The organism is Paenibacillus rigui (genome assembly GCF_002234615.1).
GTDB lineage: Bacteria > Bacillota > Bacilli > Paenibacillales > NBRC-103111 > Paenibacillus_S > Paenibacillus_S rigui.
Genome location: NZ_NMQW01000019.1, coordinates 1 through 57,671, shown reverse-complemented (window position 1 = coordinate 57,671; position 57,671 = coordinate 1). Strand labels below are relative to the sequence as shown.

The window sequence follows — 57,671 nt, the reverse complement described above, 5'->3', positions numbered from 1 at the left end:
TGGATCCATTCCTTCCCCAGCAGATGTATCGGCTGCAGCATGAACAATTAGGTGAGCTGGACCTTTTTGTCGTGCCGATCGGACGGGAGCAGGATGGTTTCAAGTATGAGATAGCATTTAATCTATTGCGGGAGCCAAAGGAGGAATAAGAGATGTCACAACCCTATGTAGGAGAAATTCGTATGTTTGCGGGCAATTTTGCTCCTGTAGGCTGGATGTTTTGTGAAGGGCAGATACTGTCCATTTCGGAAAATGATACCTTGTTTAATCTTATCGGAACTACCTACGGCGGAGACGGCCAAGAGACCTTTGCGCTGCCGGACCTGAGAGGACGCGTTCCGATTCATCAGGGAACAGCGGCCTCGAGCACGACCTACACCATCGGTCAGAATGGCGGAGCGGAGAATGTAACGCTGACGGTGAATCAGATCTCTCCGCACAATCACGCGATGATCGGACAACCGAAACGAGGCAATACCAATAGTCCTAAGGACGCGCTCTGGGCGAAATCGACGTTGAATCAATTTACTTCCGCGCCCTCTTCTCTTCAGCAAATGCATCCCGGCAACATCGCACTTGCGGGGGGCAGCCAACCGCATGATAACCTGATGCCTTACTTGACGATCGGTTTTATCATTAGCCTGTTCGGGATCTATCCGGTGCAGGGCTAGCTATGAAGCACATATCGGGCCTTTCGGCTTGCAGCTTGCGTAGTTGTAGATATGAAGGAGGAAGAATGGATGTCAGAACCGTATCTTGCCGAAATCAGGCTGTTCAGTTTTATTTACCCGCCCAAAGGCTGGGCTTTGTGCAATGGTCAAGTGCTGCAGATCAACCAGAATCAGGCTTTGTTCTCGCTGCTGGGTACAGCCTACGGGGGGAATGGCATGACCACTTTTGCGCTGCCTGATTTAAGGGGCAGAGTGCCTGCAGGAATGGGGACCAAGATCATGCTGGGGGCTTCGGCCGGTGAGGAGGCGCACACTCTTACTATAAATGAGCTGCCACCGCACTCACATGCCGTGAACGGGAGTAAGAATATTGCGAATTCTACTACAGCAGCTAATAGTACATGGGCAATAACGGCGGCCAGCTCCTACAATGTGCAGGGCGCTGTGAATACAGGGCTTAACGCAGCAGGTTCTGCTGCGCTTGCGAATACGGGCGGCGGGCAGCCACATTACAATATGCAGCCGTTTTTGACGCTTAATTTCTGTATTGCGCTGCAAGGTATTTTTCCATCGCGGAATTAATTAGGAGGGGACCTTATTATGTCGGATCAATTTGTTGCGGAAATCCGTCTTTTTGCAGGTAATTTTGCGCCAACGGGCTGGGCTTTGTGCAACGGTCAAATTCTCTCTATCTCACAAAATACGGCGTTGTTTTCCTTGCTGGGCACAACCTATGGCGGAGACGGCAAGTCGACCTTCGGCTTGCCTAATTTTATGGATAGAGTACCTGTTGGCGCAGGCCAGGGATCAGGACTTTCCGACTATGTCTTAGGGCAATCAGACGGCTCGGAATCGGTCACGCTACTGCAGAATGAAATGCCGTCCCATCGGCATACTGTTATGGGCGATAACACGGTGGGCACACAGGATGCTCTTGGTGGGGGAATTTGGGCCAACACGCCCGGGATCAACGCATATGATGCCTCTGTGCCCACGGTAGCTATGAGCAGCTCTGCCATGTCGGTAACGGGCGGGGGCCAGCCGCATAACAATATGCAGCCTTATCTCGGTTTGACGTTTATTATTGCCATGCAGGGGATATTTCCGCAAAGACCATAAAATTGGGAATAGATGAAACGGTGAGAGGAAAGGGGGAATCATGATGCTGGCAAATACATACTCGTTTACAGCTACGGACGGGAATAACAGGCGGGAGCGGCTTATGGTCTTTTTGAAAATCAGCTGCTTGCTGCTGGCGCTTGCAGGCGTCTCTATGCTCATGGCTTCGCAAGCTATGGCGGCCACCTTTACGGTAGATAATACGTCCGATACAACGGGCAACTGCTCTGCCGCAGGGCAATGTACGCTGCGTACAGCCGTTCAGCTTAGCAATACTGTGACGGGTCCGAATACGATCAATATTAATCCCGGGACGTATGAGCTTTCCTCCGGGCAGCTGAACATTACAAAAGACGTAACCATCTCAGGAACGAATGGAGATCCGGCCACAACGGTCATTGACGGGCGAAATTTATCCCGGGTCTTCGCAGTTTTTCCGGATGGTGGAACATTGTTGAGTCCTAACGTCACCTTCCAGGGGGTTACCATTCAGAACGGTAAAGCTTCTCCGGACTCGTACGGGAATGGGGGAGGGGGCGTTTCCGCTGAGCTTACAGCGGGGAAAACGCTGACGCTCTCCAATAGCATCCTAAAAAACAACATGGCAAAGAACGGAGCGGGAGCCGGGTACGGCGGTGGTCTGAACGTGACAGGGCCGGCAACGGCGAAGGCGGTGATCCAGAATACGTCCTTCCTATCGAACACGGCGGGCGAACGCGGGGGCGGCTTGTACCTTGAAGGGGATTTGAACATCCAAATCAATCAGGCCACAGTTACCGGGAATACTTCCAGTGCGGAATTGGGTGGGGGCATGGCGATATTAGCTGCATCCTACAACTCACAGGGGACCGTTGCCATCACGAATAGCACGTTCTCTCAGAATACGGCGTCCGGGTCTTCGGATGATGGGATCGGCGGAGGCTTGTACCTGAACGCTGTGGCAGCGATTAGCGATACGTCTTTTACAAATAATACCGCGAACAGTGACGGCGGAGGCATGTACCTCACTTATTTTTATTATGATAAAGAGGCTTCGCTTACGAATGTGACCTTTACGGGTAACACGTCGACAGCTGGCAATGGGACGGGGCTGCTTATACAAAACGGGAACCCTGACCTGAGCAATACGAAGTTTGAGAATAATACCGGTCTTACAGCATCAAAACAGTTGGACGGTAACACGATGCCGATAACGCCTTTAACCCCGGCGAGCCCGATGAAGACATCGGACAATAACAATTATGCAGGCGGGGTTTGGACGGCAAAAGATGTGACGATCGCCACCGATGCTTCGATTGATGGAGGACTGACGTGGAACAAAGGTCCGATTCAGGTGGCGACCGATGGAAATTATGCAGCCTGGTTGAAGCTCAAGGACAGCCTGGGCAACGCGGTGATACAGCAAACGCAGGTGATGCTTGATAAAACGAAGCCGTCCGTTAGCGTCAGCTTGACAACGAACGGCCAGCCTTACACCGATGGCACATGGGCGAAGGGGGACGTTTCGGTTGGGGTGACGGCGGCAGATGGGACAAGTGGTCTGAAGTCCAAAGAGTATTCCCTCAACGGAGGCAGCACATGGACAGCCTTGGCAGACAATACACCTATTGTCCTTTCTACGAACGGGGTATTTGCGTTACAAATCAAGGTTGTAGATAATGCAGGAAACGTAGAGCAGCAAGATTTCACGATAAAAATCGACAAGACACCTCCAGCGCTGTCCGTGAATATGACGTCGAACGGAGCGGCGTATGTGAGCGGAAGCTGGACGAACCAGCCGGTAACGCTGCAGGTGAGTGCATCGGATAGCGAAACAGGACTGGCCGCTCTGCAATATTCGCTGAATAATCAGCCCCTGACGGATTATACGGTACCTGTGGTACTTTCAGCGGACGGTACGTATCAAGTGAATGTTGAAGCTACGGATCAGAGCGGGAATAAGTCGCAGGTGGAAGCTACGATCCAGATCGATACCGTGAAACCCGATTTGTCCTTAAAGCTGACAACGGGAACAGGAGATTATACGGACGGTACATGGAGCCGGCAGTCAGTGACGGTGAAGGCATCCATTACACAGGATACGGGAAGTGGGATCAGCTCGTATCAATACTCCTTGGACGGGGGCGCCAACTGGACCGCTTATACGGGCGATATTAGTCTGGCCACAGATGGACAGTACGCCGTTCTAGTGAAAGCAGCAGATAGCGCAGGGAACCTTTCCCAGGAAACTGCCAGTGTAAAAGTGGACCAGACGGCACCGAACCTCGGCGCTGCTATAAAAACGTCCAGCGGAGCTTCTTATGTCAACGATACATGGAGCAAGGAAAATGTGACGCTGGAGCTGCAGCCTGGTGATGCAATGAGCGGAATCGCATCGGTTGAGTATTCGTTGGATGACGGGGGGGCTTGGACAAATTATTCCCAACCGGTAACGGTAACGAATGGAGTGTACAGCATGAAGGCTCGCGCCACAGACCTTGCAGGTCTTGTGACGGAAGCCAGCTGGTCGGTCAAGATCGACTCCATTGCTCCTAGCCAAACCGTCACCTTGACAGACGGAGGCGGGCATGCGTATACGAGTGATACATGGGTGAATCAGCCCGTTACCATCTCGCTTGAAGCCAACGACGAGAACAGCAGCAAGGCCCCATTGAAACCGGATCAACAGTATTCATTGGATGGCGGAACAACATGGAATCCTTATTCGGCAGCGGTCACAGTAACGGAAGGCGTGTACTCTGTCAAGGTACAGGCCGCTGATGCAGCAGGCAATGCTACGGGAAGCTCGTTCATCCTGAAGGTGGATCAGACCGCTCCAAGTCTTACGGTAACCATGACAGCAGGCGGACAGCCGTACAATGGAGGGACTTGGACGGCCCAGGATGTCACGATTCAGGCTGCAGCGGCTGACAGCCTTAGCGGGTTAAGCTTGCTTCAATACAAGCTGGCTGATGGAATGAACTGGAATGATTATACCGGGGCTATCACGGTTACGACAGAAGGAGCCCATGCCGTTCAGTTTCAGGCGTTGGACCTGGTAGGTAATACAGCTAGCGCCAAGGTAGATATAAACATTAGTAAATCCGTGCCAACGATTGTGTTGGGTCTAGTTCCCAACACGGTTACGAATGGAGATGTTAGCGTACGGATAACCCCAACGGTGTCCGGCGATCAGCTTGGAAACACGGTAACCCGGGTGAAATATGCGCCGGGGGATGAGCAGGCCTCTTTCTTTAGCTCAGGCGGAGGACAAGATATCCCTCTGAACTTGATGAAGTTTGACGTACACGATAACGGTGCTTACACCGTATATGTTCAAGATGCGGCCGGCAACGAAGCGGTACAGAAGGTCGACATTACACAGATCGTGCGCGATGTGCCGCTGCTTCAGCTCACTTTCTCGCCGGGAGGGTTAACGAATGGCGATGTTACCGTATCTATCACGGCGACGGTATACGGGACCCTTCAAGGCAACATGCTTTCCCAGCAAAAATGGGCGGATGGAACCCGGGATACTGCGTATTTCGCAGCAGCGGGTACGGATGTAGGTGCCGGCAGCAAGTTCACAGTCAGTGCCAACGGAATGTACACGGTATTTGTAAAGGATATCGCAGGTAATGAAGCTGTCGGAACCATCGATATTCAGACAATCAGCTTGACGAAGCCTTCGATTGTGCTTAGTGCAGCACCGGTTGGCCCTACGAACGAGCAGGTGACTATCACCGTGGCTTCAACCGTTTACGGTAGTCCAAATGGTATTGATACGATCCGTTGGGCGCCGGGTCACCTGGATAACAGCTACTTTGAGGGCGGTAATGGTACGGGACTTGGCAGCAGCAGTTCTGTGAGCTTTACCGTTACGGAGAATGGTGAATACTCTGTCTATGTTAAGGATACGGCAGGGAATGCCGCTACCCAGCGGATCAACGTAACGGAAGTCAATCACGCACCGGTCATATCCGATCATACGGTTTCTGGAACGAAGGATACCGTATTAACCTTCCGTGCGGAGGACTTTCCATTTACGGATGTCGATGGAGATGCGATCGTGAAGATCAAGCTGAACAAGCTTCCTGATATCGGCAAGCTCTACTTGCATAATAACGAGATAACGGTGCTGCAGGATGTCTACCTCGCGGATTTGTCTTATCTTACCTTTAGTCCGGCTGCGGGCTGGTTCGGCGAGACGGCCTTCGAATGGTACGGCTTCGATGGAAAGTCTTACGCTAAAGCCACGGCGACGATGAAGATTAGTATAGGTCAAGGCAACTTGCCGCCAAGCGCGGCAAAGGTTCAGCTGACTACAGCTGTGAATACTGCGGTTCAGGGCAAGCTGCTAGGCCAAGATCCTGAGAGTGAGGATTTAACTTACAGTTTAGAGCCACAGGGTAAATTAGGTGCGTTTACGCTAATAAATAGTTCTACGGGAACATTCGAATTCAAGCCCTATCCGGATGTGACAGGCACCGAAACGGTAACCTACTCGGTGTATGACAAGCACATGAACGCCGCTTCCGGCATCGTGGAGGTGACGATCACTCCAAGGGGAGCGTCAAGCCAGGCTGAGCTGACGTCGCTTTCGTTATCGGCGGGACCGTTAGTTCCGGCGTTTAACCCGCAAGTATTGAGCTACAATGTAAGTGTAGCGAATGCGGTGTATGCGACTACGGTGACAGCGGCTGTATACGAGCCGCATGCTAAGCTGTTCATCAACGACTTGGCCTTAGCAAGCGGCCAAGAAAGTAATCCGGTCATGCTGCAGGAAGGCTTCAACACGATTGTGGTGAAGGCTGTGGCGGAAGACGGCAAATCAACGGCTTCCTATACGATCACTATATATCGTGAACCGACCCGTACTTCGCGTCCGAATAAGGGCTCCGGCTCCTCGGGTCAAGTACCGGCACCTGATCCGGCAACAAACTTGACCGGACGATTGAACGGAAAACCGGTTGAAGATTTGGGATCCATCGTAACGGAACAAGTGAATGGTCAGACCGTCACTACGGCGACATTGGATAGAGACAAAGTGAAGGAACAGATGGAGCATTCAGGGTCAAAACCGACGGTTACGGTAACCATACCAGGGAACGTAGATCGTGCCATCCTGAATATGGATGCCGGTACCGTAAGCATGCTTCAAAACAGCCAGGCGACTGTGCAGCTTCAGTCCAATCTCGGCGGGTACACATTGCCGCTTGGTGCCTTGAGTTGGGATACGATCGCCGCACAGCTTGGTGCTCAAGCCAACGCTGCTGATATTCGTCTAAGTATCACCATCTCGAAGGCTTCGAACGAGCTGGTAGCCCGGGCGCAGCAGCAGGCGAAGTACGGGCAGTATGCGATTCTGATGCCGCCGGTTAATTTTACGGTGACTGCCATTTATAAAGACAGAACAACCGAAATTCATCTCTTCAGCGGTTTGGTGAGCAGAGCGCTTCCGATCTCTGCCGACGTCAACACCAACCGGATTACGACAGCTGTAGTTATCCTCGAAGATGGCACCGTCTATCATGTACCGACGCGTATCGTGAACCAGGCCGGACAATTCTTTGCTGAGATCAGCAGCTTAACGAACAGCACCTACGCGATCATCTCGAACTCCAAAACGTTCGAGGATATGACCGGTCATTGGGCGCAGCGGGAAGTGAACGAGATGGCCTCGCGCATGATCGTGCAGGGGGTAGCCGCAGGGAAGTACAGCCCGGATACGCAGGTCACTCGGGCAGAGTTTGCGGCCATTGTCATTAGGGCCTTGGGTCTCTCGGACAGAGGCCAAACAGCGGGAACGTACCACGATGTCCCTGCTTCGGAATGGTACGCAGGAGCTGTTGCTCAGGCCAGCGCATTCGGCTTGGTTAGCGGCTACGAAGACGGGACCTTCCGTCCGAATCGGACCATTACGAGAGAAGAAGCGCTTGTTATTATCGCGAGGGCTTCCAGATTGGCAGGACGCGTGGTCAGCTTGAATACCGCGGATCCGAAGTCAATCTTGTCCGAATTCCGCGATCAAGGGGAAGTCGACGACTGGGCGCTGCAGGAAGCGGCCCAAGCGGTGCAAAGCGGCTTAATCCAAGGCAGTGGCGACGGCTTAAAGCCAAAAAGTGAAATTACCCGTGCGGAAACGGCGGTTACCTTGTACCGGCTGCTGGTTCAGTCCAAGCTGATCGACGGGTAACCTATGCAGCACAGCGGCAGTATGGCTTTAGCTGATTGCCAATGGACATGACGGCTGAGGCAAGCGTTGGCTCTATGAATAGAAAAAAAGCATCGACCCCTTAGGGAGGCTGCTGAAAAGTTACGGCTGGGTGTACGGATCATTCTTACGAACGCTTACGCTTCTACAGAATGTTTCCGTCCACTCCGCTAGATTTTCAGCGGCCGCCCTCCCAAGTGGGTCGGTGCTTTTTTGCTGTCGTGTTTCATGGATATCGCACGGATTCTTCTACAGGCCGGAGGAGCACATTTATTCGACACACAAAGAGCCACTCGTGACTTTTGACAGTCAAGAGTGGCTCTTTGTGTGGTTCAAGGGGCCTACATTTACTTGGCAGCGGATGTAACCAACTGCTCGTTGCTTTTCAACAAATCGTTGAAATTCAACGGTCTGCGGCCGCCTTTATCGCTCAATCCGGATCTTGGTGGAAACATGAGTGGTCCCTCCTTTCCGAGTACTTATTTCCTTCAGAATACCATGTGGAAGAAAATGGGGCAATAGCTTTTTTACTTGGGACTCAAATATTGAAGAAGCTTAGGGAAGTCTGTCGAGAATAGGTCCTCAGTCCCGTGATAGCCCTCCCTTTGACCGATAATATCGGCAAATTTGGAGTACAGCCGTTTCAGGTAGGCGTTGTCAGCCAGGGCGCAGAATTGGAACGTTCGGACCAGGGGATTCTCCTGCGCAATATGAGCTGCAAGTACGCGGAAGCCTTGTATGAACAGCCGTGTGCTGCGGTACGGCTCGAGGGTAATGGCGGAATCGACAAAGACGATGTCGCCGTTCGGATCAGGCTCATAGCCTTCCGAGAAATATCGGTATTGCGCCCAACCGATGACTTCGCCCGTCGGCAGCGACAGAAGCATGATATGGGAGGTTTGGATCGTTTCAAGCGCATGCATGAGAGCATCGGACAAGGAGAAGCGCCTGCTGAACTCGGAGCGATAGCGGACGAAGAACAGCGTGTACTGGACAAAATCGTCATCCGTTTTGCACAGGTGGTATTGAAAAAGCATTGGTCATGCACCTCCTAGTTTCTTCGCGCCTTTATCGTTTGCCTCACATGGGCATCAATCTCAGGGTATTGGGTCAATACGTAATAGAGAACTTTTCTTTGTAATGTCAAAAATACGCAAGGAGTGAGGGCCGTCACGTCTGCGGTTCGGGGAACATTCTCAAGCAAAGCGATTTCACCGAAATGATCTCCATCCTCCAGCACGGCCAGACGGAGGCGTCCATTTTCCGCATCGGCGGACCGTTTCGTAATTTCCACGCGCCCGCGGGCGATCAAGTAAAACTTTTCCCCCGGCTCTCCCTCATAAATGACGGTTTGTCCCACAGGGGCGGTTTCCGTGTTGAACAAACCTTTGATCTCCCGCAAAATATCCAGATCGACGCCGCGGAAGAAAGGAAGCCGCGACAGCCGCTCTTCGTCAATCTCCGCCTCCTGGCCGCTGACCGATACGGAAAGGCCGCTTTGCTTATCCCACAGCGTCCGATAAAAACCGCCCTGAGCAAGCATTTGCCGGTGCGTGCCGCTGTCTACGAGCCGGCCTTGATCGAAGACGAAAATGTGATCGGCGTGGACGATAGAGGCCAGCCGGTGGGTTACGGTGACGACCGTCCGGTTACGGGATAGTTGCTCGAAGGTTCGATTAATCGAAGCCTCGGAGATCGGATCAAGTGCCGATGTCGCTTCATCCAGCAGAAGAAGAGGCGGGTCTCTCAGGATCGCGCGGGCTATGGCCATCCGCTGCCGCTGACCGCCGGACAGGTTGCTTCCTTCATCGATCAGCAGCGTATCGTACCCGTCCGGCAGGCTGACGATATAATCGTGTATTTCCGCCTGCCGGGCGGCGCGGATCACCTCATCCAGCCCCGCCTCCGGCTTGGTGATCCGGATATTGTCCAGAATGGTGCCGCGGAACAGGAAATTATCTTGAAACACGATGCCAATCTGCTCCCGGAATGCATGCCGGTTGATCTCCTGCAGGCTGATCCCGTTCAGCCGGACGTATCCTGCCTTCGGCTCGTAAAAGCCAAGCAGCAGCTGCATCAGGGTACTCTTGCCCGATCCGCTGGAGCCGACGAAGGCTGCGGTTGTACCCGGAGGTATCCGGAGGCTGATCTGCTTTAGCACCTCCCGGTCCTCCGCATAGCTGAATGTAACCCCATCAAAATGGACCTCCGGGCTATGTCCTGGTACGATTCCGGTCTTGCTGCCTCCTGAAGCTTCCAGAGGCTCGTCAAGCAGGCTTCGGATCCGGTTCATGCTGACGAGCGCATCGGTGAAGGCCGGAATCGCGAAGGTCAGGTTGAACACAGAATTACCCATGGAGGTATACATAGTGAAGAAGGCAACCAAGGCCCCCACGGTAATATGCCCGCGAAGCGCCAAATACGACCCGACCCCGATAATGGATAAGTTGATAAGAAGCAGGCTGACCATCGGGATGCGCTCCAGCTGGGCATTCATCATGTTCCGTTTGTAGTTGATGAGGAACATCGATTGCAGCCGCTCGCTGAACTTGTCTGCCATCGCCTGCTGCAAACTGAACCCTTTGATGACCTTTTGCGCTTTCATATTTTCCTGTACATCGCTCGACAGCCGGGCGGCCTGTTCCTTGTACTCGGATTGGACAGCTTGTGCCCGACCACCCAGCAAATAAGGACCGGCAAAAATAACCGCAGCGCCGATCACAATGCAGACAGCCATGCTCCACTGCAAATAAAACAGCACGGCAGTGCTGATCAAGACGACCGAGAGCGACTGGATGCCAACCGTCAGGATCACGGTCATCGCCCGTTCAATCGCAGGCAAGTCGGCGGAGAAATAGGCCAGCAGGTCGCCTGCGTGTGTTTTTTGAAAAAAGCCGATATTCAGCTGCTGGAGGTGAGCGAACAACCGCTCCCGCAAATCGAGCTGCACCCTGGCACTTAATCGGGCCAGCGCATAGTCGCTGATGATGCCCGAGCTGACGCCGATCAAGCCGCCGATGCCCAGTGCGCTAAGAATAAGAAAGAAGTAGCGGGTGTCCTGAGGCACGATCGCCTTGTCGATCATCACCTTGAAGCTGAGAGGGGCCAATGAAACGAACGCAAGGTCCAGCAGCAAGGTGAAGAAAAAGACAACGGCCAGAGGTTTATACGGACGCATATAATAGAATAGATTACGAATAACGAGCAGCATAACGTGTTTCCCTTCCCTGGATTTCTAGACTCCAAAGTGGCTCTCATGCCGAAATTTCATTGCGTAAGCGTGCCAGTCCGCCACCGCAGCCCGGTATTCGTCGACCCTTCCGAAGGGGGTCTCGTGTACTGCACTTCGTACTGCGAGCTTGTCCCACAGTCTTTGAAGCGACGGCTGGGAAGGCGTCCGGAAGCGGACCTCTGTGACCTGCTTGTCCAGCTGGCCTATGTACTGCGTTAAATATTGAAGGCCTTGGAGAAACAGGCGGGTTCGCCGGTATTTTTCCGCCAGCAGGACGGTTTGGATTTGAATGATATGCGTATCCTGATAATCGTTCTCGCCGGTTCCGTAGATATAACCCAGAGCGCCCGCGACTTCGTCGTCCTCATCAAAGCACAGAAGCGCTTCCTCCCTCATGAGAATGGGGCTCGCTATAAAGCTGAGGGTTACGGGAAAGGAATAAGGGAGGTTTAATTGCCGGTAGTGGCGGAGCAGAAAGTCAATGTACTTTTCTTGATATTTCTCGGTTGCGCATATCGCAAAATAGTAGCTCATGTACGCCGTTGCCTCCAATCATTTGGAAAAAGTATAGCATGACTCGTTAGCAAAACAGAAGCAGATTCCGAGGATTGCCGACAGGAGTAGAGGTAATATTTTACTAGATCGACTTCTATCGACACTATTTGACATAATGTGATATTATGAGATTCTTGATAAAGTGGTAACGTAGTAAAGTAACTTGAACTCAACAAAAGGTGGTTTAAGCATTTATGAAATGTACAGCAGCTATGATAATGATCATTACCGCAGTGTTCTCCCTGCTTATCGGGTGCTCCGGGTCCAAGGGCTCCGCAGATGCAGGTAAAAAGCTTGTCATCGGTATAGACGATAAGTTTGCTCCGATGGGCTTCCGCGATGACAAGAATGAAATCGTAGGATTCGACATTGACTATGCCAAAGCGGCTGCAGCGAAAATGGGCGTTACGGCTGAATTTCAGCCTATTGACTGGAAAACGAAAGAGTCTGAGCTCAGCAGCGGACGCATCGACTTGATCTGGAACGGATACACCATTACCGACGAGCGTAAAGGAAAAGTGCTTTTCACGAAGCCCTATTTGAAAAATTCGCAGGTGGTCGTCACCCTGGCGAAATCCAACCTGACCAAGCTTGACGATCTGGCGGGCAAAGTGGTAGGACTGCAATCCTTGTCCTCCGCGGCTGACGCCTTGAATGAAAGTCCGATCAAATCGAAGCTTAAGAATGTGACCGAGTTTTCCGACAATGTTCTGGCATTAAGTGACTTGAAAATCGGCCGCGTCGATGCGGTAGTGATAGATGAGGTTGTCATTAAATATTTCATGTCCAAGGAAAAAGGCACCTTCAAGCTGCTGGATGAGTCGCTTGCACCGGAAGAGTATGGCGTTGGTGTGAAGAAGGGCAATGACGCCTTGCTTCAGAAGCTTCAAAAGGCGCTGGACGAGATGAACCAGGACGGCACCGCTGCAGCGATCTCCACGAAATGGTTTGGCGAGAATAAAGTATTGAAATAAGCAGAATTGAATCAAGATAAGACAAACGAAACGGATGACTTAGAGATCCTCTAAGAAAATTCCGTTTTGTTTTTGGGGGAATATTCAACATGTCCGCAACGACTTTACACAACATGGTCATGCCTATGCTGGAAGGGGCACAGATGACGATTCTGCTGTTTCTGATCGCCATTATCGTCTCCGTACCTCTCGGCTTTGTCCTCACGTTAGCTGTCAAAAGCGGCAGCAAACCTGTGGCCGGGCTGGCCCATGCCTATATCTACATCATGCGCGGCACGCCTTTACTGCTGCAGCTGCTGGTGATCTGCTTCGGGCTGCCGATGCTGCCGGTCGTCGGCGAATATTTGGTGCTGGACCGGTTTACCGCGGCCTGCGTCGGTTTTATTCTCAACTATGCCGCATACTTCGCCGAGATTTTCCGGGGCGGCCTGCTGGCAATCGATAAAGGCCAGTACGAGGCCTCGCAGGTGCTGGGCTTCAGCAAGTGGCAGACGACGACGCGGATTATTTTGCCGCAAATGTTCCGGGTGGTGCTTCCGTCCGTCTCGAACGAATCGATTACGCTGATCAAGGATACCGCGCTGTTGTATGCCGTTGCGGTGCCGGAGCTGCTTCACTACGCCCAGACGGCGGTGAACCGTGATTTTACGATCGTACCGTTCTTTATTGCCGGGGTCATTTATTTGATCATGACGCTCCTGCTAACCACGCTCTTCAAATGGCTGGAACGCAGATTTAAATTTGAATAAAAGGAATGGCGCTAGTGGCTATCATTGAAGTATCCCAACTGACGAAATCGTACGGCACGCTGGATGTGCTGAAGCAGATTTCATTTGATGTGCATAAAAATGATGTGATCGCACTCATCGGCCCTTCGGGCTCGGGGAAAAGCACGATGCTCCGAAGCCTCGTGCATCTGGAACAAATCAACGGCGGCAGCATCCGGATTGCCGGTGAGGCGCTCGTGCAGGACGGGGTCTATTCCAAGCCGCAGGAGATCAAACGGATGACGTCGAGAATGGGAATGGTGTTTCAGCATTTCAACCTCTTTCCGCATTTGACGGTGCAGGAAAATTTGGAGCTCGCTCCCAAAGTGGTCAAAGGGGAGTCGGCCTCGGACATCCGTAAGCGAAGCAGCGAGCTGCTCGACAAGGTCGGCCTGTCCGGGCGGGCAACCTATTACCCGGCCAAGCTATCCGGCGGACAGAAGCAGCGGGTTGCGATCGCGCGGGCGCTGATGATGAATCCCGAAATCCTGCTGTTCGACGAGCCAACCTCGGCCTTGGACCCGGAATTGACGGGCGAGGTGCTGCAGGTGATGAGGAAGCTGGCGGAGGAGCACATGACGATGATCGTTGTCACGCACGAAATGGGTTTTGCCCGTGAGGTGGCGAACCGGGTTATATTCATTGATCAGGGCGAGATCGTAGAGTCGGGCTCCCCGGAGCAGATCTTTACCCATCCGCAGCACGAGCGGACGAAGGCTTTCTTGAACCGCAGCCTGTAGACGCTGTCCGGTTCGGCAGCCGTTCCTTGGGACGGCTTCAACCTTCGGGGTCAAATTCTTCAATTCACACAAAGAACAGCTTCTTGCAGGTCATGGAACAAGGACCGCAGAAGCTGTTCTTTTTTTTGCATATTCGAATCGCCGGAAGCGGTTAGTGAATATCTTTTTTCTTGAACCGTCCGCCCTTGACGTCATGGATGTTGCCGATGGCCAGGAACGCGTTCGGATCGTTCTCGTCCACGATCGTTTTCAGCTTGGCTTCCTCCAGGCGGGTAATGACGCTGAAAATGACCTTTTTATTATCGCCGCTGAAGGCGCCTTCGCCATGCAGGTAGGTGACGCCGCGGCCAAGCCGGAAGGTGATGGCCTGCCCGATTTTCTCATACTCGTCGCTGATGATCCAGACCGACTTGGATTGATCCAGGCCCTCGATCGTAATGTCGATCATTTTGGAGGCAACGAAGTACGCAATCAGCGAGTACATCGCATGATCCCAGCCGAAGACGAAGCCGGCGCTGCTCAGGATGAACAGGTTGAAAAACATGACGATTTCGCCTACGGAGAAGGGCGTTTTTTTGCTGAACAAAATCGCTACGATCTCCGTTCCGTCAAGCGATCCCCCGGAGCGGATCACAAGGCCTACGCCGATGCCAAGAATGATGCCGCCGAACACGGCCGCGAGCAGCGGGTCGATCGTTATCGGCTGAATCGGATGCAGCAGCTGGCTTCCGATGGACATGAGGACAACCGAGAACAAGGTGGAGAAGGCAAAGGTTTTGCCGATTTGCTTGTAGCCGATCATCAGGAACGGCAAATTCAGCAGGACCAGAAACACGCTTAACGGAATATGCAGCAAATGGGACAAAATAATGGAAATACCTACGATGCCGCCATCGATAATATTGTTAGGGACCAGGAAAATTTCAAGTCCTACGGAGAAAAGCAGCGAGCCGATGACCATAAAGAAGGCGCGGCGCAAAAATTTGGTTCGGGCAACTCTCTGGTGCTGGGCCGTAATCTGTTCTTGCGACAGGGGTGTGCTTGTCAATGAAATCTCCTCTTTTCTTCTCATTCAATTCCTGTTGGGCTAGGTTGAATGAGAATAAGCCACATAAGCCGAGGTGAATTTCAAAGGGGCCAGCATATACTTCCTGAGTCGTTCTCGGAGCTTCGAGTATAGAAAGACGACAAATAAAACGTATAACAGAGGGAAGCAAGGATCCGGCTCGTCTTCCCAGTCCTTCCAGGGCATAGCGGGATATATCGCAGGAACGGAGGGTTGGGAGGACTCTGATTTGATCCGCATGAAAGCGGGCGTTTCATTCATCTGGCTTACGACATGCTCTCCGAAGCTAATATTTTGCGAGATGGGAGGCGTGAGCGGAAAGAGGAAAAAACCGACAACAATCCATACCAGAATGATCCAATGCCGGTGGCGTCGGTTATTCATCAGCGGTTCCCCTCCTTCCTTTCCGAATCTATGAAGTCATTAAAATTTTATCATTATTTCATAAGGTCAGTAAAGCTTGGAAGATTGGAAAGCCTGAGTTGCGGACCCGGGACGGCTGGGTTATAGTCATTTCAAGTAGGTGCAAGGAGGTTCTGCCATGACGATCCAGCTGCATTCGTTGTTTCGCCCCGTACAAGCGAACGGAAGAGTCGCTACCCATACTTATGTCGAATGGCTGCCCTCGGCTGTCATGCAGCCGTATGTATCGTGTTATTGGGCGTCGGAGCCCTATGAATCGGGAGCAGCGGTCCTCATGCCGGGTGGCGAAGGAACGGACAGGGTGCTTCCGGACGGGTGTACCGATCTTTTGTTCGAGCAGGACAGGGAAGGCAATCATTTCCGGGTTTCCTATTGCGGCATGTTCGATCAAGCGTTCACCATCGCATATGACAAGCACCGGCCGGTGCACAAGTATGGCGTCCGCTTTTTTCCCGGGGGTGCACATGCCTTATTGAAGCTGCCGACAGCGGAATTTACAAACCGGCTCGTGCCCTTAGCCTGCCTATGGCCGAGAGATATGGAAGAGCTGGGCGGTCGGATCGTGCAGGAACCGTCGATGGAGGCCAAGATTCGGAGGATAGAGGAATACTTGATCTCGCTGCTCAAGGTGAAGGGTGCCGGAACGGATGCCCTCATGCAAAACCTGCTGCACCGCATCTTCGTGTCCGGGGGAAACATCCGTATCCGGGAGCTGGCAGAGGCGGAAGCCATTAGCGCCCGTCAGATGAACCGGAAGTTCGATCAATGGATCGGTATGGGTCCCAAAAGGTTCAGTGAAATCGTCCGATTTCAGGCGATTGTTCGAGCCATTCGGGATGGGCAGCAGCTGAACTGGAGCGAGCTTGCGCTGCAATACGGCTTTTTCGACCAGGCGCATTTGATCCGGGAGTTTCGCCGATTTTATGGAGATACGCCGGGAGCGGCGATGGAGGAATACCGGAACTTGTCCGTTTTATCCAATGCCTGAGCCCGTGTTCCAGGTATAATGAAATTATAGAAAGATAAATAACCTCTGAAGAGGAAAGGATGAAGAGCATGAGCGGTGTACTGGAAATTCGGAACCATCTACTCGAGGAATTGGAACTGGCGGTACGGACAAGCGAGGGGCTGATCCGGCGTATACAGCAGGAGCAGTGGGATTACCGTCCTCAGGACAATATGCGCACGCTGCTGGAGCTCGTTCATCATCTGGTGATGATCCCGGCATCGGATTTGGCGATTTTACAGGAGAAGCCGCAGCCGGAGGTTGAGAAGCTGGAAACCAGCTTGGCGGATGTGAGGGACACCGCGGCATTGGCGGAGCAGTTCAGGCGGAATTTCGAGGCGGCGAAGCACTACTTTGAATCGCTGTCGGAGGAGGAGCTGCTGCATAAGTCCACCAAGGCATTCTATCTGGAGCATGGCGCGGTACAGAGCAAATGGCTGATTGAAATCGTAACCCACACGTTCCACCATCGTTCCCAGCTTTACAATTACTTGAAGCAGCTCGGACATGACCTGAACTTTTTTGTATTGTACAGCTAATATCGACAGGAGGCTGGGGAGTATGAGTGAGGTTTACCCATCCAGGACATGGAGTATTTCTATCCAATGCCCGCCTGAGCGGGTGTATGCGTATGTATACGATCTGCGTCATTTTCCGGCATGGGCGGTCTCCTTCGGCTTGTCCTCCATAGAGGCTTCCGAAGGAAAAGGGGTCATAGAAACGCCGGAGGGCCCTTTAACGATGCAATTCGTCCCGAAAAATACGCTTGGCGTACTGGATCATGACGTGACGCTTCCTTCCGGCGAAATCAACCGGATTCCGATGCGCGTCATTGCTAACGGAACGGGCTCCGAGGTCCTCTTCACGCTGTTTCGACTGCCCGGCGTTTCCGAGGAAGCATTTCAGCGGGATCAGGTGATGGTAGAGCGGGACCTGCTGTCGTTGAAGGGCATTATGGAAAATTAGTCGCCCCGGATCGTTAGCTAGCTGGCAGACGATGAACCGGCAATAAGGATAGCACGGGGACTGCACGAAGGCGTAATCGCCCTCATGCAGTCCCTTTTTTGATTGCCATTCACCTGTTTATCCGCCTACGCGACGAGCGTACTCCTCCGGCGTTTCGCCGATGATGGTTTTGAAATCTTTAATAAAATGAGACTGATCATAGTATCCCAGATCCAGCGACAGCTTCAGCCAATCCACTACCCGTCCCTGATCCGCCTGCTCGGCGGCATGATGGAGCCGGTACAGCTTGATCACCCATTTGGGGCTGACGCCGACGTACTGCTCGAAGAGGCGCTGCAGCTTTCTTTTGTGCATAGGAAGGCATTCGGCCAGGTGGTCTACCTTCGTAATATCAGGCTGTTCCTTGATCCGGTCAATGATGTCCTCGATCAGCAGGATCGTGTCATCTCTCGCAGGGAGCTTCGGGCGGATGAATTGTTCGGCGAGCCGGATCATGGCTTCATCGTGCTCCAGAGCCAATAGCTGCCGCTCGATGTCACGGGCCTCGATATCGAACACACGGTCTATATCCAGAGGCTTGTCCAACAGCTCGGAAACCGGCTGCTGCAGGAAAGGGTAAAACCCGCCGGGCTTGAACTTGGCGCCGAAGACGCAGCCTTTGCCCTGCAAAAGATAAGAAAATTTGCCTTTGGCTGCACCGAAGATAGCTGTTTTATCCCGCTCAATGACCAGGTTCACACAAGGATTCGGAACGACATCCTGCAAATACGGCTCTTGTCCGGTCAGGTCCCAGCTGACAATCCAAAAATGCTTGATGAAGAAAGCGATATCGTCGGAAGGAGTATAGCGGGACAAGCGAAATTTCGTTTCGCTGCCCTTGAGATTCAGCACACCCATGCTGGGCTGGCCGGGGAAACTCTTTTGTACGGATCCATTCATCGTTTATCCTCCTCATCATTTCCGATTTTGTCGCGTTTTTACAATACTTGTATGCTAGCAAAAAACTATAGTTATAGTAAAGCATTAACGGGAGGCTCCCGACCTTGCTTGCAGCGAGGACATGCTGAAGGACCATTTGACGATAAGGAGCGAGTGAATATGGAATTGAGGTACGAATTTTATATCGGCGCACAGCCTGAGCAGGTATGGGACGTATTGGTTTCACCGGAGGGTGTGAGAGAGACACTGTTCGGCTGTACGCTGGAAACGACGTTTGAGGCCGGGGCTCCTTTTCAGTACGTAGGACCAGGCAATGACGGGGACCAAACGGTACACGTGTACGGTACTATTGCGGCTTGCGAGCCTCACAAGGTGTTCAGCTATTATGAGCATCCGGGACCTTCCTACCATGCGAATCATGAGGAGCTTCAGTCCAGAGTGACCTTTACCTTGGAGCCTTCGGGTCAATGCACGAAGCTGACGCTCGTCAATGATCAATGGACGCCGGACCATCCGTCCTTCCCTAACACGCAGAAGCATTGGTGGATGATCCTGAGCAATATGAAGACCTATGCGGAGACAGGGAAAACGCTGCAATTCGCTTGGTAACGCCGTCCATATGCTCATAGGGGGAGCCTTGTGACCCTCGGCAGCATTTCTTGACCTCAGAGATTGCCCCGAATCGTATCCATTTCCTATAAAATGGAACATTTCCCAGTCCGGCCTCGTCTATCCTTTCATCAAGCATAGATTGGGGGAAGGGGTAGAGCGATGAGAAAGAGACAAGGATTCATCCTGCTGTATACGATCGTATGGATATGTATGGTGATGACGGTATGGCTGCCGAAGGAAGCATACGCTTGCTCCTGCGCCATGCCGGCCTCCGTGCAGGAGGAGCTTCAGCGGAGCGAGGCGGTTTTTTCGGGGAAAGTCATAGGCATCACGGAAAAGAAAGGGCTGCTCCGCTCCAGCGCGGATCCGCTGAAAGTGCAGGTGTCCGTGTCCAATGTATGGAAAGGAGCGATCGCCCCGGAGGCTACCGTGTACACGGCGCTAAGCTCCGCGAGCTGCGGCTACGGCTTCCAGCCGAACACCGAGTATTTGATCTACGCGGGGCGGGATGCTGACGGCCAGCTGCAGACGAATTTGTGCAGCAGAACGAAGCCTCTGGCCAAGGCGGAGGAGGATTTGACCGCACTGGGAACGGGGCAAGGCCCAACCGGACAGAAGGCGGCCCTGAGCGGTCAGAGCCCATGGGTGCCATGGGCAGGGGCGCTTGGTGCTTTGGTCATCGTATACGTTCTGGGGAGAACGGTGACGGTTATGGTGTACGGGTACTACCTGACCCGCAAGCATCTGCCGGATTTAATCCGTGCCCACAAAACCTTGCAGCACGAGGAGCTGCCTTCGGAGATTCACTTCGGCGTAAAGGATAAGAAGCGGAAGCCGGTGCCGGAGCTCATCGGCCTGGCTGCAGCCGCTGTTGCAGCGGTAATCGTATATTACGTGCTCCGCTGACGGCAGCTCAATGGAAGGAGTCAGGCTGGCACGTCGTTCTTAATGTTGTCCTTAAGATAGAGCATGAGCAATAGTTATGAGAAAAAGCACCTGCTGATTTATCAGCAGGTCCAATAGCGAAGAGGGTAAGCAGAAGCCGACTGCTTACCCTCTTTTTGGTCTTCCAACACGCGCGAAGCCCGGGCGTGCGCTGCGCCGCTGCGAGGCAGCCGATCCTTTTTTGAACGCAGGGGAGGGAAAGGCAGAAGACGGCGTACGGCAGGCAGGGTAGAGCCGTCTTCCGAACCGTCCCTGCCGGTGTTTAACGTTTGCGGCCTGTGGCCGGTGCTCGTTTGGCTTTGTTGCAGACGAGACGGTAGTGCTTGCCGTAGCCTCTGGCGTAGGCGACAATTTTGCGGATCATTCGCCGATCCGGCAGCTTGGTGAACGGGCACGGATCCGGGCTCGTGTTCACTTCGAGAATCCAGGGCCTCAGGCTGCGGTCGATGGCCACGTCAAGCCCAAGCTCATTGAGGGCGGGGTAGGTACGGCTCAGTTGGGCTGCGGTCACGCGCGCTATCCGGTTCATCAGCCGAATGAGCCGGCCGGCCCCGGCTTTCCCGCCATGAGGGGTGAGCAGCGCAGCCGCAGGGTAGATCGTACCGCCCTGGCTGCCGTTGGTCACGATTTTGAGCGGATGGGCGACCCGGCCGGCAATGCCTGTAGGCTCCCAGCGTCGCGATGGGCTGCGCTGGATCATCACCCGGAAGTCGAACGGACGATGACCGTGCCGGAGCACGTGAATTCCTTTCTGAACCAGGTAGCGCCTGCGGCCGATCCGCTGCTGAAGCGAGCGGAATAGTGCCGGAAAGCCCGGGAAGCTAAAACGGCGCGTGCCGCTCTGATAGCTGTAGGCGAGGCCTTTTTTCTCCACCTTGATGACGCCGATACCGAGTGAGCCGATGTCGGGCTTGACGTAGACCATGCCGTTCTTCTCCAGCATGCGGCGAAGCGTCTCGCGGTGAAATAGACGGGTAACCGGGACATATCGGGTCAGCTCGCGGCTGCGGAGCACGACTCGGGTTTTGGCCATTTTACTGGGAATGTTTTGACGCCTATCCTTCATCCGTATAAACCGCCTTCCTGTAGCATCTTCGTTCCTTTTCCATGATACGGGGCTGGGTGCGCTTAGGTGAGCCTATCCATATGTCGAATCACCCATTTCCTTCCAAAGGCGAGAGCGGGAATGAACGCAGCAAGGACAACACGCATATCGTATACAGTCGGGAAGTGTGAAGTGATCCGGCAAATCAGGATAGGGGGAGTCTGCGAATGCAGGGGTCACCAGCTCTACAGCAAACGGTCGAACGGATGGCGCATCGCTATCCTTGGTATGCGGGGATGGCGGGCTTGCAGCAGCCCTACGATGCTTCGGGTGTAGCCTGGGGTCGACTGCCGCTAATCACGTCTTCCGTTCTTGAAGCTCATTACTATACGGAGTTGAATCCGCTGACAAACCGTGCGGATCTGTACTGCTACCAAACGTCGGGTACCAGCTCCAACCGCCGCAAAAAAATTTATTATTCCCCATCGGATGAAGAGGCGTATATCCGCATCAAGCTGGATGTTTTTCAGAGGCTGGTCGGCTCGAAGGGGTATTGCCGCGCGATGTCCGATATGGGGACAGGGCATGCGGAGGCGACGGCTGTCGATGTATTTCAAAGGCTGGGCATGGAGGTGGAGTCGGTTTCCTTCCGGCTGCCGATCGAGCGGCATTTGGAACGGCTGGCTGCCTTTAAGCCGGAGGTGCTGTATACGATGCCGTCGATTCTGGACCGGATTCTGCTTGCATCGGAGGAGCCTGCTGCATATGGCATCCGGCAGGTGGTATTGGTCGGCGAGATTGCTTCCCCCGGCTGGATTCAGCGGGCTGCCGAACGGCTCGGCATCGGCGTGGAACAGATAACGGATACGTACGGGTCCATCGAAATCGGTACGATCGCTTATTTCTCCCACGAGCATGGACGGTACCTGTTTGCCGAGGGCATTGCTGCGGAGGCGGTACCGGCGGAAGCACTCAGAGACGGCTTCGAGCCGCTGCCGGAGGGGGAGCAGGTGCTGGTGCTGACCTCGACGGTCAGAGAGGCCTTTCCTGCGCTGCGGTATGTTACTTACGACGTGGTGCGCGATTTTGACACCGTCATGGTGGACGGGGTGCCCAGGCCAAGCTTTGGGAGCTTGGTGAAGCGCATCGGGCCGGATCTGAAGCATGGAGAAAAAATTAGCATTTACGATATCGAGGACGTCGTATGCCAACATTTAAGCGATGCGAGTGTCAGGGTCAAAGTAGTGGGAAACGCCTTGGGCGTGCACGTCTACAGCCCGAACGCGAAGCAGGAGATACTTGACCGGATCCGTCGCGATCTGGAGCATCGCATTCCCGAGATTGGCGTCATGATCGGGGCCGGCATTCTGGAAGGCATTCAGGTTACGGCCGACGTGTTTGAAGATCTGGAGCGGCGAGCGGCAGTGAAGAATAAAAAGATTTTTTACGAATAAGTAATCCAATCGTTTTTCAGCAGCTAAGACTTTGACAAACACATGCCATTTGGAACGATGGTGAAGCCGTGTATCTCTTGGCATGGAGTCTGCAGCGCATAGGAGGGCTCAGCTTGAAACTGGAAGGCGGTATTGTAGAAGCGATTGGCAGCACTCCGCTTATCGGACTCAACCGGCTGTTCGAAGGCGAAGCATTTCGAGTGTTCGGGAAGCTGGAATGGATGAACCCGGGCGGGAGCGCGAAGGATAGGCCGGCACTGTATATGGTCCGGGAGGCGATGAGGCGGGGCGAGATTACAAGTGAAACCGTCGTCATCGAATCCAGCTCGGGCAATTTGGCGATTAGCCTTGCCCAATTGTGCTGTTATGCGGGGCTGCGGTTTATTTGTGTCGTGGACCCGCGTACGACAGAACAGCATAAGCAGATCATCCGCAGCTTTCATGGGGAGATCGATTTGGTGACGGAGCCGGACCGGGAGACGGGCGAATTTCTGCCTGCCCGTATCCGCCGGGTGAAGGAGCTGCAGCAGCAAATCCCGAATGCGTATTGGACCAATCAGTACGGGAACCCGGATAACTATTTGGCGCATGCGGAAACGACAATGAAGGAGATCGGGGATGCATTGGGACCGATCGATTATTTGTTCTGCGGCGTCAGCTCCTGCGGTACGATCCGCGGCTGTATGGAATATATCCGCAGCCGCGGGTGGCCGACGCGGATCGTCGCGGTGGATGCGGAGGGCAGCGTGATCTTTGGCGGACAGAAGGGACCGCGCAAGTTTCCCGGGCTTGGCGCGGGCATGACGCCGCCGCTGCATCGGGATGACCTGGCGGACCTTGTGCTGCACATGTCCGACACCGACTGCGTGCGCGGCTGCAGGGAGCTGGTGCGGCGCGAAGCGATTCTGGCCGGGGCCTCGTCGGGGGCGGTGGTCTCCGCGATCTGTAAACTAAGCGATAGCATCCCTGCGGGAGCGGTATGCGCGGCGATCCTGCCCGACCGCGGCGAGAGATACCTGGATACCGTCTACAATGACGAGTGGGTACGGCGGGAGCTGGGGGCAGACCCCGTGTCCTGGAAAGGTGGAGGCGCATGATTTACTTGAACGACGAAACGATACGCGGCATAGGCATCGATTGGCCAAGGCTTGTCGGCATCGTAGAGGAGGTCGCGGCGATCAAGGAGCGGGGCGACTGCGCCCATCCGTTGAAGCCGTATTTGCGGTTCGGCGATCCGGTCAACCGGATCATTGCCATGCCGGCCTATGTGGGCGGGAGCGTTCAGGCGGCCGGTATCAAGTGGGTGGCGAGCTTTCCGCACAATCGGCGCATAGGGCTGCCCCGTGCCCATAATACGCTCATATTGAATGATCCGGCCACCGGGGAGCCTGTGGCCTTTCTTCATAGCGGCCTGCTGAACGGCCTGCGGACGGCAGCGGTCAGCGGAAGCATCCTCCGCGCCTATGCAGCGGAGCGGCGCCCTGCGAAGGTGCGGCTCGGCCTGATCGGCTGGGGGCCGATCGGCCGTCTGCACCTGGAGATGGCCATCGCTCTGCTCGGTGACAAGCTGGAGCGCATTACCCTGTATGACCTGAACGGCATGGACCCGGGCACGGTCCCTGCATCCGTGCGCGGCATCACGGACATTGCCGACGATTGGCGGCCTGTGTACCGCGGGTCCAGCGTCATCGCGACCTGCACGGTCGCCGCGGAGCGGTACATCGATGAAGCGCCGCCCGCGGGCGCGCTGCTGCTTAACGTCTCGCTGCGCGATTACAAGCCAGACAGCGTAGCGAAGGTGAAGGCCATCATCGTCGATGATTGGCAGGAGGTATGCCGCGAGAATACGGATATCGAGCAGCTGCATGTGCAGCACGGCCTGCAGGAATCGGATACCCTCACGATTCCGCAGGTGCTGTTCCATGGCGCTCTGTCCCGTTTTGACGCAGAGGAGCCGGTTTATTTTAACCCGATGGGGCTGGCTGTCTTTGACATTGGTATTGCGGATTATTATGTGGGCGAAGCGCTGCGCCTAGGGAAGGGAACGAGGCTGAAGGTCTGAGGAGGGATCCGCTGATAACACGCTGGGCATAGCTTGCCGCGGGTTCCCAGACATAGCAAAGCAGGAGAGGAGTGCTGCTGCGAAGCACTCCTTCTTTTGGTTAGGCCGGTCGGGCTGTTCATGTGCAATGGGCAGTCATAGCCGGCTTGCTTGATTTATGATGATGGCTTGGGCCGATGAACAGCGAATAAACGATAATGTAGACAATATATATTCCTTATTCGCTTACTACATTTTACAGTTCATTTTTCATAGATTTGGCGAGCTCGGCTATCGTCTGATTTCTCAGATGCTGTTCCATTTTTTCTTCTGCGGCTAGTACCACCTGCTGAATCGCACATTCGGGTCCATGGTTCAAGCTGCAATCAAACAAGGAAGCATTCCCTTCAATTGCGTGAATAATATCAAGGAACGAGATGCTTTCCCAGTTCCTCTTCAGACTGTATCCGCCGTTGGCTCCTGATATGGATTCAATCATGCCTGCCTTGGCGAGCTTGGTTAAGATCTTGGAAAGATAGGTAGGGGAAACGTCCTGCCGTTCTGCCAGCTGCTGCACGCCGATCGGTTTGTTGGGAGTTATGGCCGCAAGAAAGAGCATGGTGTGAAGGGCGTAATTCGTTGCCTTGGAGTACTTCATTCGGGATCATCCGCCTCAATAAAAGAATTTACGTATCCATAATAACTTTAACGCCAGGCAACGTCAATGCAATCCCCGACTTGAGACTAGGCTCCGTCACCGTCGCCGGTCTGTTTTTCTTTCCACAGGCAAGCCTTACAATAAAGGCATGAACGATGGAAGGGAGAACAACTCATATGAAAAAAATATACCGCTCGATTTCAAATAGCAGATTAACCGGCCTGTGCGGAGGGATTTCGGAATACCTGGGGATCAACGCCACTCTTGTCCGCATGTTGATGATCATTGCCGCTTTCTGCAGCTTCGGGACAACTGTACTGCTGTACTTTATTGCGAGCCTGATCATCCCGAAGGATGCTTATATCCATCACGTGTCTTAAGATGAAGTGAGGCTGCCACAGCAGGGGAGGAACCCTCCTGTCGGCCGATAAACGGTTTCGAGCCGGAGACGGGATGAATGGAATGCAGCAGAAGCTCCCCTCCCGTGAACGCGAGGCGGGGAGCTTTTGCTGCATATACCGTTAGCCTTGGGCTTTGCGGTAAGCGGAGTGCATCGTCGGTCCAACGAACGAGTTGATCGGGAAGCCGTGGCGGATCGCCTCGGAGATGAACGCCTTTGCGGTGCGTACGGCCTCTTTCACTTCGCTGCCCTTGGCTAACTCAGCCGTGACAGCGGCGGAATAGGTGCAGCCTGCACCATGCGTGTAGCCGGTCGAAATTTTGTCCGACTCGAACAGCTCGAAGGTCGTGCCATCGTAGAGCAGGTCGACGGCTTGCGGATGCTCCAGCTTGGCGCCGCCCTTGATCAGCACGTAGCTCACGCCGGTCTCGCGGATGATGCGGGCGGCTTCTTTCATATCCTCCAGCGTACGGATCGGTGATGTGTCCGCGAGCTGTGCAGCTTCGAACAGGTTCGGCGTTACGACATCCGCCAGCGGCACCAGCAGCTCCCGCAGCGCTACGGTCGATTCCGGGTGGAGCGCCTCGTCATTGCCCTTGCAAACCATCACCGGATCGATGACGATGCGCTGCAGTCCCTTGGACTTGATGGTGTGGGCTACCAGCTCGATCAGCTCAACGGAACCGAGCATGCCGGTTTTCATCGCGTCGATGCCGATGCCGTCCAGCACGGTTTTCAGCTGCTCTTCCACCGTGGACAGAGCAATCGGGAATACCCCGTGGGACCAGCCGTTGAACGGGTCCATCGTTACCACCGTCGTCAAGACGGTCATGCCGTAAACGTCACGCTCCTGGAACGTTTTCAAATCCGCCTGGATTCCGGCGCCGCCGCTCGTGTCCGAGCCGGCTATCGTTAGTACTTTTTTTAGGCTCAAGGTACTCGTCTCCTTTATAATCACGAATGTAATGCACAACACATGTTATATATTTATCCTACGGATTTCGACACGAGATTACAACCCGCAATTTTCACTGCCAGTCGGGCAGATCGGGGTTCGAGGTGTTCGGTTTTCGTCCACACCCTAATAGGCGATTCCTACTCTGGATCGAATATAGGCCGGATCGTCCAGCTGCGCGTAAGCGAAGGCGGCCGTATCCTGCACTGAAATTTGTTTGCCGTCCTCGGGCAGCAGATCCTTGGCTACCCGGTACGTCCCGGTGAACGCGCCGTCAGGCAAATAGGTCGGGCAGACGATGGTCCAATCCAGCTCTGACAGCCGCAAAGCTTCATAAGCTTTATGGTGCTCCTCGGCGGCACGGGTTAACGTGCGTCTGGATTCGCTGGACTGGTACCTCAGCAGGTCAGGCGAGACCCGGCTTTGCAAAATACCTGCGGTTCCGATGGTAATGATGCGCCGCACGCCGCTTTGGCTCATCGCGCGGATCAGGAGCGGCATCCCCTCGGATAAAGTGGAGGCTCCGTCCGTGCTTAAGGCGCTGATGACCGCGTGGGCGCCATGTACCGCAAGCTCCAGAGCCTGGGCTGCCAAAGCATTGCCCTGTATCACAGTGACGTTGTCCCCCGCAAGCTGCAGGTTTTCCGGTTGGCGTACCAGCAGCGTGACATGATGGCCATCACGGGCAGCGAGAGCCGCAATATGGGAACCGACGCGACCGGTCGCCCCCAAAATAACAAGATTCAACACAACCACGATCCTTTCCTCAGACAATCCTGCTTAGTATAGCATGAAAAGAAAACCCGCGTCCCTTATCCACAGCTTTATGCACACAGCCCACAGCTCCTGAAAGCAGGGTGTGTATAAGCCTCTAGGCTTCTACTCACATATCCACAGAGCAAGCTATCCACAGAATCGATTCAGGCTTAAGATAAGGAAATAGTGCCTTTGGCAAGGAGCGGATGCTTGCAGCAGCTTCTAACGGTGAGACGCGGCTCGCATCCAAATCGTTCAACTGAAGGGTACGATGTACTCCACGGCTTATCCCCATATTTATACACATTATTAACAGGGATTCAACCCTTGCTGTGCATAAAGGGAAGATCAGCTATCAACATATCCACAATTCACTTTGTCCACAGATTTAAAGCCCTAAACACAATGAAAAGACACCGCTTGTGCTTGCATTTAACATTCCAATAACAATCATCTGCTAAGTTGAAATAGAGAAGGTGAATAGCGGTTATTGTGATGAAGATGGGGGCGGAGAGCATGAAGCATGAATTGCACCACTACTGGGGCGCGAGAAAAATAATTCCTGCCGTACGCAGGCCGGAGGATTTGCAGGCGGCCTGCCGCGGAGACTGGCCTGCCGTGTTTTTGCTGATCGGGGATCTGTTTACGGTTGAAGATTACGTCGGCCAGGCGCTTCGTGCAGGCAAGAAGGTGTTCCTGCACGTCGATTTTATAACCGGGCTGGGTGGGGACCCGATTGTTATGAGGTTTATCGCGGAGCGGGTCCGGCCGACCGGCATTATTTCAACGAAAAGCCATTTCGTGAAGCATGCCAAAAAGAACGGGCTGTTAGCGATCCAGCGCCTTTTTCTCATCGATACGTCGGCCTTGGAGCATGGCATCCATAATATTTTGCAGAGCGAGCCCGATGCGGTTGAAATTATGCCAGGGCTTATCCCGCGTGTCATTACGACCTTGAGGGACCGTATTTCCCTGCCGATTATTGCCGGGGGGCTGATTCAAGAGCCGGGCGAGATTGAGATTGCGCTGCAAGCGGGCGCGAGCGCCGTGTCTATGGGGAGCAAGCATTTGTGGACGATGTAAGGGGTCAAGGGGGGCTTTACAATTTATTTAAGAGGGCTTGACGTTCCGATAACAAAACGCTGGTAAAGTAGGACTTGTAACGGACAAAAGAATAGGCAAGGGTACGAGTCGAGGAGAAAACCCTTTTATGCAACAGATGGACAACCCCATTGTTTTGGGGCGTCGTTTCCGTTTGATGGATAGAGGGTTTTTTGTGTTGTTCCGGGAAAGGAGGCGGCAGGGTTCATCTCAATCAGATGGGCGTATTGGCGCATTGTGCGGGAGAAGCGGGAATGGAAAGTCAATCATGAATGAAAGGGATGAAGGGACAATCATGAACAACAAGTTTGCCAAGCTAGTACGCATAGCCACGGCGGCAGCTATCGTCGGAAGTCTGGTACAGCCGCTCAGCTGGCTGCCCTCCGCACACGCGGCGGACGCGGGCAGAATCTCGCTGGAGGTTAACAAGACGTTAACCGCTCCGGTCATTGACGGCAAGCTGGATGAATCCATCTGGAAGATTGATCAGCCGTTAAATAAGAAGTCCGGACAAGGGACCTTTAAGGACGCCTCCTTCGGGCTGCTGTGGGACAATCAGTATTTGTATGTCGGGGTGAAAGCCGATGACGATACGCTGACCTCCAACGCAACAGGATATTGGTTTGAACAGGACAATATCAATATTTTCCTGGATCCTACGAAGCATCAATCGGCTCCCTTTGCCGCTGACGATATGCAGATCGGGCTCGTATATCAGCCGGGAACGGCAACGCCGGAATTCCACTTCGGAGCCGCGCCGAACAATCAAGGCAGCAAGGACGAGAAGAAAATTCTTCGTTCCATCAGCAAGACAAGCACGGGCTGGGCGATGGAAATGGCAGTGCCATGGAACATGCTGAACTTTGATCCTGTGCTGACCAAGCAGCTGGGCATCAATATCGGAGCGACGGACCGGTATGGCGCGGATTCCTCCGAGCAGCGGTCAAGCTTCTGGAGCGCTTACAATGAAGATACGTTCTGGAACAATACCGCCGGCTATGGGGTGATTACACTTTCAGACAGTCACCCGGTATCAGGCAATGTCAATCCGGTGCTGCTGAATGAGAACTTCGACAGCTATCCGACCGGCAGCACGCCGGACGGCTGGGTATCGGACGTTAACTCGGGCAGCAGTCCGTTTACGGTTGTTCAGGACACCTATGGCAACGGCAGGCTGACCTTTGATGGGAACGCGTCGGGCAAGCAAAGCCGGATCATCGCTCCGGTCCAATGGGACAATTACGCGATTGAGGCGGATGTGAAGTTCGACGCCTTCTTGAACACCGGCCGCTGGGCTTCCATTATGTTCCGGGCGCCGTCAACGGGCAAGACGCCGTATCCGCAAATGGCCATCAAGCAAAATGGAACCATTGAGACGGCCTACCGGAAACCGGATGGCAGCTGGTACTCTCCTACGCCTATAAGCGGCACGGGAGCTACCTTGCAAACGGGCAAAGATTACACGATGAAGCTCAGAGTGTTTGACAACAATGTCAAGCAATATTTGAAAATGAAGAGCGATGCGGACTTTACCGGCTACGGCGATAAAAACTTGACCTCTGAGGTGCTGCCGGAGAAGGGAAGAGTCGGGTTTCAGGGAGACCAGAGCAAGGTATCCTTCGATAATTTGAAGGTGACGAGAATTACGGCTGACCGGCTTGATATGACGGTATCCGCTTCATTAGAAGCTTTGACCGGCCCGGCCAGCGTCACGCACAGCGTCTATTTCTCGGACGGTATTACAGATTCCGTGCCGGCCGACCGGGTGAAGCTGTATTCGTCCGATGATAGTGTGATCAAAATTATCAACAACCAAATCTATCCTGTCAAAGAGGGAACAGCCAAAATCAAGGCGGTTTATTACAACGCGGAAACAGAGAAGACGATCACTGTGACGCGATCGACTACAGGGGTTCAGCTGACTTCCTTGAAGCATGACACAGGGTATGTTCTGGCAGTGTCCGGCCAAACGGTGGATTTGAGCGCCATTACCTTCCAGGGCAGCTATAACGATTTCTCCACGGCAGTGCTCCGGGGCGATCAACTCAACTGGTCATCGTCCTCCAATGCCGTGGTGATTGAGAACGGACAGCTGAAATCCGTATCGCAAAAGGGCGTCTATACGGTGACCGTGCAGAAGGATGGAGGCAGCATTGCCTTGACGGTGGTAGTCAAGGACCCGGCGGACAAGGAATACGTGCTGTATGAGCAAAATTTCGATTCGCTTCCGGACGGCTCCCTGCCGCCGGATTGGACAAGAATCGAGGGGACAACGGCTGCCGCCGCAGTCGTGAAATCGGGAGCTTTCGAGCTGGATGCGCGCACGAGCCCGGATAATCCCTCCAGGGTCCTGCTTCCAAGCTACTTAGGGGCATTCGGCAACTACAAGATCGAAGCGGATGTCACTCATCTGGCAGCGAACGATTCGGCAAGATGGCATTCCATCATGTATCGCATTCAAAATAATAATTATCCGTATTATCAAATGGCTGTAAGGCAGAATGCTTCTGCTAACGGGGTTGAGTTTGCTGAACGTACATCGTCCAACGGATGGAACGTGATGGAGAAAGCCTCGTACAGCGAGTCGATCCAGGCGGATAAAATGTATCATTATACGGTCATCGCGCTCGGCAATCGCGTGCAGCAGTGGATCAACGACCAAATGATCGTCGATACGGAAGCGGCGACAGCTTATGCCAAAGGTAGGATCGGATTTCAGTCCAACGGCAGCAAGATGAAGGTGGATAACATCCGGGTTACGCTGCAGGAAAGCGCGCTGCCGCCTACTCCGACGGAGAAATTCGTTAAGATGGCGACGCCGGATACGAAGATCGCTCTTGTGCCATCCGTAGCGGCGGAAATTCATTCGCTCGACGACTTGTCGGCGCTGAGCACAAGCTCCAAGCCTGCAGCTGTGATGCTGCATGTGACCGGTGATTTGCAGGTAACCGATCAGACTGGACAGACGAACATCGGCGGTCTGGATACGGTTATGGGTATCATTGGAACCTCTATGATTCCGACCTTCTATGTGAAGGATGAACAAGCCGTAGATCAGCTTGTGCAGTATCTGAAGGCACAGGCAATCGAGGACGCGTTTGTCGTCTCCGATCGGGGAGAGCTGGTGAAGCGGGCAAGGGAAGCGTATCCTATTCTACGCGGGATCATCGACTTCACGGCAAGAAGCGTCACGAAGGATAATTTGCTCGACATTCGGAGGGAAACGTCCGCGAACAATGCGCGGATTGCGATTTTGCCGCAGGCTGCTGCTGTTTCCAGAGACATGGTCGAATATCTGCAGCAAAGAGCGATCATGGTCTGGGGGCAGGAGGCGTCTGTTCAGGCGGAACGCACCCTGGTTATGCATAAGCTGATTACGGCGGGTGTAGACGGAATTATGACGGGAGCACCCCAAACGGCCGTCGATGCTTTCAAATTATATTCCCATAACACCACATTGATTCGGAAGCCGTTTATTTTGGCCCACCGCGGACTTCCTTCGCAGGCGCCGGAGGATACGATTGAGAGTAACATTCTTGGCCTGGATGCGGGCGGGGATTTTATCGAGAATGACATGTGGCTGTCCAAGGACGGGCATATTGTGATCGTCCACGACGACACACTGGACCGTACGACAAACGGCACAGGCAGTGTAGAGAATTTCACGTTGGAGCAGCTGAAGGCGCTCAATGCGAATAAACCGCATCCGGCGGGATTCCCGAACGTGAAGATCCCGACATGGGACGAGCAGATCGACCTGGCCCAATCAAAAGGAAAAATGGTCGAATCGGAGATCAAATCCTCCAAGCCGGAAATGGTTAATACGGTGATTCAGGTCATTAAGGACAAAAAAGCAGAAGACACGGTCAACATGATGTCCTTCAATACTGAGCAACTGATGCGCTTGCGTCAGCAAATGCCGGAAATGCCTACGGGACTGCTGGTCAATGGCATCACTTCTAACGAAACCAATGTAAACAAATCACTGCGGGATGCGATTCGAAATGTTCAGGGAACGAACGCAACCTTTAATGTAGGCTATTACAACATCGGCAAAAACTTCATGGAATCGGCGCATCACCATGGTCTGATCGTCTCGCCGTGGACAATCAATAACCAAAACGATTTCATCTCTATGTTTATGCTGGGGCCTTGGGGGATTACGACCGACTATGCCGACTATGCTTCGGACTGGGCGGCTTCCATCCAGCCGGAGAAGGATCAGTACGATCTGGCTCAAAATGACAGCCTCACCTTGTCTGCTTCTGTTGTTTCCTTCAAGGGAGCGAAGACAGCTGTCACACCGGAGATCGTCCTGCTGGACGGACAAGATGTCGTGAACGTGGACGGGGCCAAGATGACTGCGAAGAACGCAGGCACGGTTCATGCGCTGCTGAGAACGACACAAGTTATTGACACGAACAATCAATATGATATGTATTCGCAGCCCATTACTATTGAAGTCAAAGGCGGCCATAAGGGCCACAATAGTGGCAGTGGCAGCGGCGGCGGCGTAACCCCGACGGTTCCTGCGACTCCGAATGAAGGCTCGGTAAACGGTTCGGATGCCTCTAAGTCTATTCCGGATACCGTTGAAGCGACGGATGGCAAAGCGGATGCTTCCAAGCTGAAGGAATCATTAGGTGCACATACCAGGGTTCAGGTGAAGTTTACCGGAGATACGGTCACACTGCCGGCGGCAGGCGTGAGCAGTGCATCTGGTACAGACGGCAAGACGCTGCTGCTTACAGGCGATCACATCGCCTATACCTTGCCTTTGTCTGCATTGAAGCTGGATGCATTGGCACAGAAGCTGGGTGTTAGCGTCAACGACGTAACCCTTCGGTTCACGGCCAAGAAGCTGGAGGAAAGCGAAGCTGCAGCAGTAAGCGGCGCAGTAGCGGCAGCGGGCGGCAAGCTGGCTGCGGCTCCCGTGAAGTTTATCGCCGAGGCGACCGGCAAGGACGGCGCTGCGGTTCCGGCTGGTCTGGCTGCGGCAGAAGGTTCGCGTGAACTGACGCTGGACCGCGCGATGGACCCAAGCAAGGCGACGGGCGTAAAGTATGATCCGCAAACGAAGCAGCTTCAGTTCGTTCCGGCCCTGTTTACCGTGAAGGACGGGCAAACGATCGTGACGCTGAAGGGCAGCGGAGATGGTGTATTCACGATAATCGAAAACAACAAAAGCTTCGCCGATCTGGCGAACCATTGGGCTCAAGCGGACATCGAGCTGCTGGCTAACAAGCTCATTGTTGACGGCGCAGCCGAGAACCGCTTTGACCCGGACCGGCACATGACCCGCGCCGAATTCGCAGCGCTGCTGGTACGCGCTTTGGGCTTGGAGTCTGCGTCCGGCAAAGCAAGCTTCAGCGATGTGAAGGCTGCGGATTGGTATGCGGCACCAGTGGCTGCGGCGGCATCCGCAGGTCTGCTTGGAGGCTATGAGGACGGATCGTTCCGTCCGAATAAAGGAATCACCCGCGAGGAGCAGGCCGCGATGATGGTTCGGGCGATGGCCTACGCAGGCATCGACGCAGGTGTTTCCCCGGCGAAGCAGGATGAGGCGCTGGCTGCCTTCAAGGATGCGAAGCAGATCGTCTGGGCGAAGGCGGAGGTAGCCGCTGCGCTTCAGGCGGGGCTCCTGAACGGCATGACGACGGATACACTCGATTCGGCAAGCTATGCGACCCGCGCTCAATCGGCGGTTATGCTGAAGCGGCTCTTAAGCAAGGTAAATTATATAAACTAGCTGTTCCTGGCTTCCTGTATTGCACTGTATTGCACTGTCTTATCCTGTCCGAACCGGTACATCGTACCGGCTCGGACAGGATTTTTTTGTGCCGGGTTGGAATCCCCCGGCACCCATCTCTCCTCACGTACAAACATGCCATTCCTTGCCAGGGGCGAAGCAGACTCCCTGACCCCGCCTTTACAAATTGTTCATACCCGGTTGACGCTGCGATAACATTGAACGGTTATACTTACGTTGTAAGCTTAAAAGAGAATAATGCAAGGGTACGAGACGAGGAGAAAACCCTTTATGCACCAGACGGAGCTGTACCGGCCGATAGCGGCCGACTGCGACTGCCGTTTGATGGATATAGGGTTTTTTGTGTTTTTTACAGAAGGGAGCTGCGCGAATATTGCCGGATGTGACGGATTTTGATGGGTATTTGTTTGATTTGGACGGGACGGTCCTGCTCGGGGATCAGCTGCTCCCGGGAGTCTTGGAGGCGCTCGGAGCTCTGCGTAAGGCCGGTAAAACGATTTTGTTTCTAACGAATACGACGACGCGGACCCGCAGAGAGTGCCAGCTGCGGCTCCAGCGGCTCGGGCTGGAAGCGCATCTGGACGAGATGCTGACGGCGGCTTACGTCTCGGCCCTTTATCTCCGCGAGCGGGAAGGGGAGCCGCGGAAAGTGTTCGTCGTCGGAGAGCCGGCGCTGGCCGCCGAGCTGGAGGAGCAGGGCATTCCGCACGCGGCGGACGCGATGGAGGCCACTCATGTGCTTGTCGGAATGGACATGCACTTCCATTACGACAAGCTGCATCAGGCGATGAAGGCGGTAAGGAACGGGGCGGCGCTCATCGCGGCGAACCCGGACCCGTTCTGTCCGGTGGACGGGGATGTCCTGCCCGACACCTGGTCGATGGTGAAGGCGATCGAGGCAGCCAGCTGCGTGACGCCGCACGCGGTCATTGGCAAGCCGTCGAAGTATTACGGCGACAAGGTACTGCAATCCAGCGGGCTGGCGGCTGAGCGCTGCCTGATGATTGGCGACCGGCTGGAGACGGACATCCTGTTCGGAGCCAACAACGGTCTGCGCACGGCGCTGGTGTTGACCGGCGTGACCTCGGAGGACGACTTGAGACGATCTCCGATTCAGCCGGATTACGTATGGTCTACGCTTCATGAGATAAGCTCAGCCTTCGCGGCCAGTGAATCGCCGGCTTCGTAGCACCATTCCATGATTTTACCCCTGCTTCACAATGCTCTAATCGCTGCTTTACACTTGTCCGTTATAGTGAGAAGGGCAGGACGAAGCGGGGCTTATATACTACCATTTATATTAAAAGGAGAGAATTCCATGCGTTCCTTAACGACGAAAATGATCAGTCTCGCACTCTGCTGCACCACCCTGGCAGCCTGCGGCCAAGCCGGCACAGCTTCCAAACCGGCAGCCCCTGCAGCAGCTCCGGCTCCGGCGGAAACGAAAACCGAGGAGAAAGTCGACCTGACCTTCTACTATCCTATCGCGGTGGGGGGGCCATTAACGGCTACGATCGAGCTGATGGCGCAAGAGTTCACGAAGCAAAATCCGAACATCACCGTTAAGCCCGTCTATACCGGAAGCTACGCGGATACGGCTGTAAAGACGCAAGCCGGGGTTCAAGGCAAAAACCCGCCGGATGTGGCGGTTCTCCAGTCCACGGAGCTGTTCAGCTTGCTCGATATGAATGCGATTGTTCCGTTGGATGAGTTCATCGCCAAGGAAGGCGGAGACAAATACTTGTCCGACTTCTACCCGGCGTTCATGGCGAACTCCCAAACCGGCGGGAAAACGTACAGTATCCCTTTCCAACGAAGCACGATCGTTCTTTACTATAACAAGGACCTGTTCAAGGCAGCCGGCCTCGATCCGGAAAAAGCGCCTCAAACCTGGGACGAAATGAAGGAATATGCCAAAAAGCTGACCAAAAACGGCACCTGGGGGCTTGAAATTCCGGTAACGGGCTACGGCTACTGGATGCTCCAAACGTTCGCTCTGCAAAGCGGCAAGAACCTGATGACCGAGGACGGCAAAAAGGTGATGTTCAACACCCCTGAGAATGTTGCTGGCCTGCAATACTGGAGCGACCTGTCCCGCAAGGAGAAGGTGATGCCGGAGGGTGTAACCGATTGGGGAACCGTTCCGTCCGACTTCCTGGAGGGCAAGACGGCAATGATGTACCACACGACCGGCAACCTGTCCAACGTGAAAAAGAACGCCAAATTTAATTTCGGCGTCAGCTTCCTGCCAAAGAACGCAAGCTTCGGCAGCCCAACGGGCGGCGGCAACTTCTATATCTTCAAGGATATTGACAAGAAGAAGCAGGAAGCGGCTTGGAAATTCGTCAAGTTCATGACCGAAACCGAGCGTGCGGCGCAATGGAGTATCGATACCGGCTATGTCGCGGTGAAGAAGTCTGCCTATGAGACCGAGCGGATGAAGAAATACGCTGCGGATTTCCCTGCGGCGCTGGTTGCCCGCGATCAGCTGCAATATGCTGCGGCCGAGCTGTCCACACATAACAACGGCAAAGTGATGAAGACCCTGAATGACCAGGTACAGGCCGTACTGACCGGCACGCTGACCCCTGCCGACGGGCTGAAGAAGGCGCAGGAGGAAGCGGACAAAGCGCTGGCTCCTTTTAACAAGTAAGCAGAAGCAAGGAATCGGATGGGCACCGCTGCGTCAGGCTTTGTTCGCAATTCGCTGAAGCCTTCCTCGGCAGGTGCCCCCCTTTTTGGAAACACATTTGATCTTAAGGCTTGGAGGAGGTTTGCTCATTGGGCGTCACGACATTAATAAGACATTGGAAGACGAACGCCTTTGCCTGGCTGCTGCTGCTGCCTTCGCTGCTGTTTTTGTTCCTGTTCACCTTCTACCCGATTGCCAAGACGATCAAGCTCAGCTTTTATCAAGCGGATTTGGCAACGCCTGTGCCGACGTTCATCGGACTTGACAATTACACGCATTTGGCCGAGGATACGGTTTTCTGGAAGGTAATGGGCAATAACCTGTGGTTTGCGCTCGGTACGGTACCTACGTCGATAGCGCTGGCCATTCTCATGGCGATATTCGCCAATAAAGCGCTGCGGGGTACAGGGCTTGTGCGCACCGCGTTCTTTTACCCTACGATGATTCCTATGATTGCCGTAGCCAACATTTGGCTGTTCATTTATACCCCGCAGTACGGGCTGCTCAGCCGGGTGATGAAGAGCATCAGCGCAGGCGACGTCAATTGGCTGGGCTCTCCGCAGCTGGTCATGTGGGCGATGGTGTTCATGGTGGTCTGGAAGGAAGCAGGCTACTTTATGATCTTTTACTTGGCCGGGCTGCAAAATATATCCCCCGATTTATATGAATCGGCGCATGTTGACGGGGTGGACCGCTGGACGATTTTTCGCAAAATTACGTTTCCGCTGCTGATGCCGACGACCTTGTTCGTGACGATTGTCGCATTGACCAATTCGTTCAAGCTGGTCGATCATTTGATGATTATGACCAAAGGCGGGCCGGATAACGCAAGTAATCTGCTGCTGTATTACATTTACGAGACGGCGTTCAGCTTCTGGGATCAGGGCGTGGCCTCCACCTTGACGGTCGTCATGATAGCGGTGCTGCTGTTGTTCGCCGCATTGAATTTTCTCGGTCTGGATAAGAAGATCCATTATCATTGATGCAGAAAGAAAGGCGATATGATGCACTTAGCGAAGTTGAAAATTAGCCGCTGGCTCCTATATATATTTGCACTGCTGTGGCTTGTGCCGCTGCTCTGGATGACGGTGACGGCCTTCCGTCCGAAGCAGATCGCGCTCTCTCCGTCGTTCTCACTGGAGTTTACACTGCATAATTTTGCGACGGTCTGGTCGGCCGCGCCGTTCGCGCAGTATTACCTCAACACGGTCATCATCGTCGTGTGCGTTTTCGGGGTTCAGATGATTACCGCTACGATGGCGGCGTTTGCCTTTGCCCGCGTCAGCTTTTTTGGGAAAAATGTCGTATTTCTGCTGTTTCTCGTGCAGATTATGGTTCCGGCGGATGTGCTCATTTTCCCGAACTATACGGTGCTGAAGGAATTATCGCTGCTCGATACGAAGCTGGGCATTATGCTGCCGTACTTCGCCTCGGCCTTCGGTATTTTCCTGCTCCGCCAAATGTTCAAGACGATCCCGCCGGAGCTGGATGAAGCGGCAACGATGGAGGGGTACTCCAGGTGGCAAATATTATGGAAGGTGTACTTTCCGCTGGCACGTCCGTCTTACATCGCCTTCGGGCTGGTGTCGGTCAGCTATCACTGGAATAACTTCCTGTGGCCGCTCATCGTGACCAATTCCGTGGAAAACCGGCCGTTGACGGTAGGGCTTGCTATATTCGCCCAATCGTATGAGATCGGCGCCCAGTGGACGGAGGTCAGCGCGGCTACGCTGCTGGTCATCGCACCGCTGCTGGTCGGGTTCCTGCTGTTTCAGCGCCAGTTCATGAACAGCTTCATTCATTCGGGTATTAAATGACCTTGTAACGAAAAAGGAGGAGTCAGCATGCCTATGCAAGGCAGCTATTCGGTATCTACTTACGCCTTGATCGAGCATCCCCTCGAGGAAGCGGTAGCTTGTCTGATTGAAGGCGGCTGGAGGTCGATCGAGGTGATGGGCGAGGGAAGGCACGGCGAGCTGCTGGAATGGCCGGAGGAGCGGCTGCTCCGGTTGCAGCGTCTCGGGGAGGAGCATGGGATCGTATGGTCGCTGCATGCTCCGATCACGGGGCTGAATTTGGCGGCTGCTGAGGAAGAAGCGGTACGGTGCACGGAAGCCATGCTGCGGCGCACACTGCAGATTGCATGCCTGCTGAAGTGCACGCATGTCGTGCTGCATCCCGGGGAGCTGGCTTACCGGGAAGGCGTCCTGAGCGCAGCTGACAAGGATGCAGCGGCATCGCGCGCGGCCCATGTGCTGTTGAAGGCACTGGAGCAAATCGAGGGCACCGAGGTCGTCCTGGCTTTGGAAAATGTGCCTCCGTATCCCGGATTGCTGGGCACGGATGCGGACTTTTTATTGCAGGTGGTCCAGAAAGCGGACTCTCCCCGGGTCGGTATCGTCTTTGATGTGGGACATGCGCATCTGATGGGGGAGGGCGAATGCTTGTCCGGCTTGCGCAGGGTGATGCCGCATCTGGTCGGCGTCCATTGGAGCGATAACGAGGGACGGTATGACGATCATCTCCGGCTGGGGGCCGGTACGGTTCCGTTGGAGGAAGCGGTGGCGCTCTTGCAGGCTGCAGAGTACGCAGGCGCATCCGTGCTGGAGCTGCGGGCGCTGGACGATGTCGTTGCCTCTGCGGCATGGATGGACGAGCGCTGTGCACACCACAGCCTGAGGGTATAGGGTGCTGCTCATAAGATAGATGGCCGCTAGACGTAGCCGGGTTCCTGATCACAGGGGCCCGGTTTTTGCATGTGTTGGAGGCTGAACCGCATAGAAGCCGGGGGCGCTGAAGGACAGCATTATTTTGACTGAACCCGTCGAAAGCTGAAGGTTTATCCGGTTTTTTAAACCAGTTTTAAACTGAGGCTGATAGATTAATAGCAAATCGTTCAATTTCAGAGGGAGGATCCACATGTTATCTGATGGGCAGGTTCAAAGTTGGGCGCGTATACGTCTCGTGTTGGTATATACGCTGTTGGTGTCGCTTCTGGCGACGGTCTGGAGCTGGAGCGTTCCTGCAAAGGTGCATGGCGCGGGGGCAGCCTTTTCGAGCTTCCAGGTGACAACGGAAGCGCCGCCGTTGTACAGCGGCTATTATCTCGGCCCAGACAATTATTCAGTAGAAAAACCGGTTTATCATTACTCCTTCACAGCGCAGGATAGTCTGGCTGCCGGAGACTCGATTCATATTGTGCTGCCTTACCAGTACAATTTCACCGGGAACCCGAATTTTTACGGCTTATGGACTACCGGTCAGACGGTGCCGGCCGGCAGCATCGTTTCCACGGTGAACGGTTCGCCGCTCAGCCTATTCGGCAGTGTGACTACCGAATGGTCGGCGGACGGGCATCCGATGCTATCGTTTCCTCTGAACCAGCCGGTAGCTGCCGGGGCGGCGGTGGATATCAAGCTGTCCGGCTTTCTTATTACGCCGGACTATCATCGCAAAGAAGCCGGCCCTGAAGACTACGCGATCAGCACGGCTTCGAACGATGCTGCGTTAGCCGCGCAAAGTAATATTTACTTCCGCAGCGTGATGAACTTCCGGCCGGATGCGGATACGTATGCGGCCTCGGCCCATACCGCTTACCTTTTCGGATTTACGGTGATGCAGCCGATCCATACGACGGATCTGATCACGCTGAAATTTCCTGCCGAGATCAGCTTACCTGCGGCAATCACTCCGTCGGATGTGCAAATAGACGGGGTGTCCGTGGCATCCGTGACCGTCAACGGAGACCAGCTCGTGCTTCAGCCTAGCCAGCTGCTGCCAAGCTATGCGAATGCCATGATTCGTATCCTGGCCTCGGCGATGCTCCTGAACCCGTCCACAAAAGGGTACTATTCGTTCGAGCTGGCAACCAGCGTCGATCCGCTTTCCGCGACGGGCCGAATCGGGATTGTTCCTGCGGATGGCGGGTCGCTTGCGGATAACCCGTCATCGGATGAAGGCTATGTCGAAGTTGACAGTGACGGCCGCTTGCGGTTCAGGTTCACCAGCCCGACGATTCTAAAAGGGGGCGATACGGTAACAATCGTCAGTCCCGAGGGAACGGTGCTGAGCGATCCCGCCGTTTCAACCGCGGATGTACAGATTGAACCGGGAATGGTAGAAGCCATGGACATTCTTCACCCGTCTTCCCTATCCAGACCCGCAGACAACAAGCTGCAATTCGTGCTGCCTGCGAATTATTATTTGGCACCGGACTACTCGATTATTTTCTACTTGCCGAACAAGTTCGCCGGGCATTATGGGCAGTACCCGATCCAGGTGATGACCTCGCAGACGGTTAAGCCGAATACGGTCCCGCTGCTGATTGCGCCTTCGAAGGTGCAGCAGTTTGGCGTAACGCCGGCCTCCACTTGGGCAGGCGAGGCGAACGCCGCTTATACGTTCACTCTCAAGCCTAACGTGCCGTTAGCTGCCGCTAACGGGGATTACGTTGCCTTCACGCTTCCTTCGCAGCTTCAAGTGCCTGCCGTTGTTGACCCGATGAGCATGACGGCCACGATAGATCCGAATCTGGTACTTGTGAACGGAGTTCCGGCAAAGGCAGTGAAATATATAAGCTTCTCGCATACGCTGACCGTAGCCGTGCCGCAGGACATCCCGTTGCTCGGTGCGATGGAAATCACCGTAAGCGCACAGGCCGGATGGACGAATCCGGCGCCGGGCACGTACACCTTCAGTGTGTACCCGAATTGGTACAGCGACAGCTTGGCTGAGGCTGCTATCGAATACAAAACCGGGATCAGCGCAGCACCCGGGGTGGTCAGCCTGCAGCTTGGCGGTACCGTCAGCCGTCAGCTTGCCGTTACGGAGCATCTTGCCGACGGCACGACACGGGATGTCACCTCCGCCGCCTCCGGGACCATCTACAGCAGCGGCAATACGTCCGTAGCGACGGTCACTGCCGACGGGCTCATCGAGGCGAAGCAGGAGGGGCAGACGACCGTTACGATTGCTAACGGCAGCTCCACGGCAGCGGTGCAGGTCACGGTTGCAGCTGCGAACGCCCCTCAGGTGACGGGCATCACGGCGGTGCCGGCAACGGTGCAGCTGCAGCTGGGCGGCGCGATTACACAGCAGCAGCTAACCGTCAAGGCGCAGCTGTCCGACGGCGCGGAGAAGGACGTGACGTCCGCTGTCTATGGCACCGCGTACGAGAGCAGCGATGCGTCCGTGGCGACGGTGACGGCCGATGGCCTGATCCGGGCGAAGCAGGCGGGACAAGCCGTCATCACGGCAACAAACAGCGTGTACCAGGCTGAGGTGAACGTGACAGTTGCGGGAGCGGACGTGCCGCCCGCATCCGTCAAGGTGACGGGCATCACGGCGGTGCCGGCAACGGTGCAGCTGCAGCTGGGCGGTGTGGCAACGCAGCAGCTTGCAGTGAAAGCGCAGCTGTCCGACGGCACGGAGAAGGACGTGACGTCCGCTGTTTATGGCACCGCGTACCGGAGCAGCGATGCGTCCGTGGCGACGGTGACGGCGGACGGCCTGGTCCAGGCTAAGCAAGCAGGCCAAACGGTCATCACGGTAACGAACAGCGTGTATACGGCTGCGGTGTCCGTGACTGTCAACCCGGCGTCTCAGGGCAGTGGACGCGGCAAGCATAGCGGCTCCTCGTCCACAGGAACCGCTGCGGCTTCCGAGGGAACGGGGACGGGCTCGGCGTCCGAAGTAACGAGCGTAGAGAAGGGATTTTTGGCTGCGGTGGGAGGCGTACTGGAGCTTCCGGCCAAGGCAACGATAACGATTCCTGCGGGCGCTCTGCAGAAAGACGGCACCGTCAAAGCGTCGCTCGTGAAGGAAGCGGATGCCCCCTCCTTCGCAGGAAAAACGAATCTTGGGCCGATCGTGGAATTTACGAGCAGCACGGGGACGAATCTGAACAAGCCGATGAAGCTGAGCATCTCGTATGACACTTCGCGCATCGGTACGGGCTTGAAGCCTGCAATATATTACTACAACAAGAAGCAAGCCAGATGGATATATATCGGGGGGACCGCGGATGCGAACGGAACGATAACCGTGGATGTGAATCACTTCGGTCTGATTGCGGTGTTCCCTGCGGAGCAGCCTAGCTTCTCCGATATGAACGGACATTGGGCGTCCATGTATGTAGACCGTTTGGTCGGGCTGAACGTCGTTCACGGCTTTGAGGACCGGACGTTCCGGCCGGATCAGCCCGTTACCCGGGCACAGCTGGTCAAGCTGATCTCGGATGCGCTGGTCCTGCCCGCCGGCGGGCAGCCGGATGCTTTCGCGGACCGCGATACGCTGCCGGCCTGGGCTAAAGATGCGATAGCACAAGCCGTTCAGGCAGGCGTCATCCAGGGCTATCAGGAAAAGGGCGCCGCATGGTTTAAGCCGAGTCAAGAGCTGACACGCGCGGAGCTCACCGTGATTCTCTCCCGCGCATTGGAGCTGGGACCGGATGCCGCCGCTCAAGGCAGCGGGGATGCGGCCCAGTTCTCGGATGGTAAAGACATTCCAGGCTGGGCTCTGGATGCAGTCCATAAAATCGCCGCAAGCGGCATTGTGACGGGGTATCCGGACGGCTCATTCCGTCCACAGGCCTCCGTAACCCGCGCCGAGGCGGCCAAAATGATCTATATGCTGCTGGAATCACTGCACAGATAGAAGCGGCATCAAGCTGGAGCGAGCAGGCTCCGGACGGAGCAGGGCAGGACAGGCGAAAGGTAGATTCGCCCTGTTCTGCCTTGTCTTTTGGGCGGCAAAAAACGTTGTAGCCGCGACGGCTTTAGTGTTACTCTGAAGGAAGTCATGCTTGAGGGGAATGGACGGGATGAGAAAGATCGGATGGCTCTGGTTAGGCCTGCTGCTGTGCTTGAACCTATGGAGTTGGCCTCGGGCTTTTGCTGAAGAAGGGACCGGTGACGCGGGCGCCGTCCTGGATTTGACCGGATGGGATTTGACCCAATCCACAGTATCCTTGGGGGGAAGCTGGGACCTGTATTGGGGACAGCTGCTGACGCCTGAACAAATCGATAGAGGGCTGCAGGAGCAAGCCCCTCTGCGGGTTCAGGTGCCTGCGGTCTGGAGTACCGCCTTCCATGAAGGGGAGGCGTTGTCCAACCAAGGCTACGGAACGTACCGAGTGCGTCTGCTGCTTCCGGAGGGGGCGGATCTCCCGCCTTTATCACTGTATGTGCGCGGTGTCGCCACGTCGTACAAGCTGTGGGTGAACGGCAAGCCGCTGGCTTCCAATGGGACGGTCGGCCGCTCGCTGTCCACAATGGTTCCGTACAACCTTCCCAAGGTGGTCAGCTTTCAGCCGAAGCCGGGAAGCAATGAGCTCGTCATGCAGGTGTCGAATTTTGTTCAACGCAAAGGCGGTATTTGGGAGCCGATTCATCTGGGCAGTACGGAACAAATCGGGCGGGAGCGGACGATCCGCTTCGGTCTGGAGGCATTTATTATCGGCAGCCTGCTGATTATGGGCTTGTACCATCTGGGCTTATATGCCGCGCGGAAAAAGGACCGAAGCTCGTTATACTTCGGGCTGCTGTGTTTGGCCGTTGTCGCCCGAACCTCTGTGTTGGGGGAGGAGGTCGGCCTCTACGTGTTCCCAGGCATTTCATGGGAGGCCGCGGTCAAGGTGGAATATATCTCCGCCTTTGTCGGCATGCAGATGCTGCTGCAGTTCGTGTACCGCGAATATTGGGACCGGCAGCACCCGGTTATCGTCCGTGCTTCCATGGCCATTCATCTGCTGCTTACCGTATTCGTGCTGGTTGCGCCTGCACGGGTATATACGTACTTGATGCTGTTTTACCACTTGTTCGTTGTGGTCCCCGTGCTGATGTTTCTGGTCTTCGTCTATATTCGGTCGATCTTCGCCCGGACGCGAGAATCGCTCGTGAATATGCTGGGGTTCGTTTGCTTTGCGGCTGCCATTTTGGCCGACATTTTATTTTTTAACCATTTTATTCGAAGTGGTATTTATTTGCCTTACGGCCTCTTGTTTTTCTTGTTTACGCAATCCGTTCATTTGGCATTGAAGTTCGCCCGTACGGCGCGGGAGGCTGAGAGGCTGTCCAAGGAGCTGAAGGTGCATAACGACACGCTTGAGCACAAGATTCAAGCCAGAACACTTGCGCTGCAGAAGTCTCATGACGAGCTGTTTCACCTCAACGAGAAGCTGTCCCGCATCGAACAATTCCGCCGCCAGCTGCTATCGGATATTTCCCATGAGCTGGGTACGCCGATCACCGCCATTCGAGGGTATTCCATCGCGATGGTGGAAGGGGTGATTCAGGACGATTACGCTAAATATGCAAAGCGGATTTACGACCGGTCACAGGTGCTGGAACGGTTAATCGAAGACTTGACGGAGCTGACTAAGCTCGAGACCGGGCAAATCCAGTTTCATTATAAACCGATGGAGGTTGTCCCCTTTTTCCAGCAGCTGTTTCGCAGGTATGAGCTCGATATGCTGGAGCGTGCTTCGCAATTCGTATGGCTAGAAGGCAGTACGCTTCCGGATGGGTCAAGCTCTTACGTGGCGAGAATGGACCCGATTCGTATGGAGCAGGTCGTGCTGAACATATTGTGGAATGCCAAAAAGTTCATCCCCGAGGATGGCCGCATCGAAATGCGGGTCGACATCGTCCCCGGCACCGTCTCAGGTGCTGTCGAGGCAGTCATTAGTGTATGTGACAATGGGCGGGGGATTCCCGAGCAGGAGCTGGAATCGGTATTCGACCGGTTTTACCGATCCAAGGAGTCCAGACGCGCCGTCAAGGGGACGGGATTAGGCTTGTCGATCTGCAAGGAAATTGTCCACTACCATCAGGGACGCATCGGAGCGGAGAACATACCGGGCTCGGGATGCCGCGTCTATTTCACCTTACCTGTCGTGAGCGGCAGGGAATTCAGTGAGAAGGAGGAGGACCATGGGGGAGCGAGTGCTGCTCGTTGAAGATGACGAGGATATTGCCGATATTCTCGTCATCTATTTGCGGATGGACGGCTTGGACGTCGAGGTGGCTTCAGACACCGCCGCCGCATTTTCCATGTTTAAAAAGAACGTGCCGGATCTGTTGTTGACCGATATTCTTTTGCCGGATGGAACCGGCTTGGAGCTGGCGGGACGGATTCGGGGGATGTCGACGATTCCGATTATTTTTATCAGCTGCAAGAAAGAGCCGCAGGAGGTCATCGAGGGCTTGAAGCTCGGAGGTGATGACTACATTACGAAGCCGTTCGAGCCGAGTGTGGTCGTAGCCCGTGTCCGTGCGCAGCTGCGCAGGTTTCAGATGGGGGCGGAGACGCAGAAGCCCTCGAACCGCATTTGGCGCGATAACCGCATGGAGATCCATCCGGACAGCCTGGAGGTGAAGATTGCGGGGAGTCCGCTGGCCTTGTATGCGAAGGAAAGGCAGCTGCTGCTGTTCATGGCGGAGCGCCCGAATCAGGTGTTCAGCGTCGAGCAGCTGTACGAGCAGGTGTGGGGCTGGGAGAAAGACAGCGATCTGCGCACCGTTATGGTACATATCCGCAATCTGCGCAAGAAGATTGAGGAGGAGCCGGATTCGCCGAGATATATTGTGACCGTCCGCGGCTTCGGATACAAATTTTGCTGGGCTCACGCTTCATGCTGAGATGGAAGGGAAGCGAAGGGTGCGTCGCTGGTTCTCTTTTGAGAAAATTTGTAACACAAATGAAATGTGTTTTTCATCTTGTATTAATGAAACATGCCTATAATAAAAGTCGACCCCCTTTTTAATATATAAACCTTAGACCTGCGGCCCGTTGCTGCGGGTCTCTTTTTTTAAGGCTATGCTAAACTTTGTTGTTGATATTTGATATATGTGTCCCGAACCAAGGGTATGGCGGTTCCAGTTCGAACGATTGATGAAATTCAAGAGCAGAAGCATTCAGAGGGACTCGTTTGCCCGCATTGCAAAAACCATTCTGGTGTGCGATTTGGGAAGTACGCTGTAAAATCCAGTACTGGTGAGGTTTAACGTCAACGCTACCATTTTGGAAGCAGTTAGTAATTTTTGATAGAATAAGTATGAAGATAATCTGGTAATAAATTTGTACACCTAAGGAGATAAAACTATGGCAAAAAACAAATTGCTAAGAATGGACAATGTGGGCATTGTTGTAGAATCCCTTGATGACGCAATCTCTTTCTTCGAGGAGATTGGCTTGAAGCTCGAAGGGAGAGCTACTGTCGAAGGTGAATGGGCTGGTCGCGTAACCGGGCTGGGTTCACAGTGTGTAGAGATTGCCATGATGGTTACCCCAGATGGCCACAGTCGACTTGAACTTTCGCGATTTCTCACCCCGCCTACTATATCAGATCACCGAACGGCTCCTGTAAATGCCCTCGGTTATCTACGCGTTATGTTCACTGTTGAAGACATTGACGAAATGGTATCCAGACTCACTAAGCGTGGTGCTCAGCTCGTTGGCGAAGTGGTTCAGTACGGGGACTCGTATCGGCTCTGCTACATTCGTGGACATGAAGGACTTCTAATCGGTTTGGCGGAACAACTCAGTCATAAATAAGTGACGTTTAAAAAAAGACCTAACGGGTACGATAGCCCAATAAGCCGCCTCTTCAACGAGGCGTTTTTTTTACCGTACAAATCAACATCAGGAGGTGACATAGCCTTTTTTAAAATGGCTTCCCAGGAACGTAGCTGTTGTGAAGTTTCGAGAAAAAGAAAAACTTGCAAATATCAGGGGCTGCCCCCCATTTGCAAGTTTCTGTTTTTGTTTTGTTGAATCGATAGGGACTCTTAGATTACACCTTGTGCAATCATCGCATCGGCTACTTTAATAAAGCCGGCGATGTTGGCTCCGACAACAAGGTTTCCTGGCTGGCCGTACTCCTCTGCCGCCTGGACGGAGCTCTTGTAAATATTTTTCATGATTGTATGAAGCTTATCGTCTACCTCGTGGAAGTGCCACGAGTACCTCATGCTGTTCTGGGACATTTCTAATGCGGATACCGCAACACCGCCAGCATTGGCTGCTTTAGCCGGCCCGAACAGAACACCCGCCTTCAAGAATACATCGATCGCCTCCAGCGTGGACGGCATGTTGGCACCTTCGCCAACAGCCTTTACTCCGTTGCGTACAAGAATTTTCGCGGACTCCTCGTTAATCTCATTCTGTGTAGCGCTCGGGAGTGCAATGTCGCATGGAATCGTCCAGATGCCGTTGCAGCCCTCGTGATACGTCGCATGCGGGTGCTCCTTCACGTACTCGCTGATCCGCTTTCTCTCGACTTCCTTCAAGCGGCGAACCGTATCCAGGTGAATGCCGTTCTTATCGTAAATGTAGCCATTGGAATCGCTGCAAGCAACGACCTTGGCACCTAATTGCATCGCTTTTTGCATGGAATAAATAGCTACGTTGCCGGAGCCGGACACGACAACAGTACTGCCCTCGAAGCCAAGACTTTGGGACTGGAGCATTTCGTTGACGAAATATACGCAGCCATAGCCAGTAGCTTCCGTACGAGCCAGACTGCCGCCGTAGATGATGCCTTTGCCGGTCAAGACGCCCGCTTCATAAGCGCCGCGGATTCGTTTATATTGACCGAACATATAGCCGATCTCTCGTGCGCCAACGCCGATATCCCCTGCCGGTACGTCGGTGTCTTGTCCGATATACTTGTACAGCTCGGTCATGAAGCTTTGCGTAAAGCGCATGATTTCGTTGTCGGATTTGCCCTTGGGATCGAAGTCGGAGCCGCCTTTACCACCGCCGATGGGCTGGCCCGTTAGAGAGTTCTTGAACGTCTGCTCGAAGCCAAGAAACTTGATAATGCTCGCATTCACGGAAGGATGGAACCGCAGTCCGCCTTTATACGGCCCGATGGCACTGTTGAATTGCACACGGAAGCCGCGGTTGACGCGAGGGATTCCTTGATCGTCCACCCATGGCACACGGAAAGTAATGAGACGCTCCGGCTCCACAAGACGCTCCAGAATTCCATGCTGCATGTATTTCGGATGCTTAGCAAAAACAGGAGTCAGCGACTCCAAAATTTCTTTTACCGCTTGATGGAATTCGCTCTCATGAGGATTGCGCTTTACTACAGTTTCGTATACGGAGTGTATATATTCCTTTGCCTTTGTTTCATGATCTACTTGCAAAGTCAATTCATTCAACCACCTTTATCAGTCATGGAATAGTTTCAAAATGGCAAATATATATTAGTTTTACCTTATTTTTATTCATAGGGCAACAATAATTTACATGTCATGTAAGCTTACTCCTGAGCGTCAATAAGAGGCCATTGGTCGTAAATATTCTGAACATAGTACGGGGTGTTGTGCGGATGTCCATTCACAACTAGTTACAATTAGCTTGATACGGAAAAGGCGACTCCCCGGCAAGTGCCGGAGAATCGCCCCTGTATCACATGTTTTGGTAGTTCAACCGTTGAAGTAGTGACCTTCTTCGAGGTCCTGGATCAGAGTGGGGTGCACCGGCTTCCAGCCCAGGAGGTCCTGCGTCTTTGCACTCGACGCAGGGTTATCGGCCGACGCGAAGGCGCCGATCCAGCCGAAGTGGGCTGATGCCTCTTCGTGTGAAATGCTGGCCACCGGCAGGTTCAGGTGGCGGCCGATGACGCCGGCGATGTCGCGGAATGGCACACCCTCATCGCCGACACCGTGCAGCCGTGAGCCGGCCGGGGCCGCCTCCACCGCCAGCCGGAACAAGCGGGCGGCATCGATGCGATGCACCGCCGGCCAGCGGTTGGACCCGTCGCCGATGTAGGCGGAGACGCCTTTGTCACGGGCAATGCGAATCAGCTCCGGGACGAAGCCATGATCGCCGGGGCCGTGCACGGATGGTGCGAGGCGGACGATTGAGGACCGCACCCCACGCTCAACCAGCCCAATCGCAGTTTTTTCGGAATGCCGCAGTGTGTTCGGGGGCAGGGTGTCTTCTTCCGTCCCGAGACGTCCCGGCGAAAGCATGAGCGTCCCCGCGGTGACAACGAATGGTTTGTTGGAGCCCTGGAGCGCGGCTCCGATCGCCTCGATCGCTTGTCTATCGGTTTCGGCTGCTGCAGCATAGTCCGAGAAGTTATGAATGAAGGCAAGATGGATGACGCCGTCCGCAGCGGCGGCTCCATTTTGCAGGCTGTCGAGGTCATTCAAGGTACCTCGATGTACGTCGGCTCCAGCGGCTTTCAACGCTGCGGCCCCCTCATCCGAGCGGGCAAGCCCGACGACCTGATGCCCTGCAGCGAGGAGCTCGGGCACAACGGCAGATCCGACGAATCCGGTTGCTCCGGTGACAAAAACACGCATTATTACATTCCTCCTATAATGGGAATCATTACCGACAAGTAAAATGATAAAGTATAGAGTGCACTCGATAGCAATACCTTCCGCAGTGCTGCTGCCCTTTTATAGGATCATCGCGGAATTCTAGCCCAGCAAACGGGGGACATACAGGCCAGCGCCGGATTCGGTTTACCAATGTTCCTTCTTGGGATTAACAAGAAACGATAGCAGGCTATCCGCTTAGCGTCCGGTCAGCTTGCTTCAAGCCGGCGACTTTTAAGGTCCAGGCTGCTCCAAGCAGCGTCAGCCCTGTAAGCAGAAAGACGAATTGAATGCCGATCCATCCGCCGAGAATACCACCGAGCAGCGGGCCTGCCACGATGCCGAACTGACTTGCAGATTGACTCAGGCTGACGGCCCTGCCGCGGAAATCAGCGTCCGCATATTTAATGATGAGCGCATTCAAAGCCGGATACACGGCAGCAAAAAACAGCCCATAGCTGAACCGCAGGATGCCAAAGCCGACAAGATGATGAACGACGAGCTGCAGCAGATTTCCGATGCCTCCGCCTAATAGCCCGATGAAGAGCGTTTTGTCATACCCGATTCGACCGCCTATCTTACCCCAGCGGGGACCCATAATGACCGTAGCAATGCCAACCGCTGAGAAAACAATGCCCGAGCTGAGCGAAGCGTTGTTTATACTGCCGCCGATTTGCACCACATAGATTGTCAGGAGCGGCTCCAGAATCATGACCGAAGTTGAGACTAATAAGATGAGCCCATAGATCCGTATTAATCTCGGGTTAACGGAGGCTTGCTTAAGATCTTTAAGGACACTGGGACGTTCCCCGGTCTGTTGCACGTGCACCTCTTTAACACCTGCCAGAACGATGAAGGCGGAAACTAACGTAATCAGCCCGGATGCCACGAAGCATTCCCGCAGCCCCATCCAATGACTCAGCACGCCCCCGGCGAGCGGTCCAAGAATGCCCCCTGCAGCAGCTGAAGTCGAGATGACGCCCAATGCATAACCGACATGCTTCTCCGGTGTATTGGTGCCAACCAAAGCGATAGAAGCAGGGCTGAAGCCTGCCATAAAGCCTTGAAAAATCCGGACAAGAATAAACATATAAGGATCATGAACGAAATAATTGGCGAAGTGCGCCATAGCTAAGCCTATACCTGAGCGAATAAGCATAGGCTTCTTGCCATATTTATCGGCGAGCGACCCCCAGAAGGGTGCACATAAGCCGCTAATCAGAAAGCTGATTGAAATGGAAACGCCTGACCAGGCTTCCAGTCCGTTCTGAATGCCCAGATCATTTTGTAGAAAAATAGGGAAAAACGGTACCGAAAGGGTATACGCCATGTGGTTAAAAAACAAGCCCAGCCATAATACATAAAGATTGCGTTTCCAGTGGAGCTCCATGCTGTCACCGCCTTCGTTTGTTAGTAGCCTGCTTTATAACCGGCCGCTCATGGATTGTGGTGATTAATTTGCATTAATTCTATAGGATAAGTGCGGTATACGCCTAAATTTACCATTGGCTTCTTCATCCTGTCTAATAGATTTATTCTATTTAACCTGTAATTGGTAAACATGAGACTTGACACATCGATGATTTGCGATATGATAATGTGTATGGAGCCGATTGAAGTTTTTAAAGCACTGTCCAACGAGTCGAGATTGCAAATTTTGCATTGGTTGAAAGATCCTGAAAAGCATTTTACGCCCCATGAAGGGATTGATATGAGGAAAATCGGGGTATGTGTTGGTCAAGTCACGGATACGCTGAAGATGACACAGTCCACAGCTTCCCAATATTTATCGATACTCCAGCGGGCAGGTCTGATCACGTCGGAACGAATCGGTAAGTATACGTACTTCAAAAGAAACGAGGAAGCGATACGCGAAATCGGTGCATTTTTCAATAACGAAATGTAATAAAACAACAAGCTGAATTCTTTTCTAAGGATTCGGTTTGTTTTCAAGCCTATAAATCGACATATTTAAATATTTAGATTTATAATGCATAACAAATCGATAATTCATTATATATAGATGTGATAAAATTTAGGAGTGGTGAAATTTGAAGTCGAGCATTTGGAAGATTTATTTTTTGGCGATCGTCAGTTTTTTAGTCGGGACATCCGAGTATGTCATTTCAGGTATTTTAGACAAAATCTCGGATACGCTGGGGATCTCCATTACTTCGGCCGGGCAGCTTGTGACCATTTTTTCCATTGTCTATGCTATTTGCACCCCTGTATTCATGGCTTTGACGGCAAAAATCGAGAGGCAAAAGCTGCTCGTTGGCGCGCTGGGCATTTTCGTGTTTGCCAACCTGTTGTCTTTTGTACTGCCGGGCTTCGGGCTTTTTGTGCTTGCGCGCGTGTTGATGGCTTTAGGCGCAGGAATGGTTGTTGTAACCGCCTTGGATATAGCAGCGAAAATTGCGCCCGAAGGGAAAAAGGCCAGCTCGATTGCAACGGTAGTGATGGGATTTACTACATCATTAATTATCGGGGTTCCTCTCGGACGCATGATTGCTACGGCATTCGGCTGGAAATCAGTGTTCGGTTTCATTGCCATAATAGGTCTTCTGGCCATCTTTGTTCTATATAGAACGATCCCGCGGGTAAAAGGGGATGCCCCTGTACCTTTGTCTAAGCAGCTTGCTCTTCTCAAAAACAGAAAAGTGGCTCTTGGACTCTCGATCACTTTCTTTTGGCTTGGCGGCTACTCTATAGCGTATACCTACATTTCACCTTATCTACTCAAGGTTGCAGGCTTACATGAAGAAGTGCTCAGCGGAGTCTTGCTGGCGTTCGGCGTGGCGAGCTTGATCGGTTCCAAATTCGGCGGCTACAGTACAGATCGATGGGGAGTTTCCTTCACGTTAATCGGTGGGATGCTCCTGCACATTGTCGCATTTTTGCTGCTGTCTGCTGCCGTCGCTCTAACGAGTTCTTGGGTCATCGTTGCCGCCGTCCTTGTATTATGGTCATTTGCAGCATGGTCGTCGGGTCCTACGCAGCAATATAATTTGATCCGGATTGAGCCGAATTATTCAGGAGTCATGCTCGGGCTCAACCAATCTACGATGCAATTATCGATGGCAGCAGGAGCAGGAATCGGCGGCGTCGCCGTGGATCGGATATCCTTGTCATCCATTTCGTGGTTCGGGACGACCTGGGTGACAATTGCAGTCATGGCCTCATTATTATTATTTTCATGGATAAGACAGGAGGCAGGAAAAGAAGGCATCCGGCAAGAACATGCTTTGTCAGACTGATTCAGGTTTATCCCGATGACCGAGCGGAAAGCTCCGTTACATTTCGAATGAAAGACTGCAATTCGCTTATAAAGGTTTTTGCAGCTTGCCCCATAAATTTGTCCGTTCGGTACAGGATGCAAATATCCTGGCTTGGTGTAGGATGGAGCAGCGTTACGGCTGAAATATGATCACGTTTCAGGTAATCAAGCAGCAGCCTCGGAAGTATCGCCGCTCCTATCCCTTGTTCGACTAAGGACAGAAGCGTCGATAATGTAGAGGTTTCAATGGAATTGTCTAGGGCAATTCCTTTTTCTTTGCAGCAAGAATCAATAACCTTCGTAATCTGATGCTCCGGACCGAACATGACCATCTTTAGCTGCTGTAATTGTTCAAAGGGGATCGCCTTTGACTTCGCAAAGGGGTGATCGGAATGGATGGCCAAGGCAAACTCCTCGTGGAACAAATGGATGATCGAGATGCGATCATCCGGATTCTCAGGCACAATGGTAACTCCAAGATCCCTTGTGCCGTTGACAACTTGTTGATATACATCAACGGTTTCCGTAACGCGTATGGAGAGCTTGGGATGTGCGCGGTGGAAATTGATCAACAGTGCATCAAAAAGTAAATCTCCGTCTCCAGGAAGAATCCCGATGTCCAGTCTGCCGCCTTCCATGTGCTTCAGGTCTGTTATCGCTCCCTTAATATAGTCGACCCGTTCGAAGATGATATGACATTGTTCCAGCAAAATCTTACCCGCATCCGTTAACGCGATCCGTTTGCCAATGCGATCGAACAGAGGCATCCCGAGCTCGTTTTCCAAAAACTTGATCTGCTGACTCAGATTCGACTGTGTCGTGCATAGGTTCTCGGCGGCCCTAGAGAAATGCATCTCCTTACAGATGGCGGCAAAATACTCAAGCTGTCTAAATTCCATGCTCCACTCCCCCTTTGAATAAACGATCTCCGCTCATCATTATAAAGGGAAATCCAATTTATCCCAACCCCTTATTCAATCATTACTAAAACCGATCATTTGCATCGGATTCTCGTGATTGTTGCTTTGGTAGGAGAAAGGTACACTTTGGATATGAAAGCGAAACACTTACAACCATTTCATTAGGAGGCGTTATAATCATGGCCAATTCGATTATCACTACTGGAAAAGTTTTGCGTCAAATCGTGATCGGGCAGCTTCAGGGCATTTCGGAGGATCAATTCGATATTGAATCGAAAGGCTTCAATAACACGATTCGTTGGAATGTGGGTCATATGGTGAATTGGATGGATAAATACTTGACTTTATCCTTCGGATTTCCTAGTGCAATTCCATCTCAATATGAAGCGCTGTTTGGTTCCGGAACGAAACCTGCGGAGTGGACGGTTGTTCCGCCTTCGAAGGAAGAGCTGACCGAAATGTTAATGGCGCAGCTATCCCGCCTCTCCGAGCTGACGCCCGAAATGCTGGACATGAATCTGCAATCGCCGTTTATTATGGGCCCGTTCCAATTCTTGAGCTCCGGGGAGTTGTTCAATTTCGCGCTAATGCACGAGGCCATACACCTGGGGATCATTTCGAGCCAGCTTAAAGCCATACAATAAGTTTTAGGCATTGACGAATACGACGTGAAGCTGCCGACCCATGTTACATTTCTAAAAAAGGAGGCCGATGCGATATGAAACCTGATCAAGTTTTGCAGCAGTATTTTCAAAGCTTAGCGGATATAGATAAAGCTCTTGATTATGTGCACCAGGATGCTAAGTTTATCGCGGCATTCGAGAAGGAGGCCGACAGACATTACTTTTATGGAACCTATTATGGGATAGAGGGCGTAAGGACGTTATTGTCTAAGTTCCAGAAAGATCTCGATACCCAGGAATTTGTGATCCATAAGATCCTCGCTGATGAAACCACTGCTTTGGCTTGGGGAAGCTTTAAACATCGGATTCGGCCTACCGGTAAAATTTTCGAAAGTTACTGGGCGGTGGTTTGCGAGGTGGAAGACGGTAAAATAAAGTATTTTCGGGGCTTTGAAGATACGGGTGCCTTGGAGGCCTCTTTTAGAGAGGATTGATTTCATTCTCGAAAAAATACAATAGCTTTGCCACGAGGCTGCCGTGTTCGTACGGTCGCCTCTTTCTGCTAGCGGCGTGTATCATAGCGTTCAACCGCAATAGGCGCAGGCTCGTATGCGACGAGCACAGGCTCCTTTTAGGTTTGACAACGGTACGGGCAATTCATATTATCAAAATATGATTGTAAAAAATTGAAAATGGGGTCGAGGGCGAATGGCGACAACTGACTGGGTGAACAAAATTACCGAAATCACATTGTTTGTGGAAGATTTGCATAGGTCGAAGGCATTCTACCAAGAGACGTTCAAACTTGAGATTATATATGAAGATGAAAGCTGCACGGTGTTCGATTATGGCAATACAAGCATCAATCTGTTAAATCAATCCAATGCCCACGAGTTGATTAAGCCGGCGCAGGTTGGTCGCGGAGGAGATGGCGCGCGGTTTCAGTTCACGATTCAAGTGTCAGACATTGACCGGGTATGCGATGAACTGGAAGTGCGAGGCGTTAAGTTATTGAATGGACCGACAACGCGCCCCTGGGGGCGGAGGACGGCTTGTTTTGCCGATCCGGACGGGCACTTGTGGGAGATTGCGCAGGTGTTGTAATGAGTTTGGGATTAGCGGTTAAAATTTGCTATTCAAGTAAAGAAAGGACAGAGGTGCCCGCCCTGTCCTTTCTTAAATAGATGAGGATAAACGGATGATGTGTTTATGGTTCGTTCAAGGCTTACAGATCGACTCTCAAGGTGCCCAGCATCTTGGCGAAATTTCGGGTCGTGGTAGGATAAGAAAAGGCTTTCCCGCGTATCGAGCGCGGGAATTTGTTCGATATCGTCCCAGCTCAACTCAAAGTCGAAAATGTCGAAGTTTTCGACGATCCGCTCTTTTTTTACCGATTTTGGAATGACAACGACTTCACGCTGAACAAGCCAGCGCAACACGACCTGGGCGAAGAACATCTGGTCACCAATACAGGGATTATGGTCACAGGCGTAAAACCTTCGTTATGGACATACGCATATAGCACTGCTATAATGGACGTATGAACACATATGATAAAATATTGGCAGCTGCTCTTAAGGTACTCGAAGAGGAGGGCGGAGCCCAATTCTCGACGCGAGCCGTAACTGCGATCGCGCAGGTTACGGCTCCTACACTCTACCACCATTTCGGTAATGCCGATGGACTCCTGAGTGCAGCTATAGTGGAAGCGTTCAAACAGTTATTTGAAAGCAAGATTGCCGCAGTGGAGTCCACCATTCCAGAGATGGCTCTTCGTCAAGGATGGGATGACTATGTCCGCTTCGCGGCAGCCCGTCCTCGGATTTATGCGGCGATGATGGGGCGGTTGCTAGAGGGCGCCCATATTGAGGCGGCAGATCATTCGTACCAAGCACTCGTGCAAAATGTTCAGAAAGTCGCCGCCGAAGGCAAACTGGCTGTGTCAGCCCAGGCTGCGGCAGATCTGGTCTGGGCTTCCGCCAATACGGCCTCTTGGCTGTATGTGACGGCCCAGATTCGTAAGGCACGCCCACCCCAACCCGATGTCATTGATCTCATTCGGGAAAGCGTAATGCAGATCATTTTGATCCAAAGGCCGGACGCCGATTCAAAATGAGGAATTCGATGACAGAGCCTGGAAACTCCAGGCAAAGCCCCAATTTAGAAGATGCGTAAAAAAGATCGCCTATCCAACCTGGGCCTCCAGAGGATGGCGATCTTTTTTATGTTTGGAGGATACGAGCATTAGTTCTCTTGGATTTGTGTCAGACCGCAGGACAGCACTTTAGAAAATGTATAGCACCGATATAGACAATTTTGTATAGCGGTGCTATAATACTTGTATAGCAGTGCTATACCGTGATCCATGTCTCATCAAACCTAGGAGGGTTACTATGTCATTCAAAACTCAAGAGCCTGGCTCTTATACCCATCT

General features: G+C 53.5%; 48 protein-coding genes and 2 pseudogenes (1 of these 50 running past the window's edge). 35 read left to right on the top strand and 15 right to left on the bottom strand.

Annotated elements, in window-relative coordinates; translation table 11 throughout:
* The 5 genes from CF651_RS14145 to CF651_RS14125 all read left to right on the top strand — a co-directional run.
* Nucleotides 1-149 carry the final stretch of a DUF6916 family protein gene (locus tag CF651_RS14145; protein WP_094015515.1) on the top strand. Its footprint begins 157 nt before the window's first position, so the window shows 149 of its 306 coding nt (coding positions 158-306); its start codon lies off the left edge, out of view; its stop codon occupies nucleotides 147-149.
* A gap of 3 nt (nucleotides 150-152) precedes the next feature.
* Nucleotides 153-671, top strand: a complete 519-nt coding sequence (locus CF651_RS14140) for a phage tail protein (RefSeq protein ID WP_094015514.1) — start codon at nucleotides 153-155, stop codon at nucleotides 669-671.
* Nucleotides 672-740: 69 nt separating this feature from the next.
* Complete coding sequence (locus tag CF651_RS14135; RefSeq protein ID WP_094015513.1) at nucleotides 741-1,253, top strand: phage tail protein; 513 nt, start codon at nucleotides 741-743, stop codon at nucleotides 1,251-1,253.
* 18 nt (nucleotides 1,254-1,271) lie between these two features.
* Nucleotides 1,272-1,790, top strand: coding sequence for a phage tail protein (locus tag CF651_RS14130; RefSeq protein ID WP_094015512.1), 519 nt, complete (start codon nucleotides 1,272-1,274; stop codon nucleotides 1,788-1,790).
* Nucleotides 1,791-1,830: 40 nt separating this feature from the next.
* A complete protein-coding gene (locus CF651_RS14125; RefSeq protein ID WP_094015511.1) occupies nucleotides 1,831-7,965 on the top strand; it encodes an OmpL47-type beta-barrel domain-containing protein in 6,135 nt (2,044 codons plus the stop codon).
* Between the two features lie 545 nt (nucleotides 7,966-8,510).
* Here the strand turns inward: CF651_RS14125 and CF651_RS14120 are convergent.
* The 3 genes from CF651_RS14120 to CF651_RS14110 are packed head-to-tail and all read right to left on the bottom strand — an operon-like array spanning nucleotide 8,511 to nucleotide 11,749.
* The gene (locus CF651_RS14120; protein WP_094015510.1) at nucleotides 8,511-9,020 is read right to left on the bottom strand and encodes a hypothetical protein; all 510 of its coding nucleotides are present in this window, start codon (nucleotides 9,018-9,020) and stop codon (nucleotides 8,511-8,513) included.
* A gap of 14 nt (nucleotides 9,021-9,034) precedes the next feature.
* On the bottom strand, nucleotides 9,035-11,194 hold the full coding sequence (locus tag CF651_RS14115; RefSeq protein ID WP_094015509.1) for an ABC transporter transmembrane domain-containing protein: 2,160 nt from the start codon (nucleotides 11,192-11,194) through the stop codon (nucleotides 9,035-9,037).
* A gap of 24 nt (nucleotides 11,195-11,218) precedes the next feature.
* Nucleotides 11,219-11,749, bottom strand: a complete 531-nt coding sequence (locus tag CF651_RS14110) for a hypothetical protein (RefSeq protein WP_094015508.1) — start codon at nucleotides 11,747-11,749, stop codon at nucleotides 11,219-11,221.
* A gap of 215 nt (nucleotides 11,750-11,964) precedes the next feature.
* On the opposite strand from CF651_RS14110, the gene CF651_RS14105 reads away from it, so the two are divergent.
* The 3 genes from CF651_RS14105 (at nucleotide 11,965) to CF651_RS14095 (ending at nucleotide 14,251) form a co-directional block, all read left to right on the top strand.
* Nucleotides 11,965-12,744, top strand: coding sequence for an amino acid ABC transporter substrate-binding protein (locus tag CF651_RS14105; RefSeq protein WP_094015507.1), 780 nt, complete (start codon nucleotides 11,965-11,967; stop codon nucleotides 12,742-12,744).
* Between the two features lie 89 nt (nucleotides 12,745-12,833).
* Nucleotides 12,834-13,493, top strand: a complete 660-nt coding sequence (locus CF651_RS14100; RefSeq protein ID WP_094015506.1) for an amino acid ABC transporter permease — start codon at nucleotides 12,834-12,836, stop codon at nucleotides 13,491-13,493.
* Between the two features lie 14 nt (nucleotides 13,494-13,507).
* Complete coding sequence (locus CF651_RS14095) at nucleotides 13,508-14,251, top strand: amino acid ABC transporter ATP-binding protein (RefSeq protein WP_094015505.1); 744 nt, start codon at nucleotides 13,508-13,510, stop codon at nucleotides 14,249-14,251.
* A 151-nt stretch (nucleotides 14,252-14,402) separates the two neighbouring features.
* On the opposite strand, the gene CF651_RS14090 is transcribed toward CF651_RS14095, so the two are convergent.
* Both CF651_RS14090 and CF651_RS14085 read right to left on the bottom strand, forming a co-directional pair.
* Nucleotides 14,403-15,323, bottom strand: a complete 921-nt coding sequence (locus CF651_RS14090) for a YitT family protein (RefSeq protein ID WP_094015504.1) — start codon at nucleotides 15,321-15,323, stop codon at nucleotides 14,403-14,405.
* A gap of 15 nt (nucleotides 15,324-15,338) precedes the next feature.
* Nucleotides 15,339-15,701 carry a hypothetical protein gene (locus tag CF651_RS14085; RefSeq protein ID WP_094015503.1) on the bottom strand — a complete coding sequence of 121 codons (363 nt, stop codon included), beginning with the start codon at nucleotides 15,699-15,701 and terminating at the stop codon, nucleotides 15,339-15,341.
* Nucleotides 15,702-15,858: 157 nt separating this feature from the next.
* Here CF651_RS14085 and CF651_RS14080 point away from each other — a divergent pair, with 157 nt between their 5' ends.
* The 3 genes from CF651_RS14080 (at nucleotide 15,859) to CF651_RS14070 (ending at nucleotide 17,712) form a co-directional block, all read left to right on the top strand.
* Entirely contained in the window at nucleotides 15,859-16,728 is an 870-nt protein-coding gene (locus CF651_RS14080) for a helix-turn-helix domain-containing protein (RefSeq protein ID WP_094015502.1), read from the top strand.
* 68 nt (nucleotides 16,729-16,796) lie between these two features.
* The gene (locus tag CF651_RS14075; protein ID WP_094015529.1) at nucleotides 16,797-17,285 is read left to right on the top strand and encodes a DinB family protein; all 489 of its coding nucleotides are present in this window, start codon (nucleotides 16,797-16,799) and stop codon (nucleotides 17,283-17,285) included.
* 22 nt (nucleotides 17,286-17,307) lie between these two features.
* Nucleotides 17,308-17,712, top strand: coding sequence for an SRPBCC family protein (locus CF651_RS14070; RefSeq protein WP_094015501.1), 405 nt, complete (start codon nucleotides 17,308-17,310; stop codon nucleotides 17,710-17,712).
* A gap of 117 nt (nucleotides 17,713-17,829) precedes the next feature.
* Here CF651_RS14070 and CF651_RS14065 read toward each other — a convergent pair whose 3' ends face one another.
* On the bottom strand, nucleotides 17,830-18,651 hold the full coding sequence (locus CF651_RS14065) for an AraC family transcriptional regulator (protein ID WP_094015500.1): 822 nt from the start codon (nucleotides 18,649-18,651) through the stop codon (nucleotides 17,830-17,832).
* Between the two features lie 159 nt (nucleotides 18,652-18,810).
* Here CF651_RS14065 and CF651_RS14060 point away from each other — a divergent pair, with 159 nt between their 5' ends.
* Both CF651_RS14060 and CF651_RS14055 read left to right on the top strand, forming a co-directional pair.
* Nucleotides 18,811-19,260, top strand: coding sequence for an SRPBCC family protein (locus CF651_RS14060; protein ID WP_094015499.1), 450 nt, complete (start codon nucleotides 18,811-18,813; stop codon nucleotides 19,258-19,260).
* 162 nt (nucleotides 19,261-19,422) lie between these two features.
* Complete coding sequence (locus CF651_RS14055) at nucleotides 19,423-20,169, top strand: hypothetical protein (protein WP_094015498.1); 747 nt, start codon at nucleotides 19,423-19,425, stop codon at nucleotides 20,167-20,169.
* A 301-nt stretch (nucleotides 20,170-20,470) separates the two neighbouring features.
* On the opposite strand, the gene CF651_RS14050 is transcribed toward CF651_RS14055, so the two are convergent.
* Nucleotides 20,471-21,274 (bottom strand): YheC/YheD family protein, encoded by an 804-nt coding sequence (locus CF651_RS14050; RefSeq protein ID WP_094015497.1) that lies wholly within the window; start codon nucleotides 21,272-21,274, stop codon nucleotides 20,471-20,473.
* 206 nt (nucleotides 21,275-21,480) lie between these two features.
* Between CF651_RS14050 and CF651_RS14045 the strand changes: the two genes are divergently transcribed.
* The 3 genes from CF651_RS14045 to CF651_RS14035 all read left to right on the top strand — a co-directional run bounded on the left by CF651_RS14045 (nucleotide 21,481) and on the right by CF651_RS14035 (nucleotide 24,769).
* The gene (locus tag CF651_RS14045) at nucleotides 21,481-22,707 is read left to right on the top strand and encodes a phenylacetate--CoA ligase family protein (protein ID WP_245855905.1); all 1,227 of its coding nucleotides are present in this window, start codon (nucleotides 21,481-21,483) and stop codon (nucleotides 22,705-22,707) included.
* Nucleotides 22,708-22,820: 113 nt separating this feature from the next.
* Nucleotides 22,821-23,804, top strand: a complete 984-nt coding sequence (gene sbnA, locus CF651_RS14040) for a 2,3-diaminopropionate biosynthesis protein SbnA (RefSeq protein WP_094015496.1) — start codon at nucleotides 22,821-22,823, stop codon at nucleotides 23,802-23,804.
* Nucleotides 23,801-24,769 carry a 2,3-diaminopropionate biosynthesis protein SbnB gene (locus tag CF651_RS14035; protein ID WP_094015495.1) on the top strand — a complete coding sequence of 323 codons (969 nt, stop codon included), beginning with the start codon at nucleotides 23,801-23,803 and terminating at the stop codon, nucleotides 24,767-24,769. Before sbnA ends, CF651_RS14035 begins: the two co-directional genes overlap by 4 nt.
* 235 nt (nucleotides 24,770-25,004) lie before the next feature.
* Here CF651_RS14035 and CF651_RS14030 read toward each other — a convergent pair whose 3' ends face one another.
* A complete protein-coding gene (locus tag CF651_RS14030) occupies nucleotides 25,005-25,406 on the bottom strand; it encodes an Rrf2 family transcriptional regulator (protein ID WP_094015494.1) in 402 nt (133 codons plus the stop codon).
* Between the two features lie 176 nt (nucleotides 25,407-25,582).
* Between CF651_RS14030 and CF651_RS14025 the strand changes: the two genes are divergently transcribed.
* Nucleotides 25,583-25,786 carry a PspC domain-containing protein gene (locus CF651_RS14025; protein WP_094015493.1) on the top strand — a complete coding sequence of 68 codons (204 nt, stop codon included), beginning with the start codon at nucleotides 25,583-25,585 and terminating at the stop codon, nucleotides 25,784-25,786.
* Nucleotides 25,787-25,927: 141 nt separating this feature from the next.
* On the opposite strand, the gene pdxK is transcribed toward CF651_RS14025, so the two are convergent.
* Together pdxK and CF651_RS14015 are read right to left on the bottom strand one after the other, a co-directional pair.
* Nucleotides 25,928-26,740 carry a pyridoxine/pyridoxal/pyridoxamine kinase gene (pdxK, locus tag CF651_RS14020; RefSeq protein ID WP_094015492.1) on the bottom strand — a complete coding sequence of 271 codons (813 nt, stop codon included), beginning with the start codon at nucleotides 26,738-26,740 and terminating at the stop codon, nucleotides 25,928-25,930.
* A 147-nt stretch (nucleotides 26,741-26,887) separates the two neighbouring features.
* Complete coding sequence (locus tag CF651_RS14015) at nucleotides 26,888-27,508, bottom strand: NAD(P)-dependent oxidoreductase (protein WP_094015527.1); 621 nt, start codon at nucleotides 27,506-27,508, stop codon at nucleotides 26,888-26,890.
* Nucleotides 27,509-28,033: 525 nt separating this feature from the next.
* On the opposite strand from CF651_RS14015, the gene CF651_RS14010 reads away from it, so the two are divergent.
* The 12 genes and pseudogenes from CF651_RS14010 to CF651_RS13960 all read left to right on the top strand — a co-directional run bounded on the left by CF651_RS14010 (nucleotide 28,034) and on the right by CF651_RS13960 (nucleotide 47,634).
* The gene (locus CF651_RS14010; protein WP_094015491.1) at nucleotides 28,034-28,600 is read left to right on the top strand and encodes a glycerol-3-phosphate responsive antiterminator; all 567 of its coding nucleotides are present in this window, start codon (nucleotides 28,034-28,036) and stop codon (nucleotides 28,598-28,600) included.
* Between the two features lie 313 nt (nucleotides 28,601-28,913).
* Nucleotides 28,914-34,367, top strand: coding sequence for a glycerophosphodiester phosphodiesterase family protein (locus CF651_RS14005; protein WP_094015526.1), 5,454 nt, complete (start codon nucleotides 28,914-28,916; stop codon nucleotides 34,365-34,367).
* Between the two features lie 394 nt (nucleotides 34,368-34,761).
* Nucleotides 34,762-35,577, top strand: a complete 816-nt coding sequence (locus CF651_RS14000) for an HAD-IIA family hydrolase (protein WP_094015490.1) — start codon at nucleotides 34,762-34,764, stop codon at nucleotides 35,575-35,577.
* Nucleotides 35,578-35,706: 129 nt separating this feature from the next.
* Nucleotides 35,707-37,041 carry an ABC transporter substrate-binding protein gene (locus CF651_RS13995; RefSeq protein ID WP_094015489.1) on the top strand — a complete coding sequence of 445 codons (1,335 nt, stop codon included), beginning with the start codon at nucleotides 35,707-35,709 and terminating at the stop codon, nucleotides 37,039-37,041.
* 128 nt (nucleotides 37,042-37,169) lie between these two features.
* On the top strand, nucleotides 37,170-38,063 hold the full coding sequence (locus tag CF651_RS13990) for a carbohydrate ABC transporter permease (RefSeq protein ID WP_245855904.1): 894 nt from the start codon (nucleotides 37,170-37,172) through the stop codon (nucleotides 38,061-38,063).
* Between the two features lie 18 nt (nucleotides 38,064-38,081).
* Nucleotides 38,082-38,897: a carbohydrate ABC transporter permease gene (locus CF651_RS13985; RefSeq protein ID WP_425436268.1), complete on the top strand. Its 816-nt coding sequence runs from the start codon at nucleotides 38,082-38,084 to the stop codon at nucleotides 38,895-38,897.
* A 27-nt stretch (nucleotides 38,898-38,924) separates the two neighbouring features.
* Nucleotides 38,925-39,767, top strand: coding sequence for a sugar phosphate isomerase/epimerase family protein (locus tag CF651_RS13980; RefSeq protein ID WP_094015488.1), 843 nt, complete (start codon nucleotides 38,925-38,927; stop codon nucleotides 39,765-39,767).
* Nucleotides 39,768-39,999: 232 nt separating this feature from the next.
* Nucleotides 40,000-43,734, top strand: a complete 3,735-nt coding sequence (locus CF651_RS13975; RefSeq protein ID WP_094015487.1) for an S-layer homology domain-containing protein — start codon at nucleotides 40,000-40,002, stop codon at nucleotides 43,732-43,734.
* A 166-nt stretch (nucleotides 43,735-43,900) separates the two neighbouring features.
* The gene (locus tag CF651_RS13970) at nucleotides 43,901-46,036 is read left to right on the top strand and encodes a sensor histidine kinase (RefSeq protein ID WP_179232810.1); all 2,136 of its coding nucleotides are present in this window, start codon (nucleotides 43,901-43,903) and stop codon (nucleotides 46,034-46,036) included.
* Entirely contained in the window at nucleotides 46,011-46,718 is a 708-nt protein-coding gene (locus tag CF651_RS13965) for a response regulator transcription factor (RefSeq protein WP_094015485.1), read from the top strand. Before CF651_RS13970 ends, CF651_RS13965 begins: the two co-directional genes overlap by 26 nt.
* Nucleotides 46,719-46,919: 201 nt before the next feature.
* Nucleotides 46,920-47,081 (top strand): annotated as a pseudogene (locus tag CF651_RS31925) (IS1595 family transposase); the annotation flags it as partial.
* A 100-nt stretch (nucleotides 47,082-47,181) separates the two neighbouring features.
* The gene (locus CF651_RS13960) at nucleotides 47,182-47,634 is read left to right on the top strand and encodes a VOC family protein (RefSeq protein WP_094015484.1); all 453 of its coding nucleotides are present in this window, start codon (nucleotides 47,182-47,184) and stop codon (nucleotides 47,632-47,634) included.
* Between the two features lie 233 nt (nucleotides 47,635-47,867).
* Here CF651_RS13960 and gdhA read toward each other — a convergent pair whose 3' ends face one another.
* From gdhA to CF651_RS13945, 3 genes are all read right to left on the bottom strand, one after another.
* Complete coding sequence (gene gdhA / locus CF651_RS13955; RefSeq protein WP_179232809.1) at nucleotides 47,868-49,238, bottom strand: NADP-specific glutamate dehydrogenase; 1,371 nt, start codon at nucleotides 49,236-49,238, stop codon at nucleotides 47,868-47,870.
* A gap of 276 nt (nucleotides 49,239-49,514) precedes the next feature.
* On the bottom strand, nucleotides 49,515-50,399 hold the full coding sequence (locus tag CF651_RS13950; protein ID WP_094015482.1) for an SDR family oxidoreductase: 885 nt from the start codon (nucleotides 50,397-50,399) through the stop codon (nucleotides 49,515-49,517).
* A 208-nt stretch (nucleotides 50,400-50,607) separates the two neighbouring features.
* Nucleotides 50,608-51,807 carry an MFS transporter gene (locus CF651_RS13945; RefSeq protein ID WP_094015481.1) on the bottom strand — a complete coding sequence of 400 codons (1,200 nt, stop codon included), beginning with the start codon at nucleotides 51,805-51,807 and terminating at the stop codon, nucleotides 50,608-50,610.
* Between the two features lie 213 nt (nucleotides 51,808-52,020).
* Between CF651_RS13945 and CF651_RS13940 the strand changes: the two genes are divergently transcribed.
* Complete coding sequence (locus CF651_RS13940) at nucleotides 52,021-52,323, top strand: ArsR/SmtB family transcription factor (RefSeq protein WP_094015523.1); 303 nt, start codon at nucleotides 52,021-52,023, stop codon at nucleotides 52,321-52,323.
* A gap of 145 nt (nucleotides 52,324-52,468) precedes the next feature.
* Complete coding sequence (locus tag CF651_RS13935) at nucleotides 52,469-53,674, top strand: MFS transporter (RefSeq protein ID WP_094015480.1); 1,206 nt, start codon at nucleotides 52,469-52,471, stop codon at nucleotides 53,672-53,674.
* Nucleotides 53,675-53,681: 7 nt separating this feature from the next.
* Here CF651_RS13935 and CF651_RS13930 read toward each other — a convergent pair whose 3' ends face one another.
* Nucleotides 53,682-54,593 carry a LysR family transcriptional regulator gene (locus CF651_RS13930; RefSeq protein ID WP_094015479.1) on the bottom strand — a complete coding sequence of 304 codons (912 nt, stop codon included), beginning with the start codon at nucleotides 54,591-54,593 and terminating at the stop codon, nucleotides 53,682-53,684.
* Nucleotides 54,594-54,793: 200 nt separating this feature from the next.
* Here CF651_RS13930 and CF651_RS13925 point away from each other — a divergent pair, with 200 nt between their 5' ends.
* The 3 genes from CF651_RS13925 to CF651_RS13915 all read left to right on the top strand — a co-directional run bounded on the left by CF651_RS13925 (nucleotide 54,794) and on the right by CF651_RS13915 (nucleotide 56,341).
* A complete protein-coding gene (locus CF651_RS13925) occupies nucleotides 54,794-55,258 on the top strand; it encodes a DinB family protein (protein WP_094015478.1) in 465 nt (154 codons plus the stop codon).
* Nucleotides 55,259-55,332: 74 nt separating this feature from the next.
* Nucleotides 55,333-55,731, top strand: coding sequence for a nuclear transport factor 2 family protein (locus CF651_RS13920; protein ID WP_094015477.1), 399 nt, complete (start codon nucleotides 55,333-55,335; stop codon nucleotides 55,729-55,731).
* A gap of 214 nt (nucleotides 55,732-55,945) precedes the next feature.
* Nucleotides 55,946-56,341: a VOC family protein gene (locus tag CF651_RS13915; protein ID WP_094015476.1), complete on the top strand. Its 396-nt coding sequence runs from the start codon at nucleotides 55,946-55,948 to the stop codon at nucleotides 56,339-56,341.
* A gap of 121 nt (nucleotides 56,342-56,462) precedes the next feature.
* Here CF651_RS13915 and CF651_RS33145 read toward each other — a convergent pair.
* Nucleotides 56,463-56,685, bottom strand: a pseudogene (locus CF651_RS33145) (aldo/keto reductase); the annotation flags it as partial.
* 92 nt (nucleotides 56,686-56,777) lie between these two features.
* On the opposite strand from CF651_RS33145, the gene CF651_RS13905 reads away from it, so the two are divergent.
* Nucleotides 56,778-57,353 (top strand): TetR/AcrR family transcriptional regulator, encoded by a 576-nt coding sequence (locus tag CF651_RS13905; protein WP_094015475.1) that lies wholly within the window; start codon nucleotides 56,778-56,780, stop codon nucleotides 57,351-57,353.
* The last annotated feature ends 318 nt before the right edge of the window (nucleotides 57,354-57,671 follow it).

Coding starts and splice junctions, on each gene's coding strand:
- CF651_RS13980 (WP_094015488.1), top strand. CDS start 38,925: ATGCCTATGCAAGGCAGCTATTCGGTATCTACTTACGCCTTGATCGAG.
- CF651_RS14055 (WP_094015498.1), top strand. CDS start 19,423: ATGAGAAAGAGACAAGGATTCATCCTGCTGTATACGATCGTATGGATA.
- CF651_RS14025 (WP_094015493.1), top strand. CDS start 25,583: ATGAAAAAAATATACCGCTCGATTTCAAATAGCAGATTAACCGGCCTG.
- CF651_RS14035 (WP_094015495.1), top strand. CDS start 23,801: ATGATTTACTTGAACGACGAAACGATACGCGGCATAGGCATCGATTGG.
- CF651_RS14135 (WP_094015513.1), top strand. CDS start 741: ATGTCAGAACCGTATCTTGCCGAAATCAGGCTGTTCAGTTTTATTTAC.
- CF651_RS13915 (WP_094015476.1), top strand. CDS start 55,946: ATGGCGACAACTGACTGGGTGAACAAAATTACCGAAATCACATTGTTT.
- CF651_RS13970 (WP_179232810.1), top strand. CDS start 43,901: ATGAGAAAGATCGGATGGCTCTGGTTAGGCCTGCTGCTGTGCTTGAAC.
- CF651_RS14005 (WP_094015526.1), top strand. CDS start 28,914: ATGAACAACAAGTTTGCCAAGCTAGTACGCATAGCCACGGCGGCAGCT.
- CF651_RS14115 (WP_094015509.1), bottom strand. CDS start 11,194: ATGCTGCTCGTTATTCGTAATCTATTCTATTATATGCGTCCGTATAAA.
- CF651_RS13960 (WP_094015484.1), top strand. CDS start 47,182: ATGGCAAAAAACAAATTGCTAAGAATGGACAATGTGGGCATTGTTGTA.
- CF651_RS14010 (WP_094015491.1), top strand. CDS start 28,034: ATGAAGCATGAATTGCACCACTACTGGGGCGCGAGAAAAATAATTCCT.
- CF651_RS13965 (WP_094015485.1), top strand. CDS start 46,011: ATGGGGGAGCGAGTGCTGCTCGTTGAAGATGACGAGGATATTGCCGAT.
- CF651_RS14085 (WP_094015503.1), bottom strand. CDS start 15,701: ATGAATAACCGACGCCACCGGCATTGGATCATTCTGGTATGGATTGTT.
- CF651_RS13975 (WP_094015487.1), top strand. CDS start 40,000: ATGTTATCTGATGGGCAGGTTCAAAGTTGGGCGCGTATACGTCTCGTG.
- CF651_RS13940 (WP_094015523.1), top strand. CDS start 52,021: ATGGAGCCGATTGAAGTTTTTAAAGCACTGTCCAACGAGTCGAGATTG.
- CF651_RS14140 (WP_094015514.1), top strand. CDS start 153: ATGTCACAACCCTATGTAGGAGAAATTCGTATGTTTGCGGGCAATTTT.
- CF651_RS14080 (WP_094015502.1), top strand. CDS start 15,859: ATGACGATCCAGCTGCATTCGTTGTTTCGCCCCGTACAAGCGAACGGA.
- CF651_RS14120 (WP_094015510.1), bottom strand. CDS start 9,020: ATGCTTTTTCAATACCACCTGTGCAAAACGGATGACGATTTTGTCCAG.
- CF651_RS14045 (WP_245855905.1), top strand. CDS start 21,481: ATGCAGGGGTCACCAGCTCTACAGCAAACGGTCGAACGGATGGCGCAT.
- CF651_RS13945 (WP_094015481.1), bottom strand. CDS start 51,807: ATGGAGCTCCACTGGAAACGCAATCTTTATGTATTATGGCTGGGCTTG.
- CF651_RS13985 (WP_425436268.1), top strand. CDS start 38,082: ATGATGCACTTAGCGAAGTTGAAAATTAGCCGCTGGCTCCTATATATA.
- CF651_RS13950 (WP_094015482.1), bottom strand. CDS start 50,399: ATGCGTGTTTTTGTCACCGGAGCAACCGGATTCGTCGGATCTGCCGTT.
- CF651_RS14065 (WP_094015500.1), bottom strand. CDS start 18,651: ATGAATGGATCCGTACAAAAGAGTTTCCCCGGCCAGCCCAGCATGGGT.
- CF651_RS14050 (WP_094015497.1), bottom strand. CDS start 21,274: ATGAAGGATAGGCGTCAAAACATTCCCAGTAAAATGGCCAAAACCCGA.
- CF651_RS14100 (WP_094015506.1), top strand. CDS start 12,834: ATGTCCGCAACGACTTTACACAACATGGTCATGCCTATGCTGGAAGGG.
- CF651_RS14060 (WP_094015499.1), top strand. CDS start 18,811: ATGGAATTGAGGTACGAATTTTATATCGGCGCACAGCCTGAGCAGGTA.
- CF651_RS14030 (WP_094015494.1), bottom strand. CDS start 25,406: ATGAAGTACTCCAAGGCAACGAATTACGCCCTTCACACCATGCTCTTT.
- CF651_RS14110 (WP_094015508.1), bottom strand. CDS start 11,749: ATGAGCTACTATTTTGCGATATGCGCAACCGAGAAATATCAAGAAAAG.
- CF651_RS14090 (WP_094015504.1), bottom strand. CDS start 15,323: ATGAGAAGAAAAGAGGAGATTTCATTGACAAGCACACCCCTGTCGCAA.
- CF651_RS14130 (WP_094015512.1), top strand. CDS start 1,272: ATGTCGGATCAATTTGTTGCGGAAATCCGTCTTTTTGCAGGTAATTTT.
- CF651_RS13995 (WP_094015489.1), top strand. CDS start 35,707: ATGCGTTCCTTAACGACGAAAATGATCAGTCTCGCACTCTGCTGCACC.
- CF651_RS13920 (WP_094015477.1), top strand. CDS start 55,333: ATGAAACCTGATCAAGTTTTGCAGCAGTATTTTCAAAGCTTAGCGGAT.
- CF651_RS14070 (WP_094015501.1), top strand. CDS start 17,308: ATGAGTGAGGTTTACCCATCCAGGACATGGAGTATTTCTATCCAATGC.
- CF651_RS13930 (WP_094015479.1), bottom strand. CDS start 54,593: ATGGAATTTAGACAGCTTGAGTATTTTGCCGCCATCTGTAAGGAGATG.
- CF651_RS14075 (WP_094015529.1), top strand. CDS start 16,797: ATGAGCGGTGTACTGGAAATTCGGAACCATCTACTCGAGGAATTGGAA.
- CF651_RS14125 (WP_094015511.1), top strand. CDS start 1,831: ATGATGCTGGCAAATACATACTCGTTTACAGCTACGGACGGGAATAAC.
- CF651_RS14105 (WP_094015507.1), top strand. CDS start 11,965: ATGAAATGTACAGCAGCTATGATAATGATCATTACCGCAGTGTTCTCC.
- CF651_RS13925 (WP_094015478.1), top strand. CDS start 54,794: ATGGCCAATTCGATTATCACTACTGGAAAAGTTTTGCGTCAAATCGTG.
- CF651_RS13905 (WP_094015475.1), top strand. CDS start 56,778: ATGAACACATATGATAAAATATTGGCAGCTGCTCTTAAGGTACTCGAA.